The 57,671-nt window shown below is 36.4% G+C and carries 43 protein-coding genes and 1 pseudogene (1 of these 44 only partly in view); 19 read left to right on the forward strand and 25 right to left on the reverse strand.

The window, feature by feature from the left end; all coding sequences use genetic code 11:
- The 3 genes from F6K06_RS09475 to hemC form a co-directional block, all read left to right on the forward strand.
- Nucleotides 1-2,151 carry the 3' end of a CHAT domain-containing protein gene (locus tag F6K06_RS09475; protein WP_287323226.1) on the forward strand. It extends 5,718 nt beyond the left edge of the window, so only the last 2,151 of its 7,869 coding nucleotides appear in the window; the start codon falls outside the window, past its left edge; it ends in the stop codon at nucleotides 2,149-2,151.
- Between the two features lie 462 nt (nucleotides 2,152-2,613).
- Nucleotides 2,614-2,802 (forward strand): hypothetical protein, encoded by a 189-nt coding sequence (locus tag F6K06_RS09480; protein ID WP_124147833.1) that lies wholly within the window; start codon nucleotides 2,614-2,616, stop codon nucleotides 2,800-2,802.
- A gap of 312 nt (nucleotides 2,803-3,114) precedes the next feature.
- The gene (hemC, locus tag F6K06_RS09485; RefSeq protein WP_124146316.1) at nucleotides 3,115-4,077 is read left to right on the forward strand and encodes a hydroxymethylbilane synthase; all 963 of its coding nucleotides are present in this window, start codon (nucleotides 3,115-3,117) and stop codon (nucleotides 4,075-4,077) included.
- A gap of 316 nt (nucleotides 4,078-4,393) precedes the next feature.
- Here hemC and F6K06_RS09490 read toward each other — a convergent pair whose 3' ends face one another.
- The 7 genes from F6K06_RS09490 to F6K06_RS09520 all read right to left on the reverse strand — a co-directional run bounded on the left by F6K06_RS09490 (nucleotide 4,394) and on the right by F6K06_RS09520 (nucleotide 12,523).
- Nucleotides 4,394-4,561 (reverse strand): hypothetical protein, encoded by a 168-nt coding sequence (locus F6K06_RS09490; RefSeq protein ID WP_161564953.1) that lies wholly within the window; start codon nucleotides 4,559-4,561, stop codon nucleotides 4,394-4,396.
- The gene (gene mgtE, locus F6K06_RS09495) at nucleotides 4,558-5,964 is read right to left on the reverse strand and encodes a magnesium transporter (RefSeq protein WP_124146315.1); all 1,407 of its coding nucleotides are present in this window, start codon (nucleotides 5,962-5,964) and stop codon (nucleotides 4,558-4,560) included. Before mgtE ends, F6K06_RS09490 begins: the two co-directional genes overlap by 4 nt.
- A gap of 454 nt (nucleotides 5,965-6,418) precedes the next feature.
- Nucleotides 6,419-6,745, reverse strand: coding sequence for a hypothetical protein (locus tag F6K06_RS09500; RefSeq protein ID WP_124146314.1), 327 nt, complete (start codon nucleotides 6,743-6,745; stop codon nucleotides 6,419-6,421).
- Nucleotides 6,746-6,814: 69 nt separating this feature from the next.
- Nucleotides 6,815-7,312 (reverse strand): hypothetical protein, encoded by a 498-nt coding sequence (locus F6K06_RS09505; RefSeq protein ID WP_124146313.1) that lies wholly within the window; start codon nucleotides 7,310-7,312, stop codon nucleotides 6,815-6,817.
- Between the two features lie 1,026 nt (nucleotides 7,313-8,338).
- Nucleotides 8,339-8,809, reverse strand: coding sequence for a ribonuclease HI (gene rnhA, locus F6K06_RS09510; RefSeq protein WP_192901167.1), 471 nt, complete (start codon nucleotides 8,807-8,809; stop codon nucleotides 8,339-8,341).
- A gap of 159 nt (nucleotides 8,810-8,968) precedes the next feature.
- Nucleotides 8,969-9,196, reverse strand: coding sequence for a hypothetical protein (locus tag F6K06_RS09515; protein ID WP_124146312.1), 228 nt, complete (start codon nucleotides 9,194-9,196; stop codon nucleotides 8,969-8,971).
- A gap of 1,020 nt (nucleotides 9,197-10,216) precedes the next feature.
- Complete coding sequence (locus F6K06_RS09520; RefSeq protein ID WP_287240020.1) at nucleotides 10,217-12,523, reverse strand: TOMM precursor leader peptide-binding protein; 2,307 nt, start codon at nucleotides 12,521-12,523, stop codon at nucleotides 10,217-10,219.
- 78 nt (nucleotides 12,524-12,601) lie between these two features.
- Between F6K06_RS09520 and F6K06_RS09525 the strand changes: the two genes are divergently transcribed.
- The gene (locus F6K06_RS09525) at nucleotides 12,602-12,751 is read left to right on the forward strand and encodes an element excision factor XisI family protein (protein WP_124146317.1); all 150 of its coding nucleotides are present in this window, start codon (nucleotides 12,602-12,604) and stop codon (nucleotides 12,749-12,751) included.
- Between the two features lie 35 nt (nucleotides 12,752-12,786).
- Here the strand turns inward: F6K06_RS09525 and F6K06_RS09530 are convergent, their stop codons facing one another.
- The 8 genes and pseudogenes from F6K06_RS09530 to F6K06_RS09560 all read right to left on the reverse strand — a co-directional run bounded on the left by F6K06_RS09530 (nucleotide 12,787) and on the right by F6K06_RS09560 (nucleotide 26,324).
- Nucleotides 12,787-13,032 (reverse strand): hypothetical protein, encoded by a 246-nt coding sequence (locus F6K06_RS09530; RefSeq protein ID WP_124146310.1) that lies wholly within the window; start codon nucleotides 13,030-13,032, stop codon nucleotides 12,787-12,789.
- Nucleotides 13,033-13,121: 89 nt separating this feature from the next.
- Nucleotides 13,122-15,620, reverse strand: coding sequence for a tetratricopeptide repeat-containing sulfotransferase family protein (locus F6K06_RS09535; protein WP_124146309.1), 2,499 nt, complete (start codon nucleotides 15,618-15,620; stop codon nucleotides 13,122-13,124).
- Between the two features lie 179 nt (nucleotides 15,621-15,799).
- The gene (locus F6K06_RS09540; protein WP_124146308.1) at nucleotides 15,800-17,272 is read right to left on the reverse strand and encodes a glycosyltransferase 61 family protein; all 1,473 of its coding nucleotides are present in this window, start codon (nucleotides 17,270-17,272) and stop codon (nucleotides 15,800-15,802) included.
- Nucleotides 17,273-18,777: 1,505 nt separating this feature from the next.
- The gene (locus tag F6K06_RS09545; protein ID WP_124146307.1) at nucleotides 18,778-19,788 is read right to left on the reverse strand and encodes a sulfotransferase domain-containing protein; all 1,011 of its coding nucleotides are present in this window, start codon (nucleotides 19,786-19,788) and stop codon (nucleotides 18,778-18,780) included.
- Nucleotides 19,789-19,833: 45 nt separating this feature from the next.
- Nucleotides 19,834-19,944, reverse strand: a pseudogene (locus F6K06_RS33870) (tetratricopeptide repeat protein); the annotation flags it as partial.
- A 5-nt stretch (nucleotides 19,945-19,949) separates the two neighbouring features.
- Nucleotides 19,950-20,822 carry a lipopolysaccharide assembly protein LapB gene (locus F6K06_RS09550; RefSeq protein WP_124146306.1) on the reverse strand — a complete coding sequence of 291 codons (873 nt, stop codon included), beginning with the start codon at nucleotides 20,820-20,822 and terminating at the stop codon, nucleotides 19,950-19,952.
- A gap of 932 nt (nucleotides 20,823-21,754) precedes the next feature.
- Nucleotides 21,755-23,116 (reverse strand): tetratricopeptide repeat protein, encoded by a 1,362-nt coding sequence (locus F6K06_RS09555; RefSeq protein ID WP_124154463.1) that lies wholly within the window; start codon nucleotides 23,114-23,116, stop codon nucleotides 21,755-21,757.
- A 1,336-nt stretch (nucleotides 23,117-24,452) separates the two neighbouring features.
- Nucleotides 24,453-26,324, reverse strand: coding sequence for a tetratricopeptide repeat-containing sulfotransferase family protein (locus tag F6K06_RS09560; protein ID WP_124146303.1), 1,872 nt, complete (start codon nucleotides 26,322-26,324; stop codon nucleotides 24,453-24,455).
- A 1,444-nt stretch (nucleotides 26,325-27,768) separates the two neighbouring features.
- Between F6K06_RS09560 and F6K06_RS09565 the strand changes: the two genes are divergently transcribed.
- Nucleotides 27,769-28,620 carry a tetratricopeptide repeat protein gene (locus tag F6K06_RS09565; protein WP_282433613.1) on the forward strand — a complete coding sequence of 284 codons (852 nt, stop codon included), beginning with the start codon at nucleotides 27,769-27,771 and terminating at the stop codon, nucleotides 28,618-28,620.
- A gap of 69 nt (nucleotides 28,621-28,689) precedes the next feature.
- Here F6K06_RS09565 and F6K06_RS09570 read toward each other — a convergent pair whose 3' ends face one another.
- From F6K06_RS09570 to psbN, 5 genes are all read right to left on the reverse strand, one after another.
- The gene (locus F6K06_RS09570; RefSeq protein ID WP_287287591.1) at nucleotides 28,690-28,911 is read right to left on the reverse strand and encodes a hypothetical protein; all 222 of its coding nucleotides are present in this window, start codon (nucleotides 28,909-28,911) and stop codon (nucleotides 28,690-28,692) included.
- 128 nt (nucleotides 28,912-29,039) lie between these two features.
- Nucleotides 29,040-29,177: a hypothetical protein gene (locus F6K06_RS09575; RefSeq protein ID WP_161564954.1), complete on the reverse strand. Its 138-nt coding sequence runs from the start codon at nucleotides 29,175-29,177 to the stop codon at nucleotides 29,040-29,042.
- A gap of 83 nt (nucleotides 29,178-29,260) precedes the next feature.
- Complete coding sequence (locus tag F6K06_RS09580) at nucleotides 29,261-30,169, reverse strand: MBL fold metallo-hydrolase (protein WP_124154465.1); 909 nt, start codon at nucleotides 30,167-30,169, stop codon at nucleotides 29,261-29,263.
- 445 nt (nucleotides 30,170-30,614) lie between these two features.
- Nucleotides 30,615-31,730 (reverse strand): chorismate synthase, encoded by a 1,116-nt coding sequence (aroC, locus tag F6K06_RS09585; protein WP_124146300.1) that lies wholly within the window; start codon nucleotides 31,728-31,730, stop codon nucleotides 30,615-30,617.
- 895 nt (nucleotides 31,731-32,625) lie between these two features.
- Entirely contained in the window at nucleotides 32,626-32,757 is a 132-nt protein-coding gene (psbN, locus tag F6K06_RS09590) for a photosystem II reaction center protein PsbN (RefSeq protein WP_124146299.1), read from the reverse strand.
- A gap of 88 nt (nucleotides 32,758-32,845) precedes the next feature.
- Here psbN and psbH point away from each other — a divergent pair, with 88 nt between their 5' ends.
- The 6 genes from psbH (at nucleotide 32,846) to F6K06_RS09620 (ending at nucleotide 37,739) form a co-directional block, all read left to right on the forward strand.
- Nucleotides 32,846-33,049: a photosystem II reaction center phosphoprotein PsbH gene (psbH, locus tag F6K06_RS09595; protein ID WP_124146298.1), complete on the forward strand. Its 204-nt coding sequence runs from the start codon at nucleotides 32,846-32,848 to the stop codon at nucleotides 33,047-33,049.
- Nucleotides 33,050-33,155: 106 nt separating this feature from the next.
- Nucleotides 33,156-33,428 carry a TatA/E family twin arginine-targeting protein translocase gene (locus tag F6K06_RS09600; RefSeq protein ID WP_124146297.1) on the forward strand — a complete coding sequence of 91 codons (273 nt, stop codon included), beginning with the start codon at nucleotides 33,156-33,158 and terminating at the stop codon, nucleotides 33,426-33,428.
- Between the two features lie 84 nt (nucleotides 33,429-33,512).
- Nucleotides 33,513-34,157: an aminoacyl-tRNA hydrolase gene (gene pth / locus F6K06_RS09605; RefSeq protein ID WP_124146296.1), complete on the forward strand. Its 645-nt coding sequence runs from the start codon at nucleotides 33,513-33,515 to the stop codon at nucleotides 34,155-34,157.
- 315 nt (nucleotides 34,158-34,472) lie between these two features.
- Entirely contained in the window at nucleotides 34,473-34,739 is a 267-nt protein-coding gene (locus tag F6K06_RS09610) for a DUF3146 family protein (protein ID WP_124146295.1), read from the forward strand.
- A 407-nt stretch (nucleotides 34,740-35,146) separates the two neighbouring features.
- The gene (locus tag F6K06_RS09615; RefSeq protein WP_124146294.1) at nucleotides 35,147-36,868 is read left to right on the forward strand and encodes a CTP synthase; all 1,722 of its coding nucleotides are present in this window, start codon (nucleotides 35,147-35,149) and stop codon (nucleotides 36,866-36,868) included.
- A gap of 442 nt (nucleotides 36,869-37,310) precedes the next feature.
- On the forward strand, nucleotides 37,311-37,739 hold the full coding sequence (locus F6K06_RS09620) for a hypothetical protein (protein WP_124146293.1): 429 nt from the start codon (nucleotides 37,311-37,313) through the stop codon (nucleotides 37,737-37,739).
- Nucleotides 37,740-38,374: 635 nt separating this feature from the next.
- Here F6K06_RS09620 and F6K06_RS09625 read toward each other — a convergent pair.
- Nucleotides 38,375-39,361: an ROK family protein gene (locus F6K06_RS09625; RefSeq protein WP_124146292.1), complete on the reverse strand. Its 987-nt coding sequence runs from the start codon at nucleotides 39,359-39,361 to the stop codon at nucleotides 38,375-38,377.
- A 347-nt stretch (nucleotides 39,362-39,708) separates the two neighbouring features.
- Entirely contained in the window at nucleotides 39,709-39,960 is a 252-nt protein-coding gene (locus F6K06_RS09630; protein WP_124146291.1) for a hypothetical protein, read from the reverse strand.
- 430 nt (nucleotides 39,961-40,390) lie between these two features.
- Here F6K06_RS09630 and carB point away from each other — a divergent pair, with 430 nt between their 5' ends.
- Together carB and F6K06_RS09640 are read left to right on the forward strand one after the other, a co-directional pair.
- Nucleotides 40,391-43,621, forward strand: a complete 3,231-nt coding sequence (gene carB / locus F6K06_RS09635; protein ID WP_287240029.1) for a carbamoyl-phosphate synthase large subunit — start codon at nucleotides 40,391-40,393, stop codon at nucleotides 43,619-43,621.
- Nucleotides 43,622-44,640: 1,019 nt separating this feature from the next.
- The gene (locus F6K06_RS09640; protein ID WP_287240031.1) at nucleotides 44,641-45,672 is read left to right on the forward strand and encodes a PEP-CTERM sorting domain-containing protein; all 1,032 of its coding nucleotides are present in this window, start codon (nucleotides 44,641-44,643) and stop codon (nucleotides 45,670-45,672) included.
- Between the two features lie 593 nt (nucleotides 45,673-46,265).
- Here the strand turns inward: F6K06_RS09640 and cbiE are convergent.
- Entirely contained in the window at nucleotides 46,266-47,522 is a 1,257-nt protein-coding gene (cbiE, locus tag F6K06_RS09645) for a precorrin-6y C5,15-methyltransferase (decarboxylating) subunit CbiE (protein ID WP_287240032.1), read from the reverse strand.
- A gap of 722 nt (nucleotides 47,523-48,244) precedes the next feature.
- Nucleotides 48,245-49,021, reverse strand: a complete 777-nt coding sequence (locus F6K06_RS09650; RefSeq protein ID WP_287240034.1) for a DUF1868 domain-containing protein — start codon at nucleotides 49,019-49,021, stop codon at nucleotides 48,245-48,247.
- 33 nt (nucleotides 49,022-49,054) lie between these two features.
- On the opposite strand from F6K06_RS09650, the gene holA reads away from it, so the two are divergent.
- From holA to F6K06_RS09670, 4 genes are all read left to right on the forward strand, one after another.
- Nucleotides 49,055-50,056, forward strand: a complete 1,002-nt coding sequence (holA, locus tag F6K06_RS09655; RefSeq protein WP_287240036.1) for a DNA polymerase III subunit delta — start codon at nucleotides 49,055-49,057, stop codon at nucleotides 50,054-50,056.
- Nucleotides 50,057-51,666: 1,610 nt separating this feature from the next.
- Nucleotides 51,667-52,647, forward strand: coding sequence for a hypothetical protein (locus tag F6K06_RS09660; RefSeq protein ID WP_287245199.1), 981 nt, complete (start codon nucleotides 51,667-51,669; stop codon nucleotides 52,645-52,647).
- Between the two features lie 643 nt (nucleotides 52,648-53,290).
- The gene (dusB, locus tag F6K06_RS09665; protein ID WP_124155040.1) at nucleotides 53,291-54,307 is read left to right on the forward strand and encodes a tRNA dihydrouridine synthase DusB; all 1,017 of its coding nucleotides are present in this window, start codon (nucleotides 53,291-53,293) and stop codon (nucleotides 54,305-54,307) included.
- Nucleotides 54,307-54,576, forward strand: a complete 270-nt coding sequence (locus tag F6K06_RS09670) for a hypothetical protein (RefSeq protein ID WP_124155039.1) — start codon at nucleotides 54,307-54,309, stop codon at nucleotides 54,574-54,576. The genes dusB and F6K06_RS09670 overlap by 1 nt, the downstream gene beginning before the upstream one ends.
- A gap of 272 nt (nucleotides 54,577-54,848) precedes the next feature.
- Here F6K06_RS09670 and yidD read toward each other — a convergent pair whose 3' ends face one another.
- Nucleotides 54,849-55,259 (reverse strand): membrane protein insertion efficiency factor YidD, encoded by a 411-nt coding sequence (yidD, locus tag F6K06_RS09675; RefSeq protein ID WP_287240098.1) that lies wholly within the window; start codon nucleotides 55,257-55,259, stop codon nucleotides 54,849-54,851.
- A 414-nt stretch (nucleotides 55,260-55,673) separates the two neighbouring features.
- On the opposite strand from yidD, the gene chlP reads away from it, so the two are divergent.
- Nucleotides 55,674-56,894: a geranylgeranyl reductase gene (gene chlP, locus F6K06_RS09680; RefSeq protein WP_124143653.1), complete on the forward strand. Its 1,221-nt coding sequence runs from the start codon at nucleotides 55,674-55,676 to the stop codon at nucleotides 56,892-56,894.
- Nucleotides 56,895-57,518: 624 nt separating this feature from the next.
- Entirely contained in the window at nucleotides 57,519-57,641 is a 123-nt protein-coding gene (locus F6K06_RS09685; protein WP_275670299.1) for a hypothetical protein, read from the forward strand.
- The last annotated feature ends 30 nt before the right edge of the window (nucleotides 57,642-57,671 follow it).

A 57,671-nucleotide genomic window follows, 5' to 3' on the forward strand; every position in this document is an offset into this window, starting at 1 on the left:
ACTGAAGATTTGCAATCTCTTTCTGAGTCTGGAAATGCTGGAGGTATTGATGTTCAGGCAGGGGAAGATATTGAGACTGGAGACCAAACTGTTGATAGTGCTACTGGTGATAGTAATATTAATAACCAAGCAGTTGGTAATATTACGACTGGAGACCAAACTGCTACCACTCAACAGGGTGATGCCAATATTAATAATCAAGCAGTTGGTAATATTACGACTGGAGACCAAACTGCTACCACTCAACAGGGTGATGCCAATATTAATAATCAAGCAGTTGGTAATATTACGACTGGAGACCAAACAGCGGTAACAAACCAAGGTAATGCCAGTATTAATAATCAAGCAGTTGGTAATATTACGACTGGAGACCAAACAGCGGTAACAAACCAAGGTAATGCCAGTATTAATAATCAAGCAGTTGGTAATATTACGACTGGAGACCAAATAGCGGTAATAAACCAAGGTAATGCCAGTATTAATAATCAAGCAGTTGGTAATATTACGACTGGAGACCAAATAGCAATAGGTGATACAACAAGTATTATTAACCTACCAGGAGGAGAACTTAATACTGGTGAAATCATTCAAATTAGCCCACCTCCATCAACACCAATAGACAATACTTTGCCACAACAATTACCTCAAATATCAGAAAAACCAAGCATTCCAGCAGAATCAAACCTTGTGCAACCAACAACAACTCCAACCATCCCCACAAATAACATTTTACAATCTAACAACCCCATCTCAAATCTGAACGCCACTAACATTACCCAGTCAATACAGAGTAACAGTACCATCAGCACAACCAATAATCCTAATCTGCCAAACAAAAAGAGCGATCGCCAACAAATTAATATCAACACCGACACCAAAACTATTTTAAAAAACATCAATATTCTCAACAACACCCCCCTAACTGTTGCTGCTAACTCTCAAACTTTAACTGCCTTGGAGCAAAACCGGAATAATGAATTTACCGACCACTTTGGAGAAGACCTATCAACTCAAAATACATCCATAAAAAATATCCGGGAAGTGCTGACAGACATCGCCCGTGAAACAGGCAAAAATTCAGCAATTATCTATGTCACAGCTTACCCAGAAGAACTGCAACTGGTATTATACACACCAGATAGCGACCCCATCCTCAAAACTGTTCCGGCAGCTAATCGCCAACAACTCATGGAAGTTGTCCTACAATTACGATTTCAAGTCACAACTCCCTCCCGTCGTAATACTCAAAGCTACTTGCCACCAGCACAAAAATTGTACAATTGGCTCATTGCACCCATATCAGCAGAATTAGAAGCTGCTAATATCGATACCCTGTTATTTAGCATGGATGAAGGTCTACGGACTTTACCTGTAGCAGCATTACACGATGGTCAACAATTCCTCGTCGAAAAATATAGCCTCAGTTTAATTCCCAGTATCAGTTTAATGGATACCAACTACCGCCCAATTCAAGATACCCGAGTATTAGCAATGGGAGCAAGTGAGTTTATCGAACAAAATTCCTTACCAGCAGTGCCAGTAGAATTAAAAACAATTTCCCAACAATTGTGGCAAGGTAGTCAGTTCCTCAACCAAGACTTCACCCGTAATAACCTGCTAACCCAACGACAAAATTATCCCTATCCCATCATTCACCTAGCTACTCATGCAGAATTCCGACCAGGTGCTGCCAGTAATTCCTATATTCAACTGTGGGGTGACGAACAACTACATCTAGGTCAAATGCGACAGTTAGGTTGGAACGATCCACCAGTAGAATTATTAGTATTGTCAGCTTGTCGCACTGCCGTTGGTGACAAAAATGCTGAGTTAGGTTTTGCGGGGTTAGCAGTAGCAGCAGGAGCAAAGTCTGCCTTAGCTAGTGTCTGGTATGTGAGTGATGAAGGCACATTAGGATTGATGACAGAATTTTACACCCAACTAAATAATGCCAAGATAAAAGCAGAAGCTTTACGACAAGCACAGTTAGCAATGTTACGAGGAGAAGTAGTTATTGCAGAGGGTCAATTAAGGGGGACAGCAGCTCGTGGTGCAGTGGTATTACCATCAGAGTTAGGAAAGTTTGAAAATCAAAATTTATCTCATCCCTATTATTGGGCAGGGTTTATGATGATTGGTAGTCCGTGGTAGTCTTTGGTAGATGGGGAGTGTGGGACCCACCCCTAACTCCTCCTAGGAGGGGAATTTAGGGAAGCGGGTGACATGGATCGCCAAGCTCGCCAAGGATTGAAATCCTTGGCTAATAGTTTAAGTCATCTTAAGATTACTCTTGACGAGTATGCCATCTTTTTCATCTTTTTATATTGTGGTTAATCAGTGCAACTTGATATTACGGGAGCAGGACAACTAAAGTCCATTCTACTTTGCGATCGCAACTCGGAAAATTTCAAAAAATAAAAAACCCAGATAGATTAAACTACCTGGGGCGTTTGTTTCCAACTAATCCGCATTAACCCAAGCGGTGGGGAGCTACGTTTTAGAACCACGACAGAACAAGGCTTTCAGACCCCCAAATATACGCACCACCTTTGATTAAAAAGTCAAACAAAAAAATTACCAAAATGAAAAGGCTAATACCATTTTGATAAATGTTTGCTACAAATAACTAGGGGATTTTTTAGGAGTCAACCCACCCCTCGCCCCTCCCCCTCCCAGGAGGGGAAGTCAGGAGTCAGGAGTCGTATGGGAATGGCTTCAATACCACTTTTTAGGTTGGAAATCATCTTTTTTGTCAAAGGGATGTCTCCTGAAAATTATTTTTATCCCTCTTACTATTCGTAACATTCTTTTTTCAAAATGGTATAAAACCTTCTCCTGGTATGGCATAAACCCAGTTCAACGTTAGCGAAGCTTTGGATAATTAGTTGTAGTTGCCAGCAATAAGGAACTTTTTCAGCCAGGATTAATTGCAACTAGATTTATACTTGAGCCAGAATTAACTGCAACTGAGCCAGCAATAAATTTTTTGAGCCAGAATTAACTGCTTTAACTTTTAACTTTTGACTTCTGACTTGCGCGTAGCGCTATATTAGGCCCCTTTTTACGGTATTATAGAAAGAATGACCACAATTATTTACTCGAAATTATTAAGATATGACAGTATCTGCCCCTACTCGTACCGTTCGGATCGGTTCCCGCAAAAGTCAACTCGCTTTAGTTCAAACTTATTGGGTACAAGAAGAACTCCAGAAAAATTTCCCAGATATCACATTTGAAGTCCACACCATGTCTACTCAGGGGGACAAAATTCTGGATGTGGCCTTAGCAAAAATTGGGGACAAAGGACTTTTTACCAAGGAACTAGAGTTGGGAATGCTGCAAAACGAAACTGACTTAGCAGTTCATTCTCTCAAAGACTTACCTACAAATCTTCCAGAAGGTCTAGTTTTAGGTTGTGTTACCGAACGGGAAAACCCAGCAGATGCTCTAGTCGTCCATGAAAAGTTTAAAGATAAACAACTTGAAGCTTTGCCAGAAGGTGCTGTTATTGGTACATCTTCCTTGAGACGTTTGGCACAACTCCGCCACCATTACCCCTATTTTGAATTTAAGGATGTTCGTGGTAATCTCAATACTAGATTAGCAAAATTAGATGCTGGAGAGTATGATGCCCTAGTTTTAGCTTTTGCTGGTTTGCATAGATTGGGTATGGGCGATCGCATTCATCAGGTTATACCGCCAGAAGTTTCTCTTCATGCAGTTGGGCAAGGTGCTTTAGGAATAGAATGTCGTGACGGAGATAATGATATTCTTGATATATTGAAGAGTCTGGAACATACTTCCACGGCTCAAAGATGTTATGCCGAACGTGCTTTTTTGAGAGAGTTGGAAGGTGGGTGTCAAGTTCCGATTGGTGTCAATACTAAAATAGAAGAGGAACAACTGACTTTAACTGGCATTGTTGCTAGTTTAGATGGTCAGAAATTAGTTAAGGATATTGTTACTGGTGCTGCCTCTGATGCAGAACAAATAGGTATTGAATTAGCTCAAAAATTGAGAAAACAAGGTGCCCAAGAAATCTTAGATAAAATTTTGGCAGAAATTGACCGTAGTTAGTTTTGATATACTCCCGACGTTGCGCTTACGCGACAACGCGGGATTCTTCAGTCTTAAATGTTTTGTTGATGACGTGATCGTGTAGCCCAACAAAAGTTATCTGGCCACAGTATAACATAGTTTTACGGCACTGGTCAAATTTACTAACTAAATACAGACATATCATAGTTATTAAAAACTATATATAGCGTACTTGCGTAAGTTCTGATATATGAACCGTGGCAGCATAATATATTTAAAATTTGTCATGGCGGGTTTTATATCATGTCCATTGGTATTGTTTGTGTAAACCCAAGAGTGAATATCTACAGGAAATTTAGGTTTTTTTCTTGCTCAATAGTCTTCCTCCCTCTTTTCTCTTCCCTCTTCCTTCTTCCTTAGCTTCGCTATACAATACTGATGCTACCGGACATGATATTAAATATAAATAGCTAGGTATAACAATTTTTGCCCAACCTTGAAACCCGCCCCGACACTTTTTCATATTTGTAGAATTACTCGTGCCAAGTTGAAATAAATCAAAACACCGAGAACATCTACAGCAGTAGTAATAAACGGTGCTGACATTAAGGCGGGGTCTAACCCAAATGAACGAAACAGGAATGGCAAAGACGAACCAGCAACAGAAGCCAAAATTGAGATTGCCAGCAAACTTACACCCACTGTCACTGACACTTCTAAATTACCATTGACAATAAACAGGAAAGCCCAAACTGTTGCTAACAAACCGAGAACACTCCCAAGTATTGCGCCAGCAGCAGCTTCACGCAGAATCACTTTAAATGGCCCTATTTTCCAAATTTCATCGGTATTCATACCTCTAATCACAACAGTGGAAGATTGCGCTCCCACATTCCCTCCAGTACCAGTCAACAATGGAATAAATGCTGCTAAGGCAACTACTTTTTTCAGAATATCTTCTTGCGCTGTAATAATTCCACCCGTCACACTATTTGTCAGCAGTAACACAAATAACCAGACCACTCTTCTGCGAGCAGCAGTAAATAGATTTACCTGGAAATAGTTATCACCTTCAGACTGTACGCCACCTAGAGCATAAATATCTTCGGTAGTTTCCTGTTCCAAAATATCGAGAACATCATCAATGGTAATGATACCCACGAGTCGTTGTTCGCTATCTACTACTGGTATTGCCAAAAAGTCGTAACGCTGAATAATACGAGCAACTTCTTCTTGGTCAGTACCAGTTTGCACGCAGACAAAATCACGGCTCATAATTTCGCTGATGGTTTGGTTGAGTTGAGAAGTGACTAAATCTCGCAATGACAGAATACCTGTGAGATGACGGTTAGTGTCAGTCACATATAGAGAATAAACTGTTTCAGTAACGTGAGCTAATGAGCGAATACGTTCTAAACTTTGAGAAACTGTATATTCTTCTTTTAGGGAGATGTATTCCGGAGTCATTATCCGTCCTGCTGTTCCAGAGTTGTAACCCAGAAGCTGCGCTGTAGCTTGGCGTTCAGCAGGGCTAAGTTGACCTAATAAACGCCTGACAACGGTTGCGGGCAATTCTTCAAATAGTTTAGCACGGTCATCAGGTGACATTTTATCAACGATATCTATAACTTCTTGGCGTTTGAACTTTTCGCACAGAGACTGTTGTACGCTGGAGTCTAGTTGTTCATAAACTTCGATCGCTTCACGTTTAGAAAGCAAGCGAAATGCGATGACTTGCATTGTTTCTGGTAAACCTTCGATCGCTTCGGCAATATCAGCTGGTTGTACAGGAACTAACATCGCTTTAGCTCCAGATAAGTTATCTTGTTCTAACAGAGCTTGAAGTTGTGATCGAACTAACTCCCGTAATTCTTGACGAGAAATAGTAGCTATGGAAGGGGATGAATAGTTATTATCTTCAGTCAAAGCTAACCCTCCTAATATATAGATTGCTGAATCTAGTTTAGAGGCTAAATGAACTTTTTGCTCGTTACCAGGTAATCATATTATGTCCGGTAGCATCGGTATTGTATAGCAAAGGTAAGGAAGAAGCAAGAAGCAAGAGGCAAGATGGCTTAATTTCTTCTTCCTGTTTTTTTATAGAACCCATTTGGTATCTATGCACGCGGTATGTGATTTTAGCTACTGGAGTTAGGAAGACCGAGTCAGAAGTTAGGAGATTCAGTTAGAGAAGAGGGGAAAAAGGTAGAAAAATTGGTAGTCCTGGTCGCGTAATGGTATACAAGAACAAGGAATGCCTGGCATGGGGGCAAGATGCTCCCACTGTTCTGGTAACAAAAATAATGACAATGCACGACCCATGAAAATGCACAACTACCGAAAAATTCTCCCATCTCCCCTACTCCCCTACTCCCTATCTTTAACTATAACTATATAAATAGATAGCGATCAAATGGGTTCTATAACCCACTACATTTATCAGCAATGGAGATGTTGCTCCTGCTAATTTGGTTAAAATATCTGTAATTTGACTAATGGAAAGTTTAACGCGAATATATTCATTGACTGTTTTTTCCCACTCTGAATCATTGGCGGGTAAAATCATGCTGTATGAAATACAGGTAAGTGGTCGATTTGGTTCTATTGAATATTGAGTTTCCTTTAATCCTTTCCGGAAAGCTTCTCCTACTAATAAAATACCATCACTAGCAAAAGCATCAATAGTACCTGCAACAGCATCTTTCACAGCAGTTTCTCTTCCCGACGCTCCTTGATAAACCTTTTGGTCTGCTAGTTGGTATCGACTATCAATGAATTATTTTGTCAGAGAATCATTGAGAACTCCAATTAAAATTCCTTCCATAAATCCATCAGGATTAACTGTTAGTCTTCTGTCTGGCTTCATCATTAAATATTTACCAGTGGTGAAGAAACGTTTGGAATAAATGACTCCTGTTGGTGGATTTTTTCTAATAGTATTAGGACCACATTCTAGATGAACTCGCTTATTAGCTACGCTGCGGTGACGACCTTTTTCTGATTCTTCATCAAGAAGAATTTCTAATTTTTCTATACTAATATTTCTGTTTAATTTTTCTTCTAAAATTTTTTTAAACCCATTCATTAATTCTATGCAAATTCCTTCCCATTTACTACCATAAACATAACCAAAAGGAGCCGCATCTTTTCTCATTCCGACTTTCAGTACACCAGTTTGTTTAATTTCTTGTAATACTTCTTGCGACTGAGCAACCCCAGGATTAATTAAAGAAAATATAATACTAAATATGATAATAATTAGTTTGTTATTCATATTTTACCTCACATTAAAATCATTAATATCTTTATCGATCTAAATATTGTACAGTTTGATCACAGATTATGAGAAATTCAATAATTATACAAGGAAAGTAATAAATGTCAAGTTATTTATAAATAATCACGAATGTGGAAGAATAAACAAGTAATATCAAGGTTAATCGCTATTAATCAACAATTAATATTATTATCAATAGATCGAAAAAATCACAATGGATAAATAACAGTTATTTATCAGCTATAAAATTAATAATTATAATTGAAAACTTTAACAATCGCTCATCTATATACGTCAGAAATTAGCAGTTGGTAGTCCATGGCTTAGTTTCTCAATAAAAAACTAGATAATAAGAGTTTTTATCATCAGCTTTCAGACATTTTTTGAATAGTTATTGTTTGAAAAAAATCAGTACCAATACTCAGATAATAGGCTAGTTTATGTTCCTCGTAAAGGTTAATATTATGTAAATAGATAATCAGAAAAATAATATCTCTCACCTCAGAGATATTTTCTTACTCAAGACTTCAAATAATTTCCGATTGATGAGATTTGATCTTGCCGAATAATATCAAATCCGGTTGAATACTTATTATATAGTTGGCAGAGATAAAGAGTGTGGGGAGGTGGGGAGGTTGAAGTATGGATAGAACTATAAATATATACTGTATAACCGGATTCTATATAATGAAGGTTTAAAGTCGGTTTTTTAAAGAAGAAAAAAATACTAAATACTTGGTGATCGCCTGACAACAGAGGAGTCTGGTGCTGGTGTTGTCTTTCAGTTAAATCTTGGTATTCAGGGAGTACCAGAATTTATGTCTAATATCAAATCCGCTCGGGTTTGGTCTAAAAAAATGTTTCATAACAGCGCCATTGCCAAATCTTTTTTTATCTTCACATCTCTCCACACTATGAATCTAATTACACCAATGCTTCCGGATTTGATATAAGGTGCAGAAGGTGCAGGTTGAAAGATGAGTTTGGGGCGAGCACTCCCCACACTCTTACATCAGTCATATTTTAATAACCGGAGTCTTGCGGTAAATTCGGTTGTTGTGATGCTTGCACTGCTAACTTATCACATCGCTCATTTTCTATATTGCCAGAATGACCGCGCACCCAAAAAAATTCCACTTGATGTTGGTTACATAAATCTAATAATTTTTCCCATAGATCGGGATTCATTGCTTTATCTTTTTTATTCCGTTTCCAATCATTAGCTCGCCAGCGTTTTGCCCAACCTTTAGTAATGGCATCAACTATATATTTAGAGTCAGTATAAAGAGTAACATCACAGGCAGATTCTAGGGTTTGAAGTCCTAGTATTGCTGCCATTAATTCCATGCGGTTATTAGTAGTTAACTTATAACCACCAGATAGTTCTTGGCGCTGTTTATCAGTAATAATAACTATACCATACCCACCAGGACCAGGATTGCCACTACAAGCACCATCAGTATAGATAGTAACTTCTGGGATTTTTTCTGTCATTTTGATTCCTTTTTACCAAGTAATTTCTTATAGATAATCATAGAGTGGAATGGTAGTCATGCACAGTAATAAGTAATATAAGTGTGACTAAAATACAAGTACAGGAAATGTCTCTTTGACAAAGCGGTCGTTAGCGCAGCTTCCCGTAGGGTGGGATGGCTAGGAAACCTGCGCCATCTCCAATCGACCAAGAGAGCGGTGCGACCCCGCGACGACACCAGTAGTACCTGGTAGCGCACCAAGAGAAAAAGATAATTTATGACCTAAAAATTGGTATTGAAGCAATTCATTCTGACTCGGTCCTCCTGACTTCCCCTCCTGGGTCCCCTCCTGGGAGGGGTTAGGGGTGGGTTGACTCCTAAAAAATACCCTAGCTATTTGTAGCAAACATTTATCAATTTGCTATAATAGGTTTAAATTTTACTGGAAAAATTTGAGTAATTTCCCACCAACTTTTTTTAATTTTGTGAAAAAGTTGCCAAGGTTATTGAATATTGAAAATGATTGGGTTGAATGGAAAGGAAAATATAAAAAAATCTGGTGAAATTGATTTGGCTAAATCTTTAGGTGAAAATTTTCAGTTTGATTCTTGGTTCTTACCTGGATTCATTAACTTGAGAAACTCAGTCTAATTTATTAGATTCTTTATTATTATTAATCCTATTCCAGGTATTTTAAATACTATTATGTCACTTATCATTATAGGTATTATCAGAATAGTTTTTAAAATATTTATTATATTAAGGTTTTCGGTCATTTTAGTTTGTCTATTTTCTAAAGCTTCTAGGGATTTGTTGCATGAATAGGTGATAGAATAGAGTTCAGTTCACTTCCCCTATGGCCATCTTTAAGCCCAGCAGTCAATTCAGTTATCAGTTAGCCTCTTTATAGAGGAGCTACGGTATCAGTTATATCAAATCCGTTTAATTGGACATAAAAAAAATCTTCAATCGCCATAACTACGTTTATCTTTGTAATTCTTTCTCCTCCTGAGGAGGTCCGACTGACTCCTGAGGACTCCTAACTTAACCATTCTATGGCTGTTTAACCGGATTTGATATTAGCTTCCTCCGGAAGAACTGCAGACTTCAGTTATCAGTGACTATCCCGTGAAATCAGTAGCTTTAAATCAGGAATATTTTAATTTTCATCCCCTTAAAAAGAGAGAATTGTTAATTATTTTTCTTGATCATTAACTCTACTAAAACTTAATGAGAGTAACTTATATCATGTCCGTTCAATTAGTGATAAAAAACTTCCTTCTTCTTATTCTTCTCTCGTGACTCCTGATTCCTAACTCTTGATTCCTCCGTCGTTATTGATAAGTATTCAACTAGACATGATATAACTCCTGACTCTTCCCTGATTATTGATAAGTATTCAATCGGACATGATATTACTAAAAATTTACATCCACATGGGAAAAGGATTTAATTGTTCTTCCGTTAAAGACTCTTTCAAATATCCCATTTTTACAGGAACATCATACAATCTTCCTAACCCTAATCGCTTCCACATATGACGCATCCCTGGAACAATCACCTTAACTACCCTCAACCCAATATCACTACGAGTCTGGTCTAATACTAACAGTTCCATGTCATTTTTCTCAACAATTTGCTGACACAATTTAACATCTTCTAATAGATCGTCACTAGCTAATTGAAAATAATCGTTACTTTTTTTCGACATAATTTGATTATTAGGAACTAGATAAGGTTGATTGATTAAAGTTGCAGTTTGCCACCATTTAAGTGCTAATATATCAGCAGAAGGGGGATAATTCGTTGTTCCATCATCCCTAAAAGATAGTACATTAGGTAATATTTGATTCGCCTCAGTTAACGCCCGACTAATAGCTATTTCTGGGTCGAAATGTGCCCCATATCCTAATATAATATCTTCTACTTCTCTATCATTTCTAGAACTAATAGCAGCAAAACAAGGAATATTCAAATCGCTCGTAATATCTAACACCCATAAATCCCGATTCAGACTTTGATAATATTGTTTTAACTGCTGAAAATAAGGTTGTTTAAAACTGTCTAAATATACTTGAGGTTTTGATAAACGATTGTACCACCATAAAGCCACACAATCCCGTTCTACTAACTCCATAAACCCTTGTAAAATTGCTTCCTCTATCGTATTTCCTGCCGCACAACCATTAGAATCAGCCCAACAATCTAAGAAATCAGAAGAATCAGATTCAGGAGATCCATAGTAACAGTAAGAAGTAGGTAAATATTTAAACTCTTGAGCAGTTAAAGACCATACAGGAGTCCAATCAATTACTCTAGTTTCATCAAAGGGTTCTGGTACTTTTTGAAACCACCCTTTACACTCAACATTCCACTCTTTTCGATTTTGGTATTGTTCCTCACTAAAAATCATGCACTGATTTGGATGAATAGCTTTTTCTACCAACTTTTCATAACTCCCTTGCTCCCTAATTTCATCTCCTTGAAATACCCCAGAATAACGTTCTATCGCCTCACAAAAGCCACTTGCTCTTGCTTGAATATCAGTTCTTCCTTTCCCCGAACTTTTTCCTCCCAGATTTTTACGCAAGCCATCTAAATCGTCAAAAACATTACGAAAATGATGTCTAGCAACATAAGTATGAAGTAATCCTTGACTGGGAATTTTAGCTAATTCTCGCACCACACCCGTAATGGGACTAATATGATATTGATACTTTCTCAAAGTTTCTTCAGGAGAAAAAAAACGATGTCCTCCATCGGCAGTGAAGCTTTTTTTTCGATGCCCTAAAACTACAGGTAAAGGTTGTTTATTAAAGACTTTTCCGCAGCTAGGACATTGAGGGCGTTTAACTAAAATGTGGTTTTGAGTTTGTAGAGTTAGATGGTCATAAGTAATCAGATTTCCTGCTAATCTAGGATTGCCTTTTTGGATAATCCATTTAAAAATTTCTGTTGCTGCTATGGTTAAAGTTGTTTGGATTGTTGCCTGAGAAAAACCCAGGGGGGAAGTTAAAAGTTTTGCTTCCTCTTTCTTTCTATTAATGAACTCTTCAATCGGTCGATTATCTCGCCAACGCTGTGCAAAACAATCCCAACATCCTGTTTGATCGGGTTGAAATAAAGGTCCGATCCAAGCAATAGTTCCTAATGGTTTGATTAACATCCAAGGAGTTTGAGAAGCTAAAGTCTGTTTGTTAAATTCATCTAAGTTAGGATGGAGATAATCGTCAGTCAAAATAATCGTTAAATCTCCTGAATCAGCCACTTGAATCTGAAAAGATTTTAACAGGGAAATAAAATCTTTATCTGTTACTGAACCTAATGTTTTGACAGTAACTTTAGTCGATTGTAATTGATTATAAGCTTGAGACTGAGAAATCTGAATATGATGACAAAAAATAGCTAAATTAGACGGTAATAATTCATTATTTTCTAATAGATACCCTTGTTTGTTTAATTGAAACAGAGCTTGTTGAATTTTAATACTGAAATTCAGAATATCTTGGAAAAAATTAGGATTTTCTGGTGTTAATTCTTGGTATTGTATAATTTCTAATTGCAGAATATCAATAATTTCATCAACATTACGTTTACCATCAATTAACTGAACTAAACGATAATAAAGTGGGTCTTGTAAACAGACAGATTCTCTTTCAGATATGAAAAATACCGTATCTGGTTCGAGAGTTTCAATTAAGTAAGCAGGATTAAAACTAGGTTGATTGAGCATATTTTTCAAATTTTCTTGCCAAAATAATTTGATTCTACAAAGGGAATGATGGAGGGTTGATTGAATAATTTTTGATTAATTACTCAAGAATGGGAGGACGATATACAAGTTCATGGATGTTTAGTTCATATAGAAATTATTGGGGATAAACTATGGATACATCGGGGTGGTTTGGAAGATGGTATTGCTAAGGATATAATAAATCGTCGATCTATAACACTGATTTAATAGAGGGTTAGATATATTCGTGCAACAAAGCTATTTCATAAATTTCTTGTTAAATAATATAGTAGAGAAAATCCCCCGAAAAATATTACAGGAATTGCTATCATCACAATCACTAAACCTAAAGGTACTCCAAAAGATATGACATAGACGACAATTGCAGTATAAGGGATTAATAAACCTATTCCGGCAAGAGTTAATTTTTTTGGAGTCCATTTAATATCTTTTTTTAGAGGCTTTTCGAGCATTTTTGCATCTTTACCTTTTAAGATTTTTCTTGCCATAAACTACTCCTTATATTAAAAATGACGATACTGTTCAATGTAATTTATTTTGATTTTAACTATTGTACAAAACTGAAGCAAGTTAAATTTTATTCCCAATCAAAATTCATTCCTAAATATTCCTCTAACCTCTGATTATGAGGTTGAAAATATTCACTCAACCTCTGGCGCATCTCATTACTTATTGATGAATAAGACCCAGGGTTTAACTTTCTATATTCTGAAAGTTGATGTTCTGGCAGTCCTAAAAATTCAAAAACTTGTTTCATTGTTTCTACAGGTTTTTCATAAAGGTCTTCTCCTTTTAAAATAAGTAGTTGTTCTCTGGGAAATATTGCTAACCATTTATTGATAAATTCTATATAAATACCACGCCCTATATAGTTACCTGGTTGCTGCCAATAATTTTTGCCTCCCTCTGGTTTTTCGGGATTTTTTCTGAGTATTTCTAACTCGGAATTTATGGCTGTTTCAAAGGTGCGGTCTTCCCAATTTAGTCTAATCCAATGATGGTATTGAGAGAAGGCTCTATCTATAGGATTTCTCAATATTACTAATAGTTTTACTTCTGGAAATACATTGTATATTCGCTCGGCAGCTTGATGATTTTCTAAATAGTTAGGGGTTGCTTCTCCGGTGATAAAATTTTCTGATTTAGGAATTGGAGGAAAGTGGGCAAGATACCAATTAATTCCTTTGTTGAAGTCTCGATACCAGAAATGAGTCTCTTTTTTTATTGCTGGTATAACATGGGGGTTTTGAGCTATGTAATTTTCTAGTGAAGTTGTACCACTTTTTTGAGCACCAATAATAATAAAGTTAGGACCTCTGGCATTTTGTAAATTCCAATGATTTTTAACAAAGGAAGGATTAAGTTGACGGGTTTTGTTGTAGGAGGCGGTTTGATAATTTTTGATTGCTGCATCTAAGTTTCCTGTTGCTGTGAGAATTTCTCCGAGGTTAATGTAAGACCAAATACTGTCTTGATTTTCTTGAGTAATTTTTTGAAATAATTCTAATACTTGCTGGAGCTTTCGTTGTTTAATAATAAAATTTAATAAGTTTGAATAGAAGAAAAACCAGGGATATTCAGGTTTGAGTTGAATGGCATTTATGTAAGTTGTTATGGCTTTGTCGAATCTCTGAAGTTTGAAGAATATGTTGCCTAGTTGATAGTGATGACGGAAATTTTTGGGATTTTTGTTGACGGTATTTTGGCAGTTAGTAAGTTCCTGGTCTAGTTGATTTTTTTTGTTTTCTAGTTGAGCCAGTTTGTTAGTAATTTCTGGATGATTTTGCTGGACTTGCAAACCCAGGTTATAAATTATTATTGCTGCATTAAATAAATTTTTCTGTCCTAGTAAGTTTCCTAATTTTAAGTAAAATTCTGGTGCTTCTGGCTGAATTGATAATTCTTTAATGGGGCTAGATTTTTGTGGTTGAGGGTTTTGAATAATCTGGGAATAATAGTTAATAGTTTCTGGTAAATTTGATTGAGATTGTTGTTCGAGGGCATATCCTAATTTTTCATGGATATTTGATAAATCTTGATTAATTTTAAAGGCATAAAGAAAAGCTACTACTGCTTCATTCCACCTTTGTAACTTGATTAATGTTTCTCCTAAACTGTAGTAAGACCAGAGAAAATCTGGATTTAATTGAATAGCTTGATGGTAAGCAAGGATGGCTGGCTCTAATTCTTCTTTTTCTTGAAAAATATTTGCTAATTTATGATGAACCACCCAAATTTCAGGCTGTAATTCTATGGCTTTTTGATAAGCAGTAATTGCTGCATCTAAATTTTTTTGATTGACTAAAGCATCTCCAAGACAATGATAAGTAACAGCAGTTTCAGGGTTTAGTTGAAGTGCTTGTTCATAAGAGGAAATTGCTTTTTCCCACTGCTGAATATTGGCGAAAGCTTTGCCTAAGCTGTGATGAGACCAGGAAAATTTGGGATTAACTTGAATAGCTTTTTGGTAGTTTAATATAGCTTCTTGCCAATTTTCTTCACCACTATAAATTTCTCCTAAATTATGATGTGCTTGGGATAGATTTGGATTTAATTTAAGTGCTTGTTCATAACAAGCGATCGCTTCTTTCTTTAGCTGGTATTTTAATAGAGTTTTTGCCAATTTCAGATATTCTAAATCTGTTGCCCATTCTGGTTTTAAATTCAGTGCTTTATACCAACAAGAGGCAGCTAATTCTGGCTTATCTATTTGATGCCATATTTGTGCTAGGGCACGATAAGCATCGGCAAAATTTGGTTGTAGTTTAGTGGCTATTTCGTAGCAAGTAATAGCTTTATGCAACTGTTGTTGTTTGACATAAATTTTACCTAAATTTGCATGAAGTTCAGCTAGGTTTGGTTGTTTTTCCAAAGCTTTGTTATACCAATCAATAGCTGAATCTAAGGCATCTATTTTTTCCATTATTTGCCCTATTGTATTACTAGCAGGTGCAAAATATGGAACTAATTCTAAAGCTTTTAAGCAAGTAGCATAAGCTTTTTCAAAATTTCCTTGAGTTAGATAATGTTCTGCTTCTTCGTTAAATTTTAATGCTGCTGCTTCTGGGTTTTCCATTCAGTTAATGTTAGCCATACTTACTTCATTAATGATTATATCATTAGACATCTTCAGAAAAGAAAGAGTAGGGAGTAGGGAGTAGGGGTAAATAATTGATAAATAAGAGTGCGATAATTGATTTTATTTTTTATTATTGGAAATCTCTATTAGTATTATTAACCTTAGAGCGCAGTGAGTTAAATAATTTTTGCAAGTTTCATTAAGTCTAATAGTTTCTGCAAATTAACAAGAATATCTTTATGGAATGGTTGACCAGAAAAGTATTTATCAAATTCATCACCTAATAAGTAGTAATATTCCAAGCCACATACATTGCTAACTATCCAATAGTATTTAACTATATATTCAGGAGCAAAAAATTCTATAACTTTAGTGCCAGAACTACAAAATACAAGGTTAGTTAATCCTGCACCATGAGGTGCTACTACAACTTTAACACTAGCCAACAGTGCTGCCTGCTCTGCAACAGACATTGATTCTAAAGTAATACTTTCAAAACCAAATTTATCTAAAAAACTGATTACTTCTTCCTCATTAACTACTCGTCGTCGTGATGATTCTTTCCGACTAATATATATCCTTTCTGTTTGATAATATCTTGTTTTTTTAGCTTCCTCTGACAAAAATGAATTTCTTAAAAAATCACATCCCCACTTAGGGATTCTCAGATATTTTCCATCGGAATAAGAGAAAGAAGGAACTAATAATCTTTCAGCTTGTATATAGGGATAAATTTCGCTTTCTATAATTTTGTCTTGGGATATACCCAAAGATTCTATAGTTTCTCTTTGAAATTTTTTCTGGCATTGATTAACTACGAATTTATCTATTTTCAAGCTACTAAGAAGTAGTAAATGAATTCGAGTTACTATATCAAACATCCAATGAAAATAATTATTTTTACCCCATTTTATTGATAATAAAGCAACTGTTCCTTCTATATTATAGATAGATGGTAGTTCTGATGAATAGATAATTAATTCAGCATTTCTTGTAGAAACTTCTGATACTAGCTTATTTTCAGAGGTTATTACTGCGGTAACTCCCGTGTTAATATAACCTTTTCCTCCAGGTACTACTGTGACAAATGCTGATTGTGAATATACTTTTCTACTTCTAAAAATGTGATGAGTTTGTTTTTCAATTGTTTGAGAAGCTAGCATATTTACTTCAGTAGCTGAAAATATTTCTATCTTACTTATCTTCTGCTCATATTTAGCTTCTAAATCAAGTGCTTTATGAGTGCATTCTTTTGTTAATTCATGCTTACCTAAGCTTTGCCATATTTTAGCTAAATTTCGATAAAATCCGGCAAAATGTGGTTGAAGACTAATAGCTTTATCATAATATTTTATCGCTTTTTCCCATTGCTGTTGCCTAGCAAAGATACTACCCATATTTGCATGAGCTTCTGCTAAATTTGGATTATATTTAATCGCTTTTCTGTAAAAATTTTTAGCTAATTCCAACTTCCCCATTCTTTGCAATATATTGCCCTGAGTTTTATAAACTTCCCCACAATTTGGCAAAATTTCTAAAGCTTGGGAACAAGTATCATAAGCTAGATCTAACTTTCCTTGAGATAAATATATTTCAGCTTTTTGCTTTAAATTAAATACGGATATTTTTTGATTATTTACATTCGACATATCTTCAGTAACTCCTAAAAACAAATAGTTAATGACTAACGACAAACCAGCAATTATCTTTTGATTTTGGGTTTAATACCCCGCCTTCTATCAGATATTTACAATTACTTGAGGTGTGAGTTCCCATCCACTTTTGACTTTTTCCGAGCTTCAGTCCTTACTTGTTCAACATTTACATCCGACATATTTTCAGTAACTCCTAAAAACAAATAGTTAATGACTAACGACAAACCAACAATTATCTTTTTGTTTTGAGTTGAATATCTCGCCTCCTATAGAATATTTACAATTACTTGGGGTGTGAGTTCTCATCCACTTTTGACTTTTTCAGTCCTTCAGTCCTTACTTGTTCAATATTTACATCCGACATATTTTTAATAACTCCTAAAAACAAATAGTTAATGACTAACAACAAACCAGCAATTATCTTTTGATTTTGAGTTGAATATCTCGCCTCCTATAGAATATTTACAATTACTTGGGGTGTGAGTTCTCATCCACTTTTGACTTTTTCAGTCCTTCAGTCCTTACTTGTTCAATATTTACATCCGACATATTTTTAATAACTCCTAAAAACAAATAGTTAATGACTAACAACAAACCAGCAATTATCTTTTGATTTTGAGTTGAATATCTCGCCTCCTATAGAATATTTACAATTACTTGGGGTGTGAGTTCCCATCCACAGTATTTTGGCATTACAAGTAGTGGCGAGAATCAAAGATAAATGGGTTCTATAGAAAATATACTTCCTGTTTTCTCTTCTGAAAAGCTTTATCTGTAAGCTTTTTAAGGTTTAATAATTGGTTAAAAAAAACTTTTATATAAGTTAAATTTATAAAATTTTGTCAAATATATTTGGAATTTAAACTAATTTTTCCCAAAAAAGTTTAAATGAGCTATTTAGGGGGAAAAATGGGGATAATTTGAGTGCGATCGCGCTTTCCTTGGCCATTGATTAAAAGTTTTGATATGTAAGAAATATAGGGTGGTTGCTTGTGAAAAAATTTTCGTGTATTTTTGAGGTAAGTAATTCGCTCTGCGTAGGTGCTTATTAAGATGAAAAAGAGAATTAGTGAGTGGAAGTGCGTTCGCGTAGCGGAACGGAGTTCTATCGCATAGCGGAACGTAGTTTTATCAACTTTGGATATATTTTTTGACTACATCAATTTTTACCCAGGCAAAGATACCAAATGGGTTCTATAGGATATTTACCAATGGATAATTGATAATTAATAATTGATAATTAATCCCCAAAGGTTTAAAACCTCTCATGAGCAAGGAGACAAAAGCGGTCGAGGGATGGCGAGGTCTCCTCGCCATATCCAATTGACCAAGAGAAGAAATCAGATTTTCTGATATTCAATTCCGTAACAGTTTTAACCATAGGTAATTATCCATTATTCATTATCCATTATCAATTAATGAAAATTGGTTGGGGTGTGAGTCCTCATCCACTTTTTCCTTTTTCCAACTTCGGTCTTTCCTCATTCCTTATTCAATAATTACCAATTAAACTTCATTCCTAAATATTCCTCTAATCTCTGATTATGAGGTTGGAAATATTCAGATAATTGTTGACGGAGCAAATCGGAAATTGGTGCATAAGAACCAGAATTCAACTTTTTATATTTTGGCAGTTTATGTTCTGGCAAACCTAAAAAATCAAAAACTTGCTTCATGGTATCATTTGCCCCTTGATAAAGGTCTTCTCCTCTCAAAATTAAAAATTGTTCTCTGGGAAATACTTCTATCCATTTCTGCATAAATTCTATATAAACACCTCTCCCTATATAATTTCCCGGAAGTTGCCAATATTTTTTATCTCCTTGAGGTTGTTTCGGAGTAGTTTTGAGTATTTCTAATTCTTGATTAATAGCTACTTCAAAGGAGCGGTCTTCCCAGTTTAATCTTTGCCAATGATGGTATTGAGAAAAGGCTCTATCTACAGGATTTCTTAAAATGACTAATAGTTTAAGACCGGGTAGTAAACTATAGATTCTTTCTGCCACTTTATAATTGACTAAATAGTTAGGAGTAGCTTCTCCAGTAATAAAATTTTGTGACTTAGGAATGGAAGGAAAATGAGCCAAATACCAATCAATTCCTCGATGAAATTCTCCTGACCAAAAATGTGTTTCTTTCTTAATAGCTGGTAAAACTTGAGGATGTTGATTAATGTAATTTGCTAAAGAGGTTGTACCACTTTTTTGAGAACCGATAATAATGAAATTAGGACTTGATACGTTATGAAAATTCCAATGTTTTTCTACAAAAGTAGGATGGATTTTTTTTGTTTGGTTGTAACAGGCTTTTTTATAACTTCTAATGGCTGCTTCAATATTTCCGATTTTTGTGAAAATTTCCCCTAAATTGAGATGACAAAAAAAACTATTTTGCTCAATTTTGGTGGCATTTTGATATAAATTTAATACTTCCTCAAGCCTATTTTCTAATAAATTATTCCATAAGACTGAATGATGAGAAAACCAAGAATGTTCTGGTCTAAGTCTCACAGCTTCTAAGTGAGCGTTAATAGCTTCTTTTTTTTGATAATTGTGCAGAAAAGCATCAGCTAAGTTATAGTATGCACCAGAAAATTTTGGGTTGATAATAGTTGATTTACGGTAAGCAAAAATTGCTTCATCCCATCGTTGTTGCTTAATATATATATTACCTAAACTGTAGTAAGCAAAAAAAAATTAGGGTTGATTTCTAGAGATTTTTGGTAACAGGCGATCGCTTGCTCTAGCTCTCCTTTTTCTTGAAAGACATCTCCTAATTTTTTGTGGAATAAATGATTTTCTGGTTTGAGTTTGATCGCACTAAGATAGGCGGAGTGAGCTAAATCATATTCTTTTTTTTCTTGGAAAACTTTCCCTAGTAAGTAGTAAAGTCTAGGATTTTTAGGAGCTAATTTTATTCCTTGGTTTAAAGTTATTAAGGCATCTTCTAACTCGCCCTTTTGACTCAGAATTTCTCCTAAATGTTGATATGCTGCGGATAAATTTGGGTTGATTTTAATAGCATGACGGTAACAGTTAATTGCTGCCTCTATTTTATCTAACTCTAAAAGTTTATTTCCTAAATTTAGATGTTCTGTGGCTGTCAATGATTCTGGTTCTAGAATAACTGCTTGATAATTACATTCTGTGACTAATTTTTCTTGACCAATGCTATGCCAGACTTTAGCTAAATTTCGATAAACTCCTGCTAAATTTGGTTGAATTTTGAGGGCTTTTTCGTAAGCTGAAATTGCTGGTTCCCATTGCTGTTGTTTGGCATACATACTACCCAGGTTTGCATGAGCTTCAGCAAAATTAGGTAGTATTTGAATAGCCTTATTGTAGTAATTTTTGGCTGCTTCTATGTCACCTTGTGCTTGAAAAATATCTCCCATAGTTTTACAAGCTGGTGCAAATTCTGGTTGGCTATTTAATGCTTTAACACAAGCTGCATAAGCCTCATTTAACTTTCCTTCGGCCAAATGAGATGCTGCTATTTGATTAAAATTAATTGTTAGTTTTTTTGTCTTTTCATTATTAGACATACAGCAGTTTTCCAGTTGATAAGGTATAAAGTTTTATGCTTTAGGGAATAGGTAATAGGGAATAGGGAATAGGGAATAGGGAATAGGGAATAGAGAATAGGGAATAGGGAATAGGCAACAGGCAACAGGCAACAGGCAACAGGCAACAGGGAATGAATAAAAATTATAGATTAGTCTCAAACTGTACCTCACACTTCCTAAAATTTGCTGTATTTCAATAAGTTATATCAGGTCTCATTAAATTAGACATAATAAAAATACTTTTCTTGATTGTTTTGAGAATGTCTGAAATTTCCCACCATTCCCTACCGCTTACCCCCTACTCCCTTTTCAATAATACCAATTACTATGTATTAATGCTTCACTTAGATACCACTTCAATTATTAAATAATTAACGTGAACCAAATCACTTTTTTAATTATTAGCACGCTGGTTAGCATTAATTAGGGCTTGCTGATTAACTATCAAAGCATTGACATATAAAAGTTTCAGCCTTCTTAGGTTGAAAAAAGTGCCAGCTTTTCGGCCAAGAAAGCTCAAAAAGTTAGCATTTTGTGCAGACAAGGACAGAAAAATTAAGGGACAATTCTTCCAACTACATCCTCTGTAATTCCTATTTCTCCTGACTCGGTCCTCCTGACTCAGTCCTCCTGACTCGGTCCCTCACCCATAAGACTTTTTCAGCAAACCCTAATTATTATTATATTTACCGAATAATTAAGGTTTAAAGCCTCTCCTTTAAAGGAGAAACAAGCGGTCGTTAGCGCAGCTTTCCGAAGGGTGGGATGGTGAGGAGACCTCGCCATATCCAATCGACCAAGAGAAGCAAAAATTTTTCTTTAAGTCAATCCTCTTCTTTTCAAGGAAAGGAGAGGTAATTGTTAATAATTAATAATTAATTATTAATTATTAATTGTTGAATACTCCCCTACTACCCTACTTCAGATGGTAATTGATATTGATATCTACATTTTTCTGCTGCAGAGCGATCGCCTAACTGTTCAAAAATATAGGCTATTTTTTCGTAAGCTTTATGGTAGTCTGGTTTAATTTGTATTGCTTTTTTCAAACATTCAATAGCATCAGACCAATTTTCTTGTTGGATATATGTTTTTCCTAATGATGTATATAACCAGCAAGAATTAGGATTAAGTTCAATAGCTGTTTGATAATTAATGATTGCCTCATCTAGTTGTCCTAGTTGTTGTAAAGCATCTGCTAATTTACGATAAAATAAATAGTTATCTACTTTTAATTCTATAGCTCGACGATAAGCTGGAATTGCTAACTGCAATTTTTTTTGTTTACTTAGCGCTTCGCCCATTTTATAGTGAAGTCTAGCTAAATTAGGATTAAGCTTGAGACCATTTTGATAAATGACAAGTGCTTGATTTATTTTTCCTTGCTTGAGCAATATTTCCCCTACTTTACAGTAAGCATCCCAATTTTTCGGGTTAATTTTAATTACTTGATGATAACAAGTAATAGCTTGATTTAATTTACCCTGTTCATACAAAATATCTGCTAAATGTTTGTGATACAAAGGAAAATTTGGATTAAGTTCTATAGCTCGTTGAAATGCCTCAACTGCATCATTTAACTTGCCTATATCTTGAAAAATTGTGCCTAGTTTGTAAGAGAATATCCAGTTTTCAGGTAAAAGTTTAATCAAATGTTGATAACAATTGATAGCTGCATCTAATTCTCCTCGCTCTACAAAAATTTCTCCTAATTTAGAGTAAGCTTCCGATAAATTAGGATTTAATTCTATCGCTTCACGATAATCAGTTATTGCCTCTTCCGTTTTACCTTCATTTAATAAAATATCCCCATGATTCACTTTTTCTAAAGTCGTCTTTTCTAATTCTATTTTTTGAGCTTTATCCCAATATTTTTCTGCCAAACTTAAGTTACCTAATTTTTGGCAAACCCTAGATAAATTTCGATAAGCACCAGGCAAATTTGGTTGTATTTCAATAGCTGTTTCATAGCAAGCTATAGCTGGCTGCCATTCATTTTGTTTAGCATATAAACTCCCAATATTTATGTAAATTTCCGCCCAATTTGGCTGCTGCATTATAGCTTTTGTATACCAAATTATCGCTTCTTCTAAGTTTCCCATTGCCTGTAATACATTTCCTAATGTTTTACAAGTCAAAGGATAAACTGGTAATATTTCTAGAGATTTTTCACAGTATAAATAAGCCTCATCTAGTTTTCCAGCTTCTAAATAAGATTCTGCTTCTTGATATAAACTAAAAGCTGACATTTCTGGAGTTAAATTTGAATACATATTGATCTTTTAAACTTTTGAAAATAATATCATAACTTGATTGTAGGTTACCCAGATTTCAATCTTTCTTTTTTTGACAAAAATATCGGGTCTCAAGCCTTCATTTTTCAAGATATAAAAAATAAAATTCAGTATTTTTTTGCCTGCCTATTCCAGGAAGTACTGATAGGGTAACTCTTTTGTAAAGAGGCTAACTGAAGTCTGCAGTTTATCCGGTAGGAGGCTAACTGAATTGACTCCTAATTCCAGTTAAACTTCATTCCTAAATACTCTTCTAGTCTTTGGTTATGAATTTGGAAATAATCATTGAAACTCCTACAGATTTATGAATAAATAAATGTTTGAAATAATCTCATAACCTGATTGTAGCTCACCCAAATTTCAATCTCTCTTTTTTTGACAAAAATATCGGGTCTCAATCCTTCCTTTTTCAGGGTATAATAAATCAAGTTATGAATCTTCTCGTATCCCTATTGCAGGAAGTACCGATCAAGGGTATTCCAGGTTGATGAGGTACAGTAGGATTAGTTTTTTAAATAGTTGTTGAAGTATGGAATTAAGTTTTCATTCTTTTTGAGACAATCTACTAGAATTACTGTACCACACTTACATGGAATAGGTTGTAACTGATAACTGAATTGACTCCTAATTCCAGTTAAACTTCATTCTTAAATACTCTTCTAGTCTTTGGTTATGAATTTGAAAATAATCATTGAAACTCCTACAGATTTATGAATAAATAAATGTTTGAAATAATCTCATAACCTGATTGTAGCTCACCCAAATTTCAATCTCTCTTTTTTTGACAAAAATTTCGTGTCTTAAGGCTTCCTTTTTCAGGGTATAACAAAGAATTTTCAGTATTTTCTTGCCTGCCTATTCCAGGAAGTACTAATAACTGTTAACTGATCACTGAATTTACTCCTAATCCCAGTGAAATTTAATTCCTAAATACTCTTCATAATCTTTGGTTATGAATTTGGAAATAATCATTAAACTCCTAAGGATTAATTAATCCGTGGTGGTGCATTGTAATGGTCGTGCATTGCATTATTTTTGTTACGAAGTACGGCAGTGGAAGCATCTTGCTTCTGTGCCAAACATCTCTTGTTCCTTGTATACAATTACTATGCAGGACTACCAATTAATCAATAAATATTTGAAATAATCTCATAACCTGATTGTCACCCACTCAAATTTCAATCTCTCTTTTTTTGACAAAAATATCGGGTCTCAAGCCTTCCTTTTTCAGGGTATAACAAAGAATTTTCAGTATTTTCTTGCCTGCCTATTCCAGGAAGTACTAATAACTGTTAACTGATCACTGAATTTACCCCTAATCCCAGTGAAATTTCATTCCTAAATACTCTTCTAATCTTTGGTTATGAATTTGGAAATAATCATTTAAACTTCTACGAATTGATGAATCAATAGGAGAATAATTTCCTATATTATAATTTTTGTACTCTGAGAGTTGATATTCTGGCAAATCTAAAAATTTCAAAACCTTCCCCATAGTAACTTCTGGATGAGCATAAAAATCTTCACTTTTCAAAATTAGAAATTGTTCCCGTGGAAATAAACTCATCCATTCCTGAAAAAATTCAACATATACTCCTCGTGCTAAATAATTTAATTCCTTCATCCAGTAATTAACTTTTTCAGGAGCTTTTGTTAACTGCTCTAAATCTAATTGAATTGCCTCCTCAAAAGATCGATTTTCCCAGTTTAATCGTAGCCATTGATAATATTGAGATATGGCTCTATCCACAGGATTTCTTAATAGTATAATTAGCTTAACTTTAGGAAACACTTGAAAAATTCTTCTCGCAGCATTCGGATAATCAAAATAACTAGGACTAGCTTCCCCTGTGAGAAAATTTTTCTTTTCTGAAATTGCTGGAAAATGAGCTAAATACCAATTTATAGACTCATTAAATTTCCAAGACCAAAAATCCATTTCTTTTTTAATCGGAGGAACAATTTGTGGATGTTGAGTCAGATAACTATAAAGGGAAGTAGTACCTCCTTTGTGAACTCCAATAATGATAAAATTCGGTCCTTGTACTTCTTCTAAATTCCATGGTTGAGATACTAATTCAGGGTATAACTTCTGAGTTTGCTGATAACAAGTAGTTTGATAATAAGGTATAGCTTCTTCAATTTTATTCAAACGAGTTAAAGCCTCTCCTATATTTAAGTAAGACCAATAAGAATCAGGATTAGACTTGTGAAATTTCTGGAAAAAAGTTAGTATTTCTGATAGTTGATCCTCTCTCGCAAAAGCTTCCCATATATTGTAATAAAACCACCAAGATAGGTCTGGATTAATTTCAATAGCTTGACGATAAGCTACAACTGCTTCATCCCATTTTTGTTGTCGAGTTAGGGCAATACCCAAATTATAATAAGACTTACTATTTGGATTTAATTCTATTTTTTTGCGGAGTTCTAAAATTTCTTGGGATAACTGGTATTTTTTATCTAAAACTTGCTGTAGTTTGTGGCAAATTTCTAAGTCATCTTGATTAACCTCTAAAGCTATTTTATAAAAAATAATCGCCCCATTATTCTTATCTGCTTTAGCTAAATTATTTGCTATTTCTACAAATAAATTTGGATTATCTTGTAAAAATTCCAGTAATTTATCGTAAATAAGATGTTGCCCTTGATGCTGAATAGCTTGATGATAATCCTGAATTGCTGCATCTATATCTGAATTATATTTTTGTTCTAGAGCATCTCCTAATTTACTGTAAATTCCTGGCGCTCCTGGCTGTAACTTAACCACATAAATATAGTTATATATCGCTTCATCCCATTTTTGTAACTCTACTAAAGCATTGCCTAAATTATAGTAAGACCAAGGAAAAATTCGTTCTATTTTAATTGCATTTTTGTAAGCATTAACAGCATCTTCCCATCTTTGTAATTTGCTTAAAGCATCTCCTAAATTATAATGAGACCAAGAAAAATTATGGTTTAACTCTATAGCGCGATAGTAATATTTTATAGCTTCATTCCAGCTTTCTTGTTGATGTAAAACTTGTGCTAAGTGATAGTAATACCAAGAAAAATTAGGTTTTAATATAATAGCTTGACGGTAGTTTTCAATTGCTAACTCCCATTTTTTCTGTTTAGCATATATAGTCGCAAGTTTGGCATACTCTTCAGGTGTATTCGGATTGAAGTTAGTGCTTGATGACATAAAAATTGGTAATAGGTAATTGGTACATTTATATAGCAGTACCTTCTTTGGTTAGGACAATAAATTTGAGTGAAAAGGGAGTAGGGAGTAGGCAGTAAAGAATAGGAAATAGAGGAATGTCCTAACCTATTTGCGTAGTGCTATAGCAGTCGAAGGAAAGGTTAATACCAATTTGGAAAAATAATGTTACTAATAATAAGGGCAATTATAAAGACTTTATAGGAGATGTCCATTGGATGAAAAAGATAAATTATGACCTAATAAATGATATTAAAGCTATTCATTCTGTACGTCGCCAATCCGATAGCTCCCCTACCTGTACGGGCAAACGGCGGTTTGCCTCTACCACTTACTGCCTAAGAAATAACCTAGTTACTTGTAGCAAATATTTATCAAAATAATATGGGTCTAAAACCCCGCCTTTTAAGGCGAAATATTTTTGGAGGGTTGCTCAAAATCCCCGTTACAAAAATAACTTCTGACTTCCCCTCCTGGGAGGGGTTTGGGGTGGGTTGACTTCTGACTTCTGACTTCGTTAACACCCTTGGTATAAGACATATCAAAAGCTTAAAACTCAGACAACGCAATATTTTTCCTTCTCTCCTAGATAACTAAACGCCTTCTTCCTTCTGCTATATCAAACAAGGTTTGTAGATTATAGGTAATATTCTAGATGAGAAAAGTTTACCGCCTTACCTAATACCTACAGCAGATTTCATCTAATATCAAGTCCGGATAATTTAGTGATGAAAAAAACCTATCTTTTTACACAGGGCAAATATCCCTATTATCCCTACTCCCTACTCTCTTAATTTATAAGTATTCAAGCGCAGATGATATATGTGAGGTACATAAGTCGTGGACAAAATGCCCACACCACAAAAATTCAAACTCCGTCCTTAAGGGCGAGGTCTTACAATATTTGTACTTCATATACTTGCAATTTACAGTAATTTAAGAAATGGTAACTTTCTACATATATTCCAACAAAACTCTGACTAAAGCAATCTTAATCATAACTGATTATACGAATATGATATTTTTTAAAGGAGAGAACAGGAAATAGGGAAAAATCATCAATCTGTTTGATAAACCAGACTTTGTATAATCTCTCTTTCTCATAACTATAAACAAGATTTTTTTTATTGATAACGCACTTATTCAAACTTGATACAAATTCTAGGGTAGCAAGGTTAAAATAATTGAAAATTTTAACCTTATATGAAATACAAAAAATAATACTACAATTATTTCACAAAACCTCAATAAATAAGTTGAGCGAGAGAATAAAAGATAAATTTTATCTGAAATACAAGTAATTATGCTATTTTAGCATTCCCCCATTTCCACATCTCTCTATCTCCCGATCAATTGCCTGTAGCAAACATTCACCTATTTCATATTATATAGTCAAAAATTTGCTCAATTCCGACATAATGACATAATAGTTAATAACACAAAATATTCTAGGAATTCAATGGGTATATCTATAGAAGTTGACAACACAACCTTTGCCACCGAAGTATTAAAAAATTCCCACAAAAAACCTATTTTAGTAGACTTTTACGCTACTTGGTGTGGTCCGTGTAAAATGCTTAAACCAATCTTAGAAAAGTTGGTTCAAGAATATGACTTTATCTTAGCTAAAGTGGATGTCGATCATAATCCCGAATTAGCTCAAACTTATGGTGTAGAGGGAGTACCAGATGTTAAAATTGTAACTCAAGGAGAAGTTAAACCAGGTTTTGTAGGAGTTCTATCAGAGCCAAAACTACGAAATTTTCTAGGTGAACTTAACCTAAAATCAGAACTAGAAACAGAATTAGAAACACTGCGAAATTTGACAAAATCTGGTGAATTAAAACAAGCAAAAAATCTTTTAGACCAGCTTTTTCAAAAATATCCTCGTAACATTAGCTTAATCATAGAAGCTGCAAAATTTTTAGTCAGCTTAAATCGATTAGAAGAAGCTCAAAAACTAATAGAAACTATTGGAGAAAATAACCGAGAGTTTTATCCCCAAATACAAGCAGTAAAAGGACTAATTCACTTTAAACAAGAAGTAGAAAATCCTGGTGATAGTGAACTAGATAAAATGTATGCTCAAGCTTGTAGCTTAACACTATCAGCTAACTATGAAGAAGCACTAAAATTATTTTTAGATATAGTCACCAGAAATCGTAAATATAAAAATGACGGCGCACGCAAAGCAATGCTGGCAATATTTAATATCTTAGGAGATGATAACTCTACCAGTAAAGAATATCGAAAGCAGCTATTATTAAACCTGTACTAAAAGTAGTTATTTTAACTAGCTATCAGCTATTAGCGCTTCAGCTATTAGCCTAAAAATTTGTGCATATAATTAGGGTTTGCTGATTAAATCTAAAAACACTGACATATAAAAGTAAGTGCCTTTTTGGAGCGAAAAAAAGTGCCAACTTTTCAGCTTGAGTGACCAAAAAGTCAGGATAAAAGGCAGATAAGCACAGAAAGATACAGGTACAATTATTCCTCCTACTTTCTCAGCTCTCCCCACCCTCCCCACATTCCCCTCCTGGGAGGGGTTAGGGGTGGGTCCCCACACTCTGCTTTTTTCAGCAAACCCTAATTATTGCTCTGCTGATTAATTCTCAAAGTATTGATAAATAAAGGTATTAGCCTTTTTGGGGTTCAAAAAAGTGCCAGCTTTTCGGTGCCAACAGCTGCAAAAAGCTAGTATTTTGGGCTGACTATGGTAGAAAAATCACTCTTACAATTCTTACTCCTACCTCCTCGCTCATTCCCTGTTCTTCCTGTCTCCTGTTTCCTGTCTCCTGTCTCCTGTCTCCTACTAAAAGACTTTTTCAGCAAACCCTAATTAGGTATCTGTTTGCAGAGCTGACCGCTGAACTGCTGAATTGCTGTTTGCGCAGCATTCCGCCAGAAAACGCTTTTTAAACTCCCATTGGCAGGACTAAACCTTCGCGGGCCATAACTGCCTGGGGAAAAGCTGTTTTGACTTTTTTTGCTATTTCATCGAGAAAATCATCACTGTGAGTAGGTTCATGGTGAAAAATTACCACCCGCTTCACTTCAGCCGCTTTAGCTACTTTGATTGCTTCCTGCCAAGTCGAATGTCCCCAACCTACCTTAGAAGACTTGGGATTATGATACTCATCATCAGTGTACATAGCATCATAGATTAATAGGTCAGCATTGCGGGCTAAATTTACCACACTTTCATCCAAGCGATCGGGAAAATGTTCTGTATCAGAACAATAAACTACCGTCCGTCCATTCCATGTCACTCTATATCCCATTGCTGTATTAGGATGATTCAGAGAACCAGTCTCAATCTCAATATCATCCAGCATCATTTTTTCCCCATGCTGAAGCTCATAAAAACGTAAGTCAGCCTGGATACCATTTAAAGGAATAGGAGAGTTATAATGTAGAACCCTTTGTATAAAATGCTTTCTCATTGACTCCCCTTCTGGAGGTATAGCTCCGTAGATATGAAAACTATTTCCTTGGGTAAAAGCAGGAGTAAATAAAGGGAAACCTTGAATATGATCCCAGTGATAATGAGTAAAAAACATATAAGCTTCTACTGGCATTTCCTGCATCATTTCCTCGCCTAATTCTCGTAGACCAGTGCCACCATCAAATATCAGCCGCTTACCAGCTATTTGCATTTCTATGCAGGAAGTATTTCCACCATATCTAATAGTATCTTTTCCTGGAGTAGGAACACTACCTCGTACACCCCAGAACTTCACTAAAAAATCTCCCATTTGTTCAGACATCTTCGAGAAATCAACATTATCTTTAGTTAGCACTTCAGAAGAAAGTTTAGTTTCCATATGAATTTTCTTTTAGCAGTTTCCACTTTATGAATTTAAAGATTTCTGGATTTTTAGGAAATTGAACTAGAGACAGAAAATATAGCAGCTTGCTTTTCTATAAGTTGTTAATTATTGCCAATTCAAAAAATTAAATTGTCCAACTTTAATAATTAACCAATCTGCAAAGCACTATTTATAGGATTACAAGAATTGCTGGCGTTGCTGAATAAATGTATGATTTCACAGGAGTTAGGAGCTAGGAGTCAGGAGTCAGTAGGTAGAAAAGAGTTGTTCGGTGACTAAATAGGTATAATTTGCAATATTGTTTTTGCTTAAAATTTACCCAAAGTTGAATTTCATACCTCAAATCAGCAACACCGAATTGGTTAAGACATTTTTCAATCCTGTTTCCTGATGGATTCCACAGGGAAAAACCCTTTTACAGTTAGCTATTCCCTATTCCCTATTCCCTAGCGCGTAGCGCCATATATTTCAAACTCTCACATTGTCCATGATGGCGCAATAAATGATCGCATAGCACAATGGCTACCATTGCTTCTACCATAGGTACAGCTCTAGGTAAAACGCAAGGGTCATGTCTTCCTTTCGCTGCTAACAATGTCTCTTCACCTACACGACTAACAGTACGCTGCTCTTTACGAATTGTAGCAGTTGGTTTAAATGCTGCCCGCAACACAATATTTTCTCCATTAGAAATTCCTCCCTGTACCCCTCCAGAACGATTAGTCACAGTCCGAATTTCCCCTTGCTCATCTGTATAAAATTCATCATTATGCTCGCTACCTGTGAGAGTAGTACCTGCAAAACCAGAACCAATTTCAAATCCTTTGCTCGCTGGCAAGGACATTACACCCTTAGCTAAATCTGCTTCTAATTTATCAAATACAGGAGAACCAAGACCTTTCGGGACATTCCTGGCCACACATTCAACCACACCTCCCAGAGAATCTCCCACATCCCGTATTTGTTCTACTAATTCAATCATTCTGTCTGCACATTCAGTATCTGGACAACGGACAATATTACTTTCCACTTGTTCTATAGTCACTGTTTCTAGATCGACAATGGCCTCTAAATTTTTGATGCGCTTCACATAGCCAACAATTTCCACACCAGAATATTGTTTGAGAATTTTTTTAGCGATCGCCCCAGCAGCAACGCGTCCAATAGTTTCTCTAGCTGAAGACCGTCCCCCACCTTGCCAGTTCCTAATACCATACTTAGCATCATAAGTTGCATCAGCATGAGATGGACGGTATTTACTAGCCATCTCCTGATAATCTTGTGGACGAGCATCCTTATTTCTCACCAAAATCATCATTGGCGTACCCAAAGTTTGACCTTCAAATACTCCAGACAGTATTTCACAAATATCTGTTTCTTTGCGAGGTGTAGTAATTTTGCTTTGCCCTGGACGCCTACGGTCTAACTCATATTGAATTTCTGCAACATCTATTTCTAGTTGAGGAGGGCAACCATCAATTATAACTCCTACTCCTCCTCCGTGGGATTCACCAAATGTTGTTACCCGAAATAGATGTCCAAATGTGTTGCCCATGAAACTCAAACTACAATAAAGAATTAAGACCTCTATTTTAACCTGTTTTCTTTAAATAAAGCACTCAGCGATCGGCAAATACTTTGCTCTGTCAAGAGTTTTTGAGGTGTAGGACTATGGAGAAAAAGTTTAAAGAATCACATCAGGGGTCAGCAACGAGAGCGAAACGATATTGTGGCGATTGAAAATCTCAATATTAAGGGTTTAGTTCGGACAGATTGGCTAAGTCAATTAATGACGTAAGTTGGTCTATGTTTCTAGAATTTCTAGAATGTTTCTGTCAAAAAAATGACAGAAAATTAATAGCTGTTAACTGCTCAACTAAACCTACTCAAAGGTCTGAAAGCCTAGTCATTCTTAGTGGGTCAAGCACTACAAGGCTAAACGGCAAACCCTTTATTCCCTGGTCAAAAACATCAGGAATTACTTTACCCTAGTATTAAGAGGCCAGTTAAAATTGGCAGTAATCTCCCGTTAAATTTTGATAATGATAACGAGAGAGTATTAATCACCTTCTAAAAATCTAGACAATCCTAGACATCCTCTTCATCACTGAGTAAGAGTAATTTTCCGCCTCACCTGTCCATAAGCCTACTGGCGCGCGAAGGTTGGTTAATGTTCCGATCAAACACATTGAGTTTAGGATTCCCTCTGGGGTTTTCGTCCTTATGAAAAGTCGAGTGTCAAACAGTCCATAATTGTTGCTAGAATACTCTGTTTTTAGCATACATATGTAATAATAACACAGATTAATGGCGTAAAAACATAGACATTTTGTAGATATTTGTCTTGGATAGTCCATGTTTTTAAGCTTTAGCAAACAAAAGTATAACTATATCAATCTATAATAACATAAGTTTATATATATTAATAAATCAATAATAGTTAATTAACCTTAATCTTCGTGTTCATCAAAAGGGTCTCTCAACTCCTTAGCGGGAGGTCCAAAAGCCGTATAAATTGAAAAGCTAGTAATGGCCACAACCATTACACCTATAGAGATACTAAGAACTGTTGCAGGTTCCATATAATTCATTAAAATTATGAGTGTTATACATATACAATATTACAAAAGATTAAAAAATTCTGCTGAATTATAGATTACATAGAAACTTATGGCACAAAGAACTGGATTAGGAGACCTGCTCAAACCTTTAAACTCTGAATATGGTAAAGTATCTCCCGGTTGGGGAACTACACTATTAATGGCCGTTTTTATAGGCTTATTCTTTGTCTTCTTGTTGATTATTCTCCAAATCTACAACTCTTCGTTGTTGTTAGAGAATGTTGATGTGGACTGGGCTAGCCTCACCAAATAAGATGAATTAAAGAGTAGGGCTAAGAAATTCAATTAATTAAAATTTCTCCAGCCCTAGCTATATCCTTAGTAATAATCTCAGATAAGTTTTAGGAGTAAAAAACAAGATGAATATTTTTGGTATTGGTCTGCCTGAAATGATTGTAATTTTAGTCGTAGCTCTTTTGATATTCGGTCCAAAGAAACTACCAGAAATTGGTCGTAGTTTAGGGCAAGCGATAAATAGTTTTAAAGCAGGAGCTAAAGAGTTTGAAAATGAGTTTAAACGAGAGGCAAAACAGTTAGAAGAAGGGTCTCAAGTTAGTCAGTATGCACCTGAATCAGATTCAGAAAAAGTAGTAACTGTTTCTTCTCCTACAGAGACAAGTCAGAAAAGCTAGTTGATAAAAGTAGAGAAAAATTTAACCTGAGCCAATCCAAAAAAAGATAATATTTTTGACGATTTAATTTTAATTCTTAACGTAATGAAAGAGGTGGCATCAGGGCAAAATTTAGTGATTCCTCAATTAATTGTAGGTTTGGGAAATCCAGAGCAAAAATACGAAAGAACTAGACACAATATAGGATTTGCGGCAGTTGATAGTATAGCCAATATGTGGCATACTTCTCTATCGGAAAACCGAAAATTTAAAGCAGAATTTGGAGAAGGCAGAGGTATAAAATCCGATAAAATTTATTTGCTCAAACCCTTGACTTATATGAATAAGTCGGGACAAGCAATTCGTACCGTGTTAGATTGGTATAAATTGCCACAAAATTCGGTGCTAATTATATATGATGATATGGATTTGCCAATGGGACGACTGCGACTACGGTTATCTGGGTCTGCTGGTGGCCATAATGGGATGAAGTCAGCGATCGCTCATTTAGGGACTCAAAAATTTCCTCGTTTGCGAATAGGTATAGGTAAGCCAAAGAATGCTGCTGCTGAAAGTAGAGATCCAAATACTATTGGTCATGTTTTAGGAAAGTTTAGCCCAGAGGAAAGTCAATTAATGACTCAAGTGCTGAAATTAGTTGTAGAAGCTGTAGAGCTTTCTTTGAGACAAGGAATAGAAAAAGCAATGAGTCTCTATAATAGTCGTAGTGTTAGCTTACCAGAAGATTAATTTACTATTTAAGCAAGTATTTAAAAGTGCCTTGATTTATATAGATGAGTGTATTATCTGAATTTAACTAGCTATAAGCTTTTAGCATTTGCGTACCGGAATGCGGAGCTAACAGCTATCCTCTTGCTGAGGAACTACGTTAACAGCTTTTAGCAGCTCGGGTTAAAATCCCCGAGAACTCACCATTGCGCCAGATGGTTTAGGAAGGGTTGAAATCCTATTATCGCACGTTCAAAAAAATAATCTTGCTGACTGCTGACCGCTTCTTGAAAATTTTGACTTTAATAAAATATAAAGTGTGACTTTTCACTATTAATGAGTTATAAAGGTTTACCAGAAACTACTGCTTATGTCAGAGTAACTCGTCAGTCTTGGCAAAAAGGCATTATCGAAGGAGAAGTAAGTGCTGGGTCTTTTAATTGGCATTTTAAATGGGGTTTTCGCCATAAAAAAACTCTTTCCATTCGCCCTTCTCAAGGACGTGCTTTAATTCAAGAACCTTTAGGTAGGTTTCTAGAAAAATGGGATTATCAACTAGAAGCTGGTGGGGATTATTATTTTACAATTAAAGCCAAATTTTAGATATTAATTAGATTAGATGGGAGATTTTAGTTGAAAATGTAGATTAACTGTCGAAAAGCAACTAATAATTTAAAATCTAAGTATTTATAAGTATTGATAGCTTAAAATCCACACAAAAAAGCAAAAAATTATAACTATTGAAATGAAATTATTCCAGCCTTTGACCTACTACCTAAAACCTACCACATAATATCAAATCCGGTTAAATACTTAATTATATAGTTGGGAGAGATGGGGAGGTGGGGAGGTAGTCCGATTTAATATTGGAGTGTGGATAGAATTATAAATATATACTGTATAACCGGATTCTATATAAAACCTTCTTTCTTCAGAAATGAAATTATTCCAGTCTTTAAACTACCACCTAAAACCTTCTTCAAACCTAAAACCTTCTTCAAAAAAAACTTATGAGTAAATTTGTATTTATAACTGGTGGAGTAGTTTCCAGTATTGGTAAAGGAATTGTAGCAGCAAGCTTAGGCCGTTTGCTCAAATCACGGGATTATTCCGTATCTATTCTGAAATTAGACCCCTATATCAATGTAGACCCAGGTACCATGAGTCCCTTCCAACATGGAGAAGTATTTGTCACAGAAGATGGGGCAGAAACAGACCTAGACTTGGGTCACTACGAACGATTTACAGATACCTCCATGTCTCGCCTAAATAGTGTTACCCAGGGTTCAATCTACCAAGCAGTCATCAATAAAGAAAGACGAGGCGATTACAAAGGAAGCACAGTTCAAGTTATTCCTCATATTACCAATGAAATAAAAGAGCGGGTACATAGAGTTGCCAAAAATGCTAATCCAGATGTAGTAATTACAGAAATTGGGGGGACTGTAGGAGATATTGAATCTCAGCCCTTTTTAGAAGCTATTCGGCAATTTCGTAAAGATGTGGGACGAAATCATGTGTTATATATTCATGTTACCCTAGTCCCTTGGATTGCAGCGGCAGGGGAGATGAAAACTAAGCCCACTCAACATTCAGTCAAAGAGTTGCGCTCTATTGGTATTCAGCCAGATATTCTAGTCTGTCGATGCGATCGCCAACTGAGCAACAACTTAAAAGAAAAAATGTCTGAATTCTGTGATGTACCTGTAGCATCCGTAATTACATCAAAAGATGCCGAAAGTATTTATGAAGTACCTCTAATGTTAGAAACAGAAGGACTAGCGGTGCAAGCTCTAGAATTATTAAATATGGAGCAACGCCAGCCAAATCTTGGTAAGTGGCAAACTTTGGTCAATCGTCTTTATCATCGGGACAATCCTGAAATAGAGACAAACAATGTCCAATCATCTACTGCTACAACTATTGAAATTGCCATAGTAGGTAAATATATTCAACTGAGCGATGCTTATTTATCAGTGGTAGAGGCATTACGCCATGCTGCAATAGCTATTGGTGTGGACTTAAATCTGCGTTGGGTCAGTTCTGAAGATGTAGAGGCCAAAGGAGCAAAGACCTACCTGGAAAAGGTGAATGGAATTATTGTTCCGGGAGGTTTTGGAGTGAGAGGTATTGATGGAAAAATAGCTGCTATTCAATATTCTCGGTTGCAAAACATTCCTTTTTTGGGGTTATGTCTGGGAATGCAATGTGCGGTAATTGAGTGGGCACGGAATATAGCAAAATTGGAATGTGCCCATAGTGCGGAGTTTGACCCTGAAACACCAAACCCAGTGATTAATTTGTTACCCGAACAACAAGATGTAGTGGACTTGGGCGGTACTATGCGACTGGGACTTTATCCTTGCCGTCTTCAAACTGATACATTAGCATTTCAGACTTATCAGCAAGAGGTGATTTATGAACGTCATCGTCATAGATATGAATTTAATAATGCTTACCGGAACTTGTTGTTAGAAACAGGATATGTTATTAGTGGAGCTTCTCCGGATGGTAGGTTAGTAGAAATTATTGAACTTCCCACTCATCCTTTCTTTATTGCTACACAATTTCATCCAGAGTTTCAATCTCGACCTAGCACTCCTCACCCTCTATTTCATAGCTTTTTTAAAGCTGCTAGTTCACAAGAAAAATGTTATGATTTGTCTGTAAATAATGTTGAAGTCACCCAAGATAATGTAGTTAGTACAGGTTCTATCCTAAGTGCTGACTAGATTATTAGTTACTAAAATTTTTTTATTATTGTTTGTTATCTAGTTTAATTTCCCTATCTTAGGCGATTACTAATAATCTTAAATACAGCATTAAACATTGTTATATTTTCTAATATTAATCGCTGATAGTTATCTTAGATATTTGAAACTTTTAGTAGTGGTAAACTTCTTGATTTAAAAAATAAATCTTTTTCATTGAGTGAACCTATCCCAGTAATAATATTTTTGCTAAAAACCCTAAATATTTTGAGAGTTAAAAACAAAAAATTAAACTTTTAAAACACATTTTACTTAAACAAATAAGCCTGTTAAAAATAGTGGGATAGGTTTATTGAGTAGTAATTTACCAGATCGAGGATAACTCAATAGTGTCCATCGGACTTTTAGAGTAACTTGCACTAATTTGGAGAAATGCAAGAAATCAAAGCTTTGAGGGGGTCATGTGGCCTACTGGATTAAAATAGATTATGAAAGAAGTAAATACTTGATCGACCTCGATCATATTACTGCTTTTTCTTGTCAGCCAAATAAACGACTAACTTTTTGGTTGCCAAATAGCAGTCAGCCAATTATATTAAATAAGCAAAGTTGCGAACATGACTATCAGCTAGTCATAAAATATATTACAGAAAAGATTGAGATAAACTGTCTCACTAATGATGAATGTTGGGTACATATTATTTACGATCGCCATGAATGGTTTATAAATTTGAATTGTATTACTACATTTGCTTCTGAACCTAATGGTCGTATAACTTTTTGGCTACCAGATAGTACAAAAGATATTATTATTAGTCCCAATATCGATCCGGAAGCTTATGAAAAGGTTGTGGAATTTATCACAAAAGTAACAGGGTATTCTTTACCTTGAAGAAGGAAGAGGGAAGAAGGAAGAAGGAAGACGGTCTAATACCAATTACCAAAAGTTATGGTATACTTAGGTAGCACTTCAATTATTAAGCAATTAACACTAGCGTTATACCTTTTTGATAGTTGTCACGGTATTTAGCATTAATTAGGGTTTGCTGAATAAAGTTTTTTGCTATGGGTAGGAGTCAGAAGTCAGGAGTCAGGAGAAACGGGGAATTTAGAGGAGGTAGAAGTAAGAATTTCCCTCAATTTTTTTGTCCTTGATTTGCCCAAAATGCTAACTTTTTTGTAATCTCAGAAGGCTAAAGTCTTGGGGTTGCACATTATGGAATGATATTGCCAAAAATTGGTTTAGATTTTGACTAAAAATAACCATTAATTAATCATTCTAGCAATTGATTAATCCACAATCCAATTCAATCAAAAATATCAAATCATTCGTCACTGTGCAACGCCGAAAAATTAACAGACAAATATATCCGACTACTTTCTAATTAAATTCTATTCTCCGCTCCTCCTAGCAACTCTCTACTCCACTCCTGGGAGGAGTTAGGGTTGGGTGTCCCACACTTCTTTGACATCAAAGGTAAAAACCCTTAGTAAGCACTTCCCCACTCCCTCTTTTGTAGGAGATGTCTAATTATTATGCAAACTTGCCCAAGCTAATTTAGCAGCTCCTACAATACCAGCATGATTACCTAATTTAGCCGTTAATAATTTTAAGCCTAAACGAGAACTCAACAAAACTCGTCTCTCAATTTCTGCTTTAGCTACAGGCAAAAAAAGTTCTGCACCAGCACTCACTCCCCCTCCAATAATTACAGCTTCTGGTGTCAAGATATAAATCAAACTTGCCAAACCTGCACCCAAAAGTCTGCCATAATATTCCCAGAATTCTAGGGCAAATTTGTCTCCAGTTTGAGCCAAATTTGCTAACTCCAATGGTTCTTTACCAGTAGCTCGACGAATTGCCTGAACAGAAACATATTGTTCTAGAGACCCACTATTACCACTGTTACACTCTGGCCCGTCCGGGTTCACAGTAATTAACCCTAACTCTCCCGCAGCACCTAAATGACCTACAAACAATTGACCATCTAAAATAATTGCTCCCCCAACACCAGTACCCAGAGTAAGCATAATCATATTTTTAAACGAACGACCTGCCCCTAGCCAAGATTCTCCTAAACCAGCACAATTAGCATCATTAGCCAAAACTACTGCTAAACCTGTCTTTTCCTCCAAACACTCAGCCAAGGGAACATTTTGCCAATCTGTCAAATTAATTGCTACTTTAGATATTCTACCTTGGACATCAGTAGGGCCAGGTACTCCAATACCTATTGCTTGAATAACTGCTGAGTTATCTGGTTGAGATTTAGCTACAGATAAATCAAGTGGATTAACACTATAATTGTTGAGTGAAGAATTAGATCTTAAACCAGAGTTCGCAGAGCGTTGCAATAACAAAATTGCTTCTACCATCACATCAACTACTGCTTTTGGGGTTGCAGGTTGAGGAGTTGGCACATTTAAAAATTGATGACAAACTCCATCTTTGTCAAAACGCCCCAGTTTAATTGCCGTTCCCCCTATATCAATACCTATTACCTGAATATTCATGTTAGTTAGTCTGTGTTTAGCTGTCACACAACGCACGTTAACGCTTTCCTAGGTTATGAAGGGCGCAAACGGGATATGTAAAGCGTAGCATTGCCTCAACAAAACAAGAAACTTCATCAGGAAATTGGGTACAGTTATCCTTGTTTTGAAGTTCCCGTTATCATCCCATATAATTTGTCCCCTTCGGGGGAGCTACCCTTACGGTAGAACAGTTATAATAGAGCTGCGTAGTTTTACTTTAGCAATAATATTAAGTATTGCAAGGGCTAGAGCAAAACTACAAACAAAAACTTTATTATTGCTAATTAAGCGGACATGATATCAGATTCAACGGCAGAGAACTTCACTTAAAATCTTTCAACACTAGAATTAAATATAGGTTCAACCCGGATAGCAATTATAGCAGAGGGACGAACAACCATATATTCTCCTTGAATAGTCTTAATTGGCACATTTACAAACTCTGGAGAATCATGCTTTGGAACTATAACGCCACTGTACCAAGTTTGAAATTCTTTAAGAGTCAGAAAACGTACTTCTTCGCGAGCGCCACCTTGTAAAATCAGGTGTATGGCAAATTCATCAGGGTTTCTAGGCATATCTTTATCAGTTATCAGTTACCAATTATCAGTTATTAGTTATCAGTACCTACTACTAAAGCAGAGGGACTATATCTAATAGGGATTAACTGCCATTAACCCCTACAGGTGGTTTATATTTTCATATTTTGCGTAACTCCCGATCCTTTTAAAAGGAAGGAAAGGTCTGAGACCTTATTTCTTGGACAAAAGTTAAAAATATTAATTCCGACTTCTATTAAGTCAGATTAATTAATCATCATATAGGAGGATTATATAATTAATTAAATTAACAATTAATCATTCCCTATTCTTTTTTTCAGAGTATTTAAAACTCATCATTTAAATGCCCAAATATAAAATTGGTCTGTATATCATAACACTACAACTATACTCACCCTTAAAATACTGTGAATTAACCCTTAATTGTCAAACAAATAAATATAAATCTATGCCGCGTCGCCAAGATATACGCAAAATTCTACTTGTTGGTTCTGGTCCGATTGTAATTGGCCAAGCTTGTGAATTTGATTATAGTGGTACACAAGCTTGTAAAGCTCTTAGAGAAGAAGGATTTGAGGTTGTGCTGGTCAACTCCAATCCAGCTACAATTATGACAGACCCAGAAATTGCCGAATGTACTTACATCGAACCCCTGACTCCTGAACTTGTAGAAAAAGTCATTGCCAAAGAACGACCAGATGCTCTCCTACCCACAATGGGCGGTCAGACAGCTTTAAATATATCAGTATCTTTGGCCAAAAATGGTACTTTAGCTAAGTATGGTGTTGAGTTAATCGGGGCTAAACTACCAGCAATTGAAATGGCCGAAGACCGACTGCTATTCAAGGAAGCAATGGCTCGAATTGGTATTCCGGTTTGTCCATCGGGTATTGCTAGCAACTGGGAAGAGGCAAAAGCGATCGCTAATGAAATTGGTACTTATCCCCTAATTATTCGCCCTGCTTTCACACTGGGAGGGACAGGAGGAGGTATTGCTTACAATCAGGAAGAATACGAAGTAATGGCACAAGCAGGGATAGATGCTAGTCCAGTATCTCAAATCCTAGTGGAAAAATCGTTGATTGGTTGGAAAGAATATGAATTGGAGGTAATGCGAGACTTAGCAGATAATGTAGTAATTATCTGTTCGATCGAAAATATTGACCCGATGGGTGTACATACTGGAGACTCAATCACTGTTGCTCCAGCTCAAACGTTAACGGATAAGGAATATCAACGACTGCGAGATGCTTCGATTAAAATTATCCGGGAAATAGGGGTGGAAACTGGGGGTTCCAATATTCAATTTGCAGTCAACCCAGTAAATGGAGATGTGATTGTGATTGAAATGAACCCACGGGTGAGTCGCTCTTCAGCTTTGGCGTCAAAAGCTACTGGTTTTCCTATTGCTAAAATGGCAGCAAAATTAGCAGTGGGTTACACCTTAGATGAAATTCCTAATGATATTACTAAAAAGACACCAGCTAGTTTTGAACCAACTATAGATTATGTTGTCACGAAAATTCCTAGGTTTGCTTTTGAGAAATTTCCCGGTTCCCAAGCAGTGCTGACTACTCAAATGAAGTCGGTGGGAGAAGCAATGGCAATAGGTAGGACATTCCAGGAGTCGTTTCAGAAAGCATTGCGGTCTTTGGAAACAGGTAGGGCAGGTTTTGGTAGCGATCGCTGGGAAAAGTTACCCAGTTTAGAACAAGTACGCTCCGGGTTACGCACACCTAACCCAGAGAGAATGTTTACAGTACGTCATGCTTTGTTACTGGGAATGACTGTAGAAGAAATATATGAGTTGACGGGAATTGATATTTGGTTTCTGGATAAGATGCGGGAGTTGACCGATACAGAAAAATTGATTAAGCGCACTCCGCTCAACGAATTAACAAAAGAGCAGATGTGGGATATTAAACGGCAAGGTTTTAGCGATAGCCAAATTGCATATTGTAGTAAGACTGATGAGTATGAGGTCAGAAGTTATCGGTTGAGTTTGGGTATTAAACCTGCTTATAAAACGGTGGATACTTGTGCAGCAGAATTTGAAGCACTGACACCTTACTATTATTCTACTTATGAAGAAGAGTCAGAAGTTTTGCCTTCTGAAAAACGGAAAGTAATGATTCTGGGAGGGGGACCTAACCGCATTGGTCAGGGAATAGAATTTGATTATTGTTGTTGTCATGCTAGTTATGCTCTGGGAGAAGATGGGTTTGAAACAATTATGGTTAACTCTAATCCCGAAACTGTTTCGACTGACTATGATACGAGCGATCGCCTTTATTTTGAACCTTTAACTAAAGAAGATGTACTAAATATTATTGAGGCGGAAAACCCGGAAGGAATTATCGTTCAGTTTGGCGGACAAACACCTCTGAAGTTAGCGGTTCCTCTGCAAAAATATTTAGAGCAAACAGAAACTAAAACAAAAATTTGGGGCACTTCCCCAGACTCTATCGATACCGCAGAAGACCGAGAAAGGTTTGAGCAGATTTTGCGAGATTTAGATATTCGTCAAGCTGCTAACGGTCTCGCCCGCAGTTTTGAGGATGCGCTGGAGGTGGCACAGAAAATAGGTTATCCGGTAGTGGTACGACCATCCTATGTGTTGGGAGGCAGGGCGATGGAAATTGTCTATTCGGACCAAGAGTTAGAGCGTTATATGAAGTTTGCAGTACAAGTGGAACCGGAACATCCGATTTTGATTGACAAGTTCCTAGAAAATGCGATTGAAGTGGATGTGGATGCCATTGCAGATAGTACAGGTCAGGTAGTTATTGGTGGAATAATGGAGCATATTGAGGAAGCAGGTATTCACTCTGGTGACTCTGCTTGTTCTATTCCTTATCAAACTTTAGCTCCTGCTGCAGTGGAAACAATTCGTAAATGGACTGTTGCTCTGGCAAAAGCATTGAATGTTATCGGGTTAATGAATATTCAGTTTGCGGTGCAAGGGGAAACAGTATATATTTTGGAGGCAAACCCCCGTGCGTCGCGAACAGTACCTTTTGTGTCTAAGGCAATAGGAACACCCTTGGCAAAAATGGCATCGCGAGTCATGTCTGGAAAAAAGTTAGAGGAATTGGGTTTTGTGGAGGAACAGATACCCGAACACGTTTCTGTGAAAGAGGCGGTGTTACCGTTTGCGAAATTCCCCGGTACAGACACAATATTAGGACCGGAAATGCGCTCTACTGGGGAGGCGATGGGTATTGATGTTGACTTTGGTAAAGCGTTTGCTAAAGCACAGTTATCCGCAGGGCAAAAATTGCCTTTGGAGGGAACAGTGTTTGTGTCAATGAGCGATCGGCATAAAGAAGCAGTTGTACCAGTAGTTAAGGATTTGATTGAGTTGGGTTTGAAAGTGATAGCTACTGAGGGAACTCGGAAGGTATTGTGTTTGCATGGTTTGGATGTGGGATTGATGTTGAAGTTGCATGAAGGACGACCTAATGTTTTGGATGGGATTAAAAATGGAGAAATTCAGTTGATTATCACGACTCCTTCTGGGGAGGAAGCGCGTGCTGATGGGATTAAAATTCGGCGGAGTTCGTTAGATTATAAAGTGCCATTAATTACGACTATTGCGGGGGCGAAAGCAACGGCGGCGGCGATTCGAGCGTTGAAGTCGGGAGCGTTGGAAGTGAAGGCGATGCAGGATTATTATTGAAGAAGGAGTCAGCATACAGGAGTCAGGAGTCAGAATGAAAGAAGGAGTCAGCATACAGGAGTTAGGAGACAGTAGTATAACCTAACCCCCCAACCCCCTTCCCTTGTAGGGAAGGGGGAGAATATTCCAAAAGCAGGAGAGGGGTTGGGGGAGAGGTCTTAATTTTACAACCAACAGTCAACCCCGTAGGGATGTTTCATGGAACGTCCCTACATTTTTCAAAAAGATTCTTATAAAAAAGTAGTGGTACTTAGACATTTTATGGTCTAAAAATGGCTTATAGTCAGTCTAGATCAGGGAATTTTGAGCCTATTTTCTACTTCTGTTTTGTGTAAGTCTCACTAATTATAGCAATGTGCGCTGGCATATTTACAAATTACAAGAGGTTTCCAATAGCTAAAAGTCTTGTATTATCGGTCTTTTATTCCCCCTGTTGCCTGTTGCCTGTTGCCTGCGCACAGCGCTATATTTGTGCCTACCTATTTCATTAACTTTAGCTAACAGTTAACTAATAAAGAGGGAGCAAAGTTTAATTTATCACCCCCTCAACTTTTTACTTCCCTTTGCGATCGCTACTTTCATGCCACAAAGTTGCTATAAATTGAAAATTTCCGTAGTAACGCACCTAGCGATCGCTCTGTTAATCTACAACTCCAAATAAAATTCCACTATCTTGAGAATATTTTTTATACAAAGTTTTATTATATCACTTCCAGCCTTTTTAGATGTACTAACCAATAAAAATTTCTATAATTTATCTGAAGCCGTAATAAGACTATTATTTAAGCATAATATCCGGAAAACTTAGTCTAGCTTAATCAAAACTTTATAAGTACTGTTGCCATAGCTATACACCTCAAGCCTTTATCTAGTAGTTAATTCCACTAATTTTAACTACTAAAAACACCGTAGATGAAATTAAAGATTCTGTAAAATTAGACAAAAAGGGTTGCGAAAATTTCGGGGGGGGGGGTAGATTAATGTTGTAGGCAATAAATCTTAACTCAGGAAATTTAATCATGTTGAAAAAGCTTTCAAATGTTAAACAACTATCAGTAGCCACAGCAACAGTAGGCTTAATGACTTTAGGTGCCACTGTCGCTCATACCCAAGCGGCTAATGCTGCTGCCATTATTAGTAATGGAGTTATTCAAATTGGAGTTAACGATGAGGGACATTTGAATATACCTGGAGGTACTCCTTCTAGTGGAGTAGGAACAACAACTGTCGGTTTACGATTTCTTCCTACCGGTGCAGAATTTACTGCCCCTGGTTTGATAGCTGAGGGGTGGGGTGTTGCTGATGCTGCATCTGGTCTCACTGGTTATGCTAACGTTGATATTGATGGTGTTCAAAACCTGGATTTAGTAAGTTTTACTGCTACTTCAACTACAGCTACTTCAGTAGTATCAATTGATGATGTTTTTCTAGTCACTCATGATTACAAACCTTCTAGCGAAACTCCTTTCTTATATGATGTAGAGGTAACTATCGAGAACATTAGTAGTTCTTCAGTGGATGATGTTCGCTATCGGCGCGTTATGGATTGGGACATTGAACCTACTGCTTTTCGTGAATTTGTAACTATTCAAGGAACAGAGGAAGCAACTAATGTACTATTTGCTAGTGATGATGGGTTTGCTAGTGCTAATCCCTTATCTAGCCGATCTTCGAGATTATTCACAGGAGATGCAGTTGATAGTGGTCCTAGCGATCATGGTGCTTTGTTTGATTTTGGATTTGGCTCACTAGGTAGTGGAGATTCCAAGAGCTTTAATATCTTTTATGGAGGTGCATTCACAGAAGTTGAGGCATTGGCAGCATTAGGTGCTGTAGGTGCGGAAGTTTATTCTCTGGGTCAAGCAGATGTGCCAGGAGGAGCTGATATAGGAACTCCTAATACAGCTATCTTTGCTTTCTCTGGAGTTGGTGGTGTCTCTATGACTGAAACTCCTACTGAAACTCCAGAACCTGTTTCTATACTAGCCTTACTAACTTTAGGTGCTTTAGGTACAACTTCCCTGAAACGCAAACAAAAAGAAGAAAAGTAGGTTCACAGGTCTAATTTCTGGCAAACCTACGTCAAATTTAAAACCTAACTTAAGTATATCTCCAAATATTTGATTCTGAGAAGATGCACCCAAAAAATATTAGGTTGTGTCTCTCAACTTTTTCATGTAATATTTTGTCCAGCAAAACAATTGTCATTGCCAGCGACAGCATTTGCAGAGCATTCCGTCAGGAAAGCAATCTCCAGAACTCAGGGATGACTATGCTAAAAACTGCTCCGCTAAATCTTCATAAATCACTATCTGATCGAAATTCATACCAAATCCAATTACTATAGACTACAATATTTTATTGATAAAACCTTAATATATATGAATTTTAGCTTACTTATTTATGGTCTAGGTAAACTGGATTTGGTATCAATCCGTTTTTTTGATTGGTTAACTGAAAACAGGGACATATTTGCCAGTCATAAAGAGAGTTTAGGCTATATTAAAGATCTAAAAATTGTGTAAGTCCCCTCTGAGGGTGACAAGCACTTCAAAACTATTGTTTGATCAGGGTTTCAAGGATATCCATATATCGCCATTAGGACCGCGATTGCCTTCATTTATCGCAAATACATTACCCTGTGCTAACTACTAATAATCATAATATTCACTGGATTGAGTGGAGTAAAGCGAGTTAAATTAGCTATAGGTATAGATCGAGATAACTGTACTTGCAAAAGACGATAATTCCAACTCCGATCGCTCTTTTTTCTTTCCTCTGCCCAACTTAAAGCAGTATGCAAATTTTCCAAACTGGTAAATGCTAATACTATCATTCCTCCAGGTAACATCCTCATCCCACAAACTCCCAGAATCTTCCTAAGTTTACCACTACTACCCCCAATAAAAATTCTATGGGGAGGGCGCAGGTGATGCAAAATATCTGGAGCATTACCATGAATAGAAACTACATTGTTAACCTGAAAGCGACGGCAGTTTTCTTCAATTAAACTTGTTCCAGCAGCAGTTTTTTCAATTGCATATACTGTAGAATCACTAAAAAGGCGGGCAATTTCAACTGAAACAGAGCCACTACCAGCACCAATATCCCAAATAATTTGTCCTGGTTGCAAACCCAACTCAGCCAAAATTAAAACCCGTACTTCCCGTTTCGTCATTAACCCTGGGCGGTCATCGTAAGTAAAAAAATAATTATCTGGTATCCCCAACCAAGGCAAATTAGCTAAATTTACAGATTGATTAGCTAATTTAGATTGACGTAATAATACCACTACATTTAACGGAGCAAATATTTCTTGTTTTGCTTCATCTATAGACCATTGTTGAACTCGTTCATCCTCACTACCTATATTTTCACAGACCCAAAAATGATAGTCAATTGGTAAATCTAAACTTAATAACAAACTAGCGATCGCCTTTGGTGTATGAGTATGGTCTGTTAACACTGCTATTTTCTCAATTCCCTGCTGCAGTGCTTGAATCAACTCATCCATTGAGCGACCATGAACGCTAATTATTTTAGCATCTTGCCAAGGAATTTTAAGGCGACTAAAAGCTAATTGTACCGAACTCAGATGCGGATAAAACCTTAATTTTTCTGGCGGAAAATGAGTTACTAATAGTCGCCCTAAGCCAAAAAATAAAGGGTCTCCTGAAGTTAAAACTACGATACAACTGTTGGGGATATCTAAATGCTGTCGTATTTCTACAATTGTCTCAAGTATATCTTCCAGTACAATAATTTCGGCAGAATGATTAGGGAAATAACGGAGATGGCGATCGCTTCCTACTAACACAGTCGCCCTTTCAACAATTTTCCGCACTGACTCATTTAGTCCAACAACTCCATCTAAACCTATGCCAATAACATTTATACTCACGATAATTTATAGCTATATCAGTAGTCAGTAGTCCGTAGGAATTATATAAAAGGCGCTGCTGAACTCAGGGGTGAATCTTTGCAAAAAAGGTAACACATCTTTGTATACTTCCTTCTTTTTCTAAAACTATAATTCCAATGCGCAAATATGTAACGCCCTCCACACTCCCCACACTAATTCATCCCGCAAATATGCAACGCCATATAAAATACTCCAAATACAATTTTTCAACTCTGCCCTTAAGGACAAGTTACGATCAAAATTCTAACTTATCAAGTCAAAAAATGGCGTTGGTGAATCAACATCAGAATTAAGATATTTGGACTAACCGTAATCAACATCAGAATTATGAATACCCCTTTCATTACTTGCTCCCAAACAACCCGTAAACGAAATAATCTGTAGGGACTTTGAATACAAAGTCCCTACCTATTCCCTATTCCCTATATTATTTCTGGCCTAATTTAATTAGGGCTTGCTGATTAAATCTAAAAGTCTTTATAGATAAAGGTTTTAGCCTTGTTAAGTATCAAAAAGTGCGAGGTTTTAAGTGGTAATAGTTCAAAAATGAGCGAATTTTGGTCAAGATTTGGGCAGAACAATCTTGGGACAATTCTTACTCCTAGCTCCTCACTCATTCCCATTTTTCCTGTCTCCTGTCTCCTGTCTCCTGTCTCCTATCTCCTACACCTAGGAGAAAGACTTTTGAGGGCAAACCCTAATTACAAATCTACAACAGGCCAATCTGGTTGTCGATAATACCGTACCATATTATCAAACTTTCGGAGTTCTCCCCGATGCAATAACATTTCTGAATTGCTTTCCAACCATTGATTATTTAATTCTAAAATCCCATCTCCTACAGCAGCAATATCTAAATCTGATGGAATTTCCCCAAAGTATCCCAAGGTAATATGAGCAGTAAAGTGATATTGCTGTTCAATACCTAGAGCAATGAAATGAGGATTTTGATAAATTGACCGACGTAGTTGTAGAATCTGATCGTAAGAACTTTCATCTTTTGGGACTAGACAAACACCAATAGCTCTAGTCATTACTACTATTCCTAAAACTTGCCAACGCACTTGATGGCCATTTTTGCTAGATAACTCTTGAAGACTTTCAGCAATGCAAGAGCGTAGTTTTTCTTCAAATTGAGGATTACTTTGACTAGCATCTAGAAAGGCACTTTCCCAAATTAAATCAGCTAAGGTTAAATGAAAACTATTGCTAGGTATGGGAATCATTAAATTAGTTCCCAATAGTTCTACCAATAGTTGTTGACATTTTTGCAAATGCTGATAAAATTTATTGTTTTGCGAGTCTTCTTCCCCCGGTGGAGTAATTACCGAATAGCCAGGAAAATTTTTCGCCTCAATTTGGCCATCCAGTTTAGTGAATTTCGGAGACTGTTGGATATATTCCAACTGAGATTTGTAACTTGATAGCAAGGTTGTCTGTGCTACTCGGTTAATGTAGTTCTGATATGTATCGTCCAATCTTAATCGCCCCTTATCAAAAAATAGCTTCTTATGCCAATTTACCTATACTTTGGCGAGGATGAATATTCAATGATGCTAGCAGTTAATGTTTTGCGTGAATCTGTCCTCGATCCTAATTGGGCTAGCTTTAATTATGACAAAATTTTGCCAGCAATAGATGCTGTTCAAACTGGATTGAATCAGGCCATGACTCCTCCTTTTGGTTCTGGTAGTCGTTTTGTCTGGCTAGTCGATACTAATATAACTCAGCATTGTTCACAAAATCTATTGGAGAATTTGGAAAGTACTCTACCTCAGATTCCTGAAACTACTGTTTTATTGTTGACTACGTCCAATAAACCTGATAAAAGACTTAAGTCCACAAAATTGATCCAAAAATGGGCTGAAGTTAAAGATTTCTCTCCTATTCCTCCTTGGAAAACAGAATTATTGGAGCAGCAAGTCAAAGAAATGGCTCAGGAAGTAGGAGTCAAGCTTAATTCTAGTGGGGTTACTTTTTTAGCGGAAGCTTTAGGTAACGATCGCCGACAACTTCATAGTGAGTTGACTAAATTACAGTTATATGTATCTGGAGATTCTGTAGTGGACTTAGAAGTAATTACTGCTCTAGTCGGTTCTCAGACTCAAAGTAGTTTAAAGTTAGCTACAGCAATTCGTTTAGGTGATACAGTTAAAGCTTTGGAGTTAGTGGCAGATTTAATTGCCCACAATGAACATCCATTACGAATAGTGGCTACTCTAGTAGGCCAATTTAGAGTATGGTTTTGGGTAAAACTAATGATAGAGACAGGGGAGCGAGATGAAAAAGCGATCGCTCAAGCTGCGGAAATAGGCAACCCTAAAAGGATATATTTTTTACGACAAGAGGTCAATTCTTTGTCCTTAAATCAATTACAGAAAACCTTACCTTTATTACTAGAGCTAGAAGTAAGTCTCAAGCAAGGAAAAGAGCAAATATCTACACTACAAACTAAAGTAATAGAACTTTGTCAGGTGTTTTCTCAGAAAAATATCTTCAGTAAAAAATCGTAGAACTATTATCGGCTGGGAGTCAAAATTTAGGACATCGGAATTATTATGGCCTTGAAGAAGGAAGAGGTGGATGGGGACTCAAATCCCAACCAATTGTAAACACCGCTCATGAGGTGCGGGGTATTAAACCCAAAATAAAAAGATAATTCAAACACCCCCCATTGGTCTGAGTAAATTCATATAGTTTATTTTCAGGTTTTCCCTCCCCATCATCATTGTTGGAGATATTTATTCAGGAAATATTAAAGCTATTAAATTACCAACAGGAAAAAACCTAGAAAATATTTAACAATTAACGCTAGCATAATTTTTAATCTTTAATGCCCCCTCAAATCACTATTCTTAAAAATTTATAAAATTAATAGGATTCGCATCCCATAATCAGCTAAACTATTCATAAGTTTTCTAATTTATTGACACTAAGTAAAAAAATTAGAGCTTCTATTAAGCATCATAATATGATTTAGACAAATATAACTACAGGTATAGACAGATAAGAAGCAATTTTTAATTATTAGATATTGTTAACAATTGATAATTTCTGCTAATATACAATCCAAGTAGTAGGTTTTCTGATTCTGAAATCATCGGCGATTGGTCAGCCTATAGAAATTAATTTAATTTGTTGTGGAGGAAAATCTGGACGAGCTAAAAATTAGTGGTAATAAGATTGCAGTTAATAGAGTAAAGTCGATGAATTTATAAACTAAGGTTTGAAGAAGGAGACAGGAGACAGGAGACAGGAGACAGGAGGAAAATTACATGGGGATTCGCTCCCCCAAGTAATGCGTGAACACCCCCGTTGACGGTGGGGTATTAAACCCACAAAGAAAATGATAAATCTTTAGAGAGAACGTCAGACCCAAAATTAAGTTAACTTAGTGGAGGCAGTACTCTTTGATATACTCTCCGATCTAAGAGACTGTTTGTAAAGTTTTGTAATATACAATGATTGACCTTTAAACTTTAACAACTCGGTTATTTATCCCAGATTTATAGGCTGAAATACCCAATTTGCCAGGGGTAAAAACACTTCATAATTCTTTACAAACAACCTCTAAAGGTGCGGAGATTCTCCTGAAACCAGAATTCTTGGTTTGCGTTCCGCAAGGCTACGCCAACAACGAGTCTACTTAAATCAAATACCTTGGGGAATCTAATCCAGAGATGGTTCTCTTCCCAAGCGCTTACTCTATTCCAAGAGTCTGTTCCCGTATGCCCTACGGTACAGTTCAAACCTCAAAAAAAACTTTGGTTCTCTTGTACTTGTTGCTTAGAGCTTTTCCATGCATAAGCGTTCCTATGGAAAACCCCATAACTCTTCTCTTGGTCAGCATTCCCTTGCACCTGAGGGCGACGCGGGGTCTGACAGCAATTTTCAAGGTGCTAGTGCGCTACAATTAGTAGTTAAGTTTTTAGAGCGGTTGAATACCTTCCGCTTTCTTAAGCATAGCACAAAGTCCCCCTAAAAGGGGGAGGCTTTATACCCAGGTTTTCGGTAAATCAAGAAGTTCAGAGCCAAAAAGTTTTGGTTTTAGTAATTCACTATAATAATTAAATAATTTTAAGTAAATCAACTATTCGCCCTCCAGCCCAAAGGAGCGCTATTTATGGCATCAAATAATCTGCGGGAACTTGCTAAACAAGGAGATCCAAAAATTATCTCCTCAATTATTAACCACTCACTACAAAAAAAAGGTATTAACGTCCAAGTAACTAGGGACAATGATTGTCTTGAAGTTACACTCGAGTCCGATCAAGTTGCTAATCAACAAGCTCCTCTTGTTGAATTTATTAGAACTGGAATCGTTAAATTGGGAGTTGAATCAATCCACACAGTCAAAGTGTATGGTATTCAGACTGGCGTTCAACAACCAGTCTGGGAAGATAAAATTATTTTAGATACCCCACCAACATCGGATCTACCTGACTTTGAAGAAGAAAGATCGGACTTAGAAGATATTCAGCAACCTATAGATCACTTAGATCAAAAAGAAGTTGAAGCTGACTACGAAACTGAAACAGACGAAGATTATTACCAGGAGGGAGAATACGACGAAGAAACTGAGTATGAAGAAACTGAGTATGAAGAAAATCAAGAGGAAATATCACAGCAACCTCAAGCTCAAAAAAAGAAAACTCCTCTCATTCTGAGAATATTGCTACTATTTTTGTTAGTCTCACTAGCTACTCTTGCTGCATTGCACTTTGGTGGAATATTTCCCTTACCCTTCCTAAGTGAGTCAAAATCAGAAAACACTGAAACTAATGACCCTGACTCATCTCAACCACAAACATCTTCTGAAGATACTGAAACTTCACCATCTCCAAAAACAAATGATTCCGGAACCACTGTTTCAGACCCTTGGTATTTTGCTGTCACAAGTGCCCAAAGTGCTGCTCAAAAAGCCCAGACTGCTCAAACAAAATCTGAATGGAATGCGGTAGCTAATGACTGGCAAAAAGCTGTCGATCTGATGAAAGAAGTGCCAGAGTCTAATCCAAACTACCAAACAGCACAAACAAAAGTTCTCGAGTATCAAAATTATCTAGATGTAGCAAACCAAAAAGCAGCTCGAGCTGCTAATTAGACCTTTTTCATAGAATAGCTAGTGCCGCTACGCGGAAGTCATGCATTCAAAAGTCAAAAGTCAAAAATATTGATTGATAAGGCTTTTAGGATTTTGTAACTGGTTAGTTATTTCTGCCATCCTGCACTAGAGATTAGGAAAAGAATGCGATCGCATTCTTTTTGTTATGTCTGATGATTTTTATCATGTCAGAAACTGCTTCATAAAACTGATACAAAGCGTCACATAACGTAACAAATTGATGTTTACTTCCTGCTTCTACTGAGGCCGTCGGCGGTTACTCATCCACAGGCATTAACGGTCAAGCCAACCCCATCTCTATCGTTCTATAGCTGCTATGAGGGTAGGCACAGATAAGTTATAGATAAAATTAACTTACCACAATTTCCAGAATCAATATAATATATATAATTAATTATCTTAAAAATTATCTGTAATTAACTATGACCAAAAAACTTTGGTCTCAAGTCTCGCCCTTTTAAGGGGATAAAAAAGCGGTCGAGAGATGGCGTTAGCGGAGCGGGTCTGCAAGAACGGGTCTCCTCGCCATCTCTAATCGACCAAGAGAAAGAGAATATTCCTTATATCAAACCTCCTTATTGCAGAGGTACTGATAACTAATAACTGATAACTGATAACTGAAATGACTGTTCTATCTGCTGAATTAAAACAAAAATTAGCTACTCCACTCAAAATTGGCAACTTTGAAGTAAAAAGTCGCGTACTTCAATCACCATTATCAGGAGTAACAGATTTAGTATTTCGTCGTCTAGTACGTCGTCATGCTCCAGAGTCAATGATGTACACTGAAATGGTAAATGCTACAGGGTTACATTATGTGAAAGAATTACCTCAAATAATGGAGGTTGATAATAATGAGCGACCAATTAGTATTCAATTATTTGATTGTCGCCCTGACTTCTTAGCAGAAGCAGCAGAAATGGCTGTAAAAGAAGGGGCGGATACTGTTGATATTAATATGGGTTGTCCTGTTAATAAAATCACCAAAAATGGCGGTGGTTCTTCATTATTAAGACAGCCAGAATTAGCTGGAGAAATTGTTAATAAAGTCGTAAAAGCCGTACCTGTTCCTGTTACTGTAAAAACAAGAATTGGTTGGAATAATCAAGAAATTAATATCCTTGAATTTGCTAAAAGAATGGAAGATGCTGGTGCTCAAATGTTAACTTTACATGGTCGGACTCGTGCCCAAGGATATAATGGGCCAGCAAGATGGGAATGGATTGGTAAAGTTAAGGAAATACTTTCTATTCCAGTTATTGCTAATGGGGATATTTTTTCTGTCGATGCTGCAATACGTTGTTTGGAGGAAACTGGTGCTGATGGGGTAATGTGTTCTCGTGGTACTTTGGGTTATCCTTTTTTGGTGGGAGAAATTGATTATTTCTTGAAAAATGGTGTGGAAAAAGTAGCGCCTACTGCAGTAGAAAAATTGGAATGTGCTAAAGAACATTTACAAGCACTATGGGAATATAAAGGCGATCGCGGTATTCGTCAAGCTCGCAAACACATGACTTGGTATGCTAAGGGTTTTCCTGGAGCGGGGGAGTTGCGGGGTCAATTGGCAAAAGTGGAAACAGTGGAACAAGGTTGTGATTTGATTGACAAAGTAATTGAAAATTTGGCGTTGGTAAATTAGTGTATGATGTTAATCTTAATTATTTAGGAGTCAGGAGTCAGGAGTCAGGAGTCAGGAGAAAAGAAAGAAGAATAAAGAGGAATAGAAGGAGAAAGTTTTTTGTTTGTACTCTTATCTGGGCAAGACATCATACCTCAAATTACCAACGCCGAAAATTTATAGTAAAGCAGGGAACAGGCAACAGGCAACAGGCAACAGCAAGAGAACCATTTCTCTGTTTCAGGTTCATCAGCATTTTATGTCAAACGCCAATTCGTTCCTTGTTATAAGATGTCTAATAGACATCTCCAATAATAAAAAATAAAATCAATTATTCTACATAAATTATCAATTCTTTCCCCCTATTCCCTACTCCCTACTCCCTCTTTTCTGGAGATGTCTAATAGACTGGATATTTGCTGACTATACCTATAGACATCTCCAAAAATTAAAAATAAAATCAATTCTTATCCATAAATTATCAATTATTTCCCTCCTGGGAGGGGTTAGGGGTTGGTTCCCTGTTCCCTGTTCTCTCTTTTCTGGAGATGCCTGATGATGATTATGAACCACAACTGCCAAAGTCTGGGCTACAATCTAATTCACAGCTACCACAATCTAATTCTGGGAAATCACAGCTATCACAATTACAGTTTGGCAAAGCAGACTCACAGCTCTCTTCGGCTACATCACCGCAACAATTAATGAACTTAGAAGGTTGTTTTTTTTTGGATTTCTTTTCGAGACTAACTGCCTGTAACTTCAAAATTTGATTAGCCTCTTTACAACAAGTTTTAAACCTTTGACGTGCAGCTTGAATAGCTCCTGAAAAATCTTGCTCAATAAACATACGCTTAATATAATGAGAACAAGATTCATCATTGTACAATATTCTATGGGCACAAGAAAATCCTGTTCTCGGCGAAATGTACTGTTGATATCCGTCAATCAAAGCAACAGCAATTTTATTCATAACAAATGAAGATATTAATTCAGGCCAATTTATACTACAAAAATTAAACCCTCATTTCCCAAGACGTACCTCTATTGCCTATTTTTATCAAAAAATCATGTTCGGACGGGTCAATTATAAATAAAATTTAAGGACTGACAGTACCTACATTACCAAAGAAATACTGAAATTATCTTTACTTTCCTCCTTTCTTCCCTCCTGACTCCTGACTCCTGACTCCTGACTCCTCACAACAGTTATTTTATTAAGTATTCAACCAAAGATAATATTACAGAAGTCCATTTTCAGAAAAAGTATCAAATTATTAAGGTCTGTTGCAATTTCTTCACATATCCTCAGAGAATCAACTACGACACCCAAGTCCGTGATACCATCCCAACTTGTAAGTATAAAAAAAAGATTGGGAGAAGACCTTTGACTCTGAGAGTTGCTGTTGTTGGTTCTGGCCCAGCAGGTTCATCTGCTGCTGAGACTTTAGTAAAAGCAGGTATTGAAACTTATTTATTTGAACGTAAACTAGATAATGCTAAACCTTGCGGTGGAGCTATTCCTCTGTGCATGGTTAGTGAATTTGACCTACCAGCAGAAATTATTGATCGCCGTGTTAGAAATATGAAAATGATATCTCCCTCTAATGTTGAGGTGGATATCCATATACAAAAACAAGATGAATATATAGGTATGTGCCGTCGGGAAGTTTTAGATGGCTTCCTGAGAGACCGGGCAGCTTCTCTCGGAGCTAACCTAATTAATGGCACGGTTTATAAACTGGATATTCCTACTAATGATAGAGACCCCTACACTCTTCATTACTCTGACCATTCAGAAGGTGAAATCCAAGGCACAGCTAAAACCTTAAAGGTAGATTTAGTTATCGGAGCTGATGGGGCAAATTCCCGTATAGCTAAGGCCATTGATGCTGGAGATTATAATTATGCGATCGCTTTCCAAGAGCGTATTCGTCTGCCAGAACATCTCATGGCATATTATGAAGACCTAGCAGAAATGTATGTGGGTGATGATGTTTCTCCAGACTTCTATGCTTGGGTATTCCCCAAACATGACCACGTTGCTGTGGGTACTGGCACAATGAAACCTAACCAGGCCAGAATTAAACAGTTACAAGCAGGTATTCGCGCTCGTGCTGCAAAGCGTCTGGAAGGTGGAGAAATTATTAAGGTAGAAGCTCACCCAATTCCCGAACATCCTCGTCCTCGTCGGGTTCGTGGTAGAGTTGCTCTAGTGGGAGATGCTGCTGGTACTGTAACTAAGTCTTCTGGTGAAGGTATTTATTTTGCGGCTAAGTCTGCTCGGATGTGTGCTGAAACTATTGTGGAGACTTCTAATAATGGTGCGACTATTCCCACTGAAGCAGATTTAAAGCTTTATTTGAAGCGGTGGGATAAGAAGTATGGCATGACTTATAAAGTATTAGATATTTTACAGAGAGTATTCTATCGTTCTGATGCTACCCGCGAAGCTTTTGTAGAAATGTGTGCTGATATGGATGTGCAGAAGCTAACTTTTGATAGTTATTTGTACAAAACTGTCGTACCTGCTAATCCTTTAGTTCAGATGAAGATTACTGCTAAAACTATTGGTAGTCTTCTCCGGGGTAATGCTTTAGCACCCTAGTGCCGCTACACGGAAGTTAAAAGCGAGTGCGTAATTCTGAGGTCCCCTCAGAATGTAAGACGCACTCAAGACAGTCAATAATTTTTGATTTGTAATTGTTTTAGGATTTTGTAACTGGTCAGTTATTTCTGCCATCCTGCACTAGATATGTTAAAGTCCAAATTTAATTAAGTTAATATTAAAGTCCTGCGGAATATTGCTGCGGGATTTTAATATCAATATGTAGAGTATTTTGCATACAAGTTAAATAAATATATTCTACTAACTACTAAAAAATATGGGGCTGTGGCTCAGATGGATAGAGCAAGCGCCTCCTGAAGTATCGGGCACCATGTGAGGAAACTCCGTGAGTGAATGTGGTCAAATTCAAGGAAGCCTAAGTCTATATATTTGTAGATATGGTAATCTTGAGCCAAGCTTTACCTAATTATTGGTGAAGAAGGTGCAGAGACTAGAGTTTTAAGAAGAAATAAAATTCTGCTTAAACTAGGCCACCACCTAAAGCTATTTAGAGCTATGGTGAAGGGATAGTCCAGAGAGTGGGGAAACTCACACAAATCTGAAGCGCTAGGTCGCGCGTTCGAATCGCGCCAGTCCCGTTTTCGGCGTTGGTGAAGTGGGTGTATGATATTAATCTTAATTATTGAGGAGTCAGGAGTCAGGAGTCAGGAGTCAGGAGGGAAGAAAGAAGAAGCAAAGAGTAGTAGAAGGAGAAAGTTTTTTGTTCGCGCTCTTATCCGGACATGATATCATACCTCAAATCACCAAAGCCAAAAT

It is taken from the genome of Okeania sp. SIO1H4, from assembly GCF_010672695.1.
Lineage (GTDB): Bacteria > Cyanobacteriota > Cyanobacteriia > Cyanobacteriales > Microcoleaceae > Okeania > Okeania hirsuta.

Coding starts and splice junctions, on each gene's coding strand:
- hemC (WP_124146316.1), top strand. CDS start 3,115: ATGACAGTATCTGCCCCTACTCGTACCGTTCGGATCGGTTCCCGCAAA.
- F6K06_RS09490 (WP_161564953.1), bottom strand. CDS start 4,561: ATGAAAAAGTGTCGGGGCGGGTTTCAAGGTTGGGCAAAAATTGTTATA.
- F6K06_RS09505 (WP_124146313.1), bottom strand. CDS start 7,312: ATGAATAACAAACTAATTATTATCATATTTAGTATTATATTTTCTTTA.
- rnhA (WP_192901167.1), bottom strand. CDS start 8,809: ATGACAGAAAAAATCCCAGAAGTTACTATCTATACTGATGGTGCTTGT.
- F6K06_RS09520 (WP_287240020.1), bottom strand. CDS start 12,523: ATGCTCAATCAACCTAGTTTTAATCCTGCTTACTTAATTGAAACTCTC.
- F6K06_RS09530 (WP_124146310.1), bottom strand. CDS start 13,032: ATGGCAAGAAAAATCTTAAAAGGTAAAGATGCAAAAATGCTCGAAAAG.
- F6K06_RS09535 (WP_124146309.1), bottom strand. CDS start 15,620: ATGGAAAACCCAGAAGCAGCAGCATTAAAATTTAACGAAGAAGCAGAA.
- F6K06_RS09540 (WP_124146308.1), bottom strand. CDS start 17,272: ATGTCGAATGTAAATAATCAAAAAATATCCGTATTTAATTTAAAGCAA.
- F6K06_RS09550 (WP_124146306.1), bottom strand. CDS start 20,822: ATGTCTAATAATGAAAAGACAAAAAAACTAACAATTAATTTTAATCAA.
- F6K06_RS09555 (WP_124154463.1), bottom strand. CDS start 23,116: ATGTATTCAAATTTAACTCCAGAAATGTCAGCTTTTAGTTTATATCAA.
- F6K06_RS09560 (WP_124146303.1), bottom strand. CDS start 26,324: ATGTCATCAAGCACTAACTTCAATCCGAATACACCTGAAGAGTATGCC.
- F6K06_RS09580 (WP_124154465.1), bottom strand. CDS start 30,169: ATGGAAACTAAACTTTCTTCTGAAGTGCTAACTAAAGATAATGTTGAT.
- aroC (WP_124146300.1), bottom strand. CDS start 31,730: ATGGGCAACACATTTGGACATCTATTTCGGGTAACAACATTTGGTGAA.
- psbN (WP_124146299.1), bottom strand. CDS start 32,757: ATGGAACCTGCAACAGTTCTTAGTATCTCTATAGGTGTAATGGTTGTG.
- psbH (WP_124146298.1), top strand. CDS start 32,846: ATGGCACAAAGAACTGGATTAGGAGACCTGCTCAAACCTTTAAACTCT.
- F6K06_RS09600 (WP_124146297.1), top strand. CDS start 33,156: ATGAATATTTTTGGTATTGGTCTGCCTGAAATGATTGTAATTTTAGTC.
- pth (WP_124146296.1), top strand. CDS start 33,513: ATGAAAGAGGTGGCATCAGGGCAAAATTTAGTGATTCCTCAATTAATT.
- F6K06_RS09610 (WP_124146295.1), top strand. CDS start 34,473: ATGAGTTATAAAGGTTTACCAGAAACTACTGCTTATGTCAGAGTAACT.
- F6K06_RS09615 (WP_124146294.1), top strand. CDS start 35,147: ATGAGTAAATTTGTATTTATAACTGGTGGAGTAGTTTCCAGTATTGGT.
- F6K06_RS09625 (WP_124146292.1), bottom strand. CDS start 39,361: ATGAATATTCAGGTAATAGGTATTGATATAGGGGGAACGGCAATTAAA.
- F6K06_RS09630 (WP_124146291.1), bottom strand. CDS start 39,960: ATGCCTAGAAACCCTGATGAATTTGCCATACACCTGATTTTACAAGGT.
- carB (WP_287240029.1), top strand. CDS start 40,391: ATGCCGCGTCGCCAAGATATACGCAAAATTCTACTTGTTGGTTCTGGT.
- F6K06_RS09640 (WP_287240031.1), top strand. CDS start 44,641: ATGTTGAAAAAGCTTTCAAATGTTAAACAACTATCAGTAGCCACAGCA.
- holA (WP_287240036.1), top strand. CDS start 49,055: ATGCCAATTTACCTATACTTTGGCGAGGATGAATATTCAATGATGCTA.
- F6K06_RS09660 (WP_287245199.1), top strand. CDS start 51,667: ATGGCATCAAATAATCTGCGGGAACTTGCTAAACAAGGAGATCCAAAA.
- dusB (WP_124155040.1), top strand. CDS start 53,291: ATGACTGTTCTATCTGCTGAATTAAAACAAAAATTAGCTACTCCACTC.
- yidD (WP_287240098.1), bottom strand. CDS start 55,259: ATGAATAAAATTGCTGTTGCTTTGATTGACGGATATCAACAGTACATT.
- F6K06_RS09685 (WP_275670299.1), top strand. CDS start 57,519: ATGATATTAATCTTAATTATTGAGGAGTCAGGAGTCAGGAGTCAGGAG.